Source organism: Bittarella massiliensis (ex Durand et al. 2017) (genome assembly GCF_009876955.1).
Classification (GTDB): Bacteria; Bacillota; Clostridia; order Oscillospirales; family Ruminococcaceae; genus Bittarella; species Bittarella massiliensis.
The window spans coordinates 228,450-285,738 of the sequence record NZ_WWVY01000003.1 but is presented as its reverse complement, the minus strand read 5'-3'; the positions used below and the strand labels follow the sequence as shown (position 1 = coordinate 285,738).

Annotated in this window: 66 protein-coding genes and 1 tRNA gene (2 of these 67 only partly in view); 60 read left to right on the top strand and 7 right to left on the bottom strand. The window is 52.1% G+C overall.

Going from position 1 to position 57,289, the window contains the following annotated elements:
* The 37 genes from GT748_RS05270 to GT748_RS05095 form a co-directional block, all read left to right on the top strand.
* Positions 1-195 carry the end of a DUF7768 domain-containing protein gene (locus tag GT748_RS05270; RefSeq protein WP_161213330.1) on the top strand. 855 nt of this gene lie to the left of the window's left edge, so 195 of the gene's 1,050 nt are visible here — the last part of the coding sequence; the start codon falls outside the window, past its left edge; the stop codon is at positions 193-195.
* A complete protein-coding gene (locus tag GT748_RS05265) occupies positions 192-641 on the top strand; it encodes a TRAG family protein (protein WP_087377553.1) in 450 nt (149 codons plus the stop codon). The genes GT748_RS05270 and GT748_RS05265 overlap by 4 nt, the downstream gene beginning before the upstream one ends.
* A gap of 12 nt (positions 642-653) precedes the next feature.
* Positions 654-2,219 carry a VirD4-like conjugal transfer protein, CD1115 family gene (locus tag GT748_RS05260; protein ID WP_087377551.1) on the top strand — a complete coding sequence of 522 codons (1,566 nt, stop codon included), beginning with the start codon at positions 654-656 and terminating at the stop codon, positions 2,217-2,219.
* Between the two features lie 17 nt (positions 2,220-2,236).
* Positions 2,237-2,599 carry an Mbov_0395 family pilin-like conjugal transfer protein gene (locus tag GT748_RS05255; protein WP_087180021.1) on the top strand — a complete coding sequence of 121 codons (363 nt, stop codon included), beginning with the start codon at positions 2,237-2,239 and terminating at the stop codon, positions 2,597-2,599.
* A gap of 77 nt (positions 2,600-2,676) precedes the next feature.
* Entirely contained in the window at positions 2,677-2,940 is a 264-nt protein-coding gene (locus GT748_RS05250; RefSeq protein ID WP_087182909.1) for a DUF6133 family protein, read from the top strand.
* A gap of 60 nt (positions 2,941-3,000) precedes the next feature.
* The gene (locus GT748_RS05245) at positions 3,001-3,279 is read left to right on the top strand and encodes a SpoVG family protein (protein ID WP_087182908.1); all 279 of its coding nucleotides are present in this window, start codon (positions 3,001-3,003) and stop codon (positions 3,277-3,279) included.
* Between the two features lie 71 nt (positions 3,280-3,350).
* Positions 3,351-4,187, top strand: coding sequence for a conjugal transfer protein TrbL family protein (locus tag GT748_RS05240; protein ID WP_021632268.1), 837 nt, complete (start codon positions 3,351-3,353; stop codon positions 4,185-4,187).
* Positions 4,188-4,198: 11 nt separating this feature from the next.
* A complete protein-coding gene (locus tag GT748_RS05235) occupies positions 4,199-4,408 on the top strand; it encodes a mercury transporter (protein ID WP_087182907.1) in 210 nt (69 codons plus the stop codon).
* 12 nt (positions 4,409-4,420) lie between these two features.
* Positions 4,421-4,744 carry a hypothetical protein gene (locus GT748_RS05230; protein WP_006354129.1) on the top strand — a complete coding sequence of 108 codons (324 nt, stop codon included), beginning with the start codon at positions 4,421-4,423 and terminating at the stop codon, positions 4,742-4,744.
* The gene (locus GT748_RS05225; RefSeq protein WP_154238250.1) at positions 4,744-5,226 is read left to right on the top strand and encodes a DUF3849 domain-containing protein; all 483 of its coding nucleotides are present in this window, start codon (positions 4,744-4,746) and stop codon (positions 5,224-5,226) included. Before GT748_RS05230 ends, GT748_RS05225 begins: the two co-directional genes overlap by 1 nt.
* Positions 5,227-5,234: 8 nt before the next feature.
* A complete protein-coding gene (locus GT748_RS05220) occupies positions 5,235-5,519 on the top strand; it encodes a DNA cytosine methyltransferase (protein WP_241675706.1) in 285 nt (94 codons plus the stop codon).
* Positions 5,520-5,626: 107 nt separating this feature from the next.
* Positions 5,627-7,228, top strand: coding sequence for a site-specific integrase (locus GT748_RS05215; protein WP_154238251.1), 1,602 nt, complete (start codon positions 5,627-5,629; stop codon positions 7,226-7,228).
* A 1-nt stretch (position 7,229) separates the two neighbouring features.
* Positions 7,230-8,198: a tyrosine-type recombinase/integrase gene (locus GT748_RS05210; protein ID WP_118480879.1), complete on the top strand. Its 969-nt coding sequence runs from the start codon at positions 7,230-7,232 to the stop codon at positions 8,196-8,198.
* Positions 8,191-9,216, top strand: a complete 1,026-nt coding sequence (locus GT748_RS05205; RefSeq protein WP_118645467.1) for a tyrosine-type recombinase/integrase — start codon at positions 8,191-8,193, stop codon at positions 9,214-9,216. Before GT748_RS05210 ends, GT748_RS05205 begins: the two co-directional genes overlap by 8 nt.
* A gap of 131 nt (positions 9,217-9,347) precedes the next feature.
* Complete coding sequence (locus GT748_RS05200; protein ID WP_420917352.1) at positions 9,348-10,586, top strand: DNA cytosine methyltransferase; 1,239 nt, start codon at positions 9,348-9,350, stop codon at positions 10,584-10,586.
* A 106-nt stretch (positions 10,587-10,692) separates the two neighbouring features.
* Positions 10,693-11,412 (top strand): DUF3848 domain-containing protein, encoded by a 720-nt coding sequence (locus GT748_RS05195; RefSeq protein ID WP_154238252.1) that lies wholly within the window; start codon positions 10,693-10,695, stop codon positions 11,410-11,412.
* Positions 11,409-11,855 carry a prepilin peptidase gene (locus tag GT748_RS05190; protein ID WP_087180025.1) on the top strand — a complete coding sequence of 149 codons (447 nt, stop codon included), beginning with the start codon at positions 11,409-11,411 and terminating at the stop codon, positions 11,853-11,855. The genes GT748_RS05195 and GT748_RS05190 overlap by 4 nt, the downstream gene beginning before the upstream one ends.
* A gap of 18 nt (positions 11,856-11,873) precedes the next feature.
* Positions 11,874-12,749 (top strand): Flp pilus assembly protein CpaB, encoded by an 876-nt coding sequence (gene cpaB / locus GT748_RS05185; RefSeq protein ID WP_154238253.1) that lies wholly within the window; start codon positions 11,874-11,876, stop codon positions 12,747-12,749.
* Positions 12,739-13,494 carry an AAA family ATPase gene (locus GT748_RS05180; RefSeq protein ID WP_025544398.1) on the top strand — a complete coding sequence of 252 codons (756 nt, stop codon included), beginning with the start codon at positions 12,739-12,741 and terminating at the stop codon, positions 13,492-13,494. Before cpaB ends, GT748_RS05180 begins: the two co-directional genes overlap by 11 nt.
* Positions 13,484-14,860 carry a CpaF/VirB11 family protein gene (locus GT748_RS05175; RefSeq protein ID WP_154238254.1) on the top strand — a complete coding sequence of 459 codons (1,377 nt, stop codon included), beginning with the start codon at positions 13,484-13,486 and terminating at the stop codon, positions 14,858-14,860. The genes GT748_RS05180 and GT748_RS05175 overlap by 11 nt, the downstream gene beginning before the upstream one ends.
* Positions 14,857-15,786: a type II secretion system F family protein gene (locus tag GT748_RS05170; protein ID WP_161213331.1), complete on the top strand. Its 930-nt coding sequence runs from the start codon at positions 14,857-14,859 to the stop codon at positions 15,784-15,786. Before GT748_RS05175 ends, GT748_RS05170 begins: the two co-directional genes overlap by 4 nt.
* A gap of 27 nt (positions 15,787-15,813) precedes the next feature.
* Complete coding sequence (locus GT748_RS05165; protein ID WP_006354138.1) at positions 15,814-16,254, top strand: XF1762 family protein; 441 nt, start codon at positions 15,814-15,816, stop codon at positions 16,252-16,254.
* An 8-nt stretch (positions 16,255-16,262) separates the two neighbouring features.
* Positions 16,263-17,135, top strand: coding sequence for a type II secretion system F family protein (locus GT748_RS05160; RefSeq protein ID WP_154238255.1), 873 nt, complete (start codon positions 16,263-16,265; stop codon positions 17,133-17,135).
* Between the two features lie 16 nt (positions 17,136-17,151).
* Positions 17,152-17,547 (top strand): DUF4320 family protein, encoded by a 396-nt coding sequence (locus tag GT748_RS05155; protein ID WP_173022274.1) that lies wholly within the window; start codon positions 17,152-17,154, stop codon positions 17,545-17,547.
* Positions 17,544-18,089 (top strand): hypothetical protein, encoded by a 546-nt coding sequence (locus GT748_RS05150; protein ID WP_161213332.1) that lies wholly within the window; start codon positions 17,544-17,546, stop codon positions 18,087-18,089. The genes GT748_RS05155 and GT748_RS05150 overlap by 4 nt, the downstream gene beginning before the upstream one ends.
* Positions 18,090-18,241: 152 nt before the next feature.
* Positions 18,242-18,787 carry a DUF6550 family protein gene (locus GT748_RS05145; protein ID WP_154238256.1) on the top strand — a complete coding sequence of 182 codons (546 nt, stop codon included), beginning with the start codon at positions 18,242-18,244 and terminating at the stop codon, positions 18,785-18,787.
* 75 nt (positions 18,788-18,862) lie between these two features.
* Positions 18,863-20,560 carry a hypothetical protein gene (locus GT748_RS05140; RefSeq protein ID WP_154238257.1) on the top strand — a complete coding sequence of 566 codons (1,698 nt, stop codon included), beginning with the start codon at positions 18,863-18,865 and terminating at the stop codon, positions 20,558-20,560.
* An 11-nt stretch (positions 20,561-20,571) separates the two neighbouring features.
* A complete protein-coding gene (locus GT748_RS05135; protein ID WP_154238258.1) occupies positions 20,572-21,015 on the top strand; it encodes a DUF3846 domain-containing protein in 444 nt (147 codons plus the stop codon).
* On the top strand, positions 21,012-21,374 hold the full coding sequence (locus tag GT748_RS05130) for a hypothetical protein (protein ID WP_154238259.1): 363 nt from the start codon (positions 21,012-21,014) through the stop codon (positions 21,372-21,374). Before GT748_RS05135 ends, GT748_RS05130 begins: the two co-directional genes overlap by 4 nt.
* A gap of 3 nt (positions 21,375-21,377) precedes the next feature.
* The gene (locus GT748_RS05125; protein WP_206671247.1) at positions 21,378-22,133 is read left to right on the top strand and encodes a hypothetical protein; all 756 of its coding nucleotides are present in this window, start codon (positions 21,378-21,380) and stop codon (positions 22,131-22,133) included.
* Positions 22,134-22,135: 2 nt separating this feature from the next.
* Positions 22,136-23,101 (top strand): phosphoadenosine phosphosulfate reductase family protein, encoded by a 966-nt coding sequence (locus GT748_RS05120; RefSeq protein WP_154238260.1) that lies wholly within the window; start codon positions 22,136-22,138, stop codon positions 23,099-23,101.
* The gene (locus tag GT748_RS05115) at positions 23,095-24,921 is read left to right on the top strand and encodes a VirB4 family type IV secretion system protein (RefSeq protein ID WP_154238261.1); all 1,827 of its coding nucleotides are present in this window, start codon (positions 23,095-23,097) and stop codon (positions 24,919-24,921) included. Before GT748_RS05120 ends, GT748_RS05115 begins: the two co-directional genes overlap by 7 nt.
* Positions 24,922-24,981: 60 nt before the next feature.
* On the top strand, positions 24,982-25,461 hold the full coding sequence (locus tag GT748_RS05110) for a hypothetical protein (RefSeq protein WP_154238262.1): 480 nt from the start codon (positions 24,982-24,984) through the stop codon (positions 25,459-25,461).
* A gap of 16 nt (positions 25,462-25,477) precedes the next feature.
* Positions 25,478-26,302 (top strand): C39 family peptidase, encoded by an 825-nt coding sequence (locus GT748_RS05105; protein ID WP_087271385.1) that lies wholly within the window; start codon positions 25,478-25,480, stop codon positions 26,300-26,302.
* A gap of 11 nt (positions 26,303-26,313) precedes the next feature.
* The gene (locus GT748_RS15155; RefSeq protein WP_173011338.1) at positions 26,314-26,463 is read left to right on the top strand and encodes a hypothetical protein; all 150 of its coding nucleotides are present in this window, start codon (positions 26,314-26,316) and stop codon (positions 26,461-26,463) included.
* Positions 26,441-27,472, top strand: a complete 1,032-nt coding sequence (locus GT748_RS05100) for a hypothetical protein (RefSeq protein ID WP_117484251.1) — start codon at positions 26,441-26,443, stop codon at positions 27,470-27,472. Before GT748_RS15155 ends, GT748_RS05100 begins: the two co-directional genes overlap by 23 nt.
* A 29-nt stretch (positions 27,473-27,501) precedes the next feature.
* A complete protein-coding gene (locus GT748_RS05095) occupies positions 27,502-28,032 on the top strand; it encodes a helix-turn-helix domain-containing protein (RefSeq protein ID WP_117484250.1) in 531 nt (176 codons plus the stop codon).
* 97 nt (positions 28,033-28,129) lie between these two features.
* On the opposite strand, the gene GT748_RS05090 is transcribed toward GT748_RS05095, so the two are convergent.
* Positions 28,130-28,444: a helix-turn-helix transcriptional regulator gene (locus GT748_RS05090; RefSeq protein ID WP_006354155.1), complete on the bottom strand. Its 315-nt coding sequence runs from the start codon at positions 28,442-28,444 to the stop codon at positions 28,130-28,132.
* A gap of 142 nt (positions 28,445-28,586) precedes the next feature.
* Between GT748_RS05090 and GT748_RS05085 the strand changes: the two genes are divergently transcribed.
* The 23 genes from GT748_RS05085 (at position 28,587) to GT748_RS04975 (ending at position 52,429) form a co-directional block, all read left to right on the top strand.
* Positions 28,587-29,129: an SLOG family protein gene (locus tag GT748_RS05085; protein ID WP_117484249.1), complete on the top strand. Its 543-nt coding sequence runs from the start codon at positions 28,587-28,589 to the stop codon at positions 29,127-29,129.
* 110 nt (positions 29,130-29,239) lie between these two features.
* Entirely contained in the window at positions 29,240-29,857 is a 618-nt protein-coding gene (locus tag GT748_RS05080; RefSeq protein WP_006354157.1) for a TetR/AcrR family transcriptional regulator, read from the top strand.
* A 189-nt stretch (positions 29,858-30,046) separates the two neighbouring features.
* Positions 30,047-31,162, top strand: a complete 1,116-nt coding sequence (locus GT748_RS05075; RefSeq protein WP_006354159.1) for a hypothetical protein — start codon at positions 30,047-30,049, stop codon at positions 31,160-31,162.
* A 15-nt stretch (positions 31,163-31,177) separates the two neighbouring features.
* A complete protein-coding gene (locus tag GT748_RS05070; protein ID WP_006354160.1) occupies positions 31,178-32,617 on the top strand; it encodes a DUF6138 family protein in 1,440 nt (479 codons plus the stop codon).
* 18 nt (positions 32,618-32,635) lie between these two features.
* Positions 32,636-33,727, top strand: coding sequence for an ankyrin repeat domain-containing protein (locus tag GT748_RS05065; protein WP_040437700.1), 1,092 nt, complete (start codon positions 32,636-32,638; stop codon positions 33,725-33,727).
* Positions 33,728-33,741: 14 nt separating this feature from the next.
* The gene (locus tag GT748_RS05060) at positions 33,742-34,881 is read left to right on the top strand and encodes a hypothetical protein (RefSeq protein ID WP_006354162.1); all 1,140 of its coding nucleotides are present in this window, start codon (positions 33,742-33,744) and stop codon (positions 34,879-34,881) included.
* Positions 34,882-34,942: 61 nt separating this feature from the next.
* Entirely contained in the window at positions 34,943-35,269 is a 327-nt protein-coding gene (locus GT748_RS05055; protein WP_006354163.1) for a DUF5713 family protein, read from the top strand.
* A 122-nt stretch (positions 35,270-35,391) separates the two neighbouring features.
* Positions 35,392-36,036: a hypothetical protein gene (locus GT748_RS05050; protein WP_206671250.1), complete on the top strand. Its 645-nt coding sequence runs from the start codon at positions 35,392-35,394 to the stop codon at positions 36,034-36,036.
* Positions 36,037-36,066: 30 nt separating this feature from the next.
* Positions 36,067-38,499 carry a DUF6892 domain-containing protein gene (locus GT748_RS05045; RefSeq protein ID WP_154238264.1) on the top strand — a complete coding sequence of 811 codons (2,433 nt, stop codon included), beginning with the start codon at positions 36,067-36,069 and terminating at the stop codon, positions 38,497-38,499.
* An 11-nt stretch (positions 38,500-38,510) separates the two neighbouring features.
* Positions 38,511-39,515 carry a hypothetical protein gene (locus GT748_RS05040; RefSeq protein ID WP_006354166.1) on the top strand — a complete coding sequence of 335 codons (1,005 nt, stop codon included), beginning with the start codon at positions 38,511-38,513 and terminating at the stop codon, positions 39,513-39,515.
* A gap of 5 nt (positions 39,516-39,520) precedes the next feature.
* On the top strand, positions 39,521-40,258 hold the full coding sequence (locus GT748_RS05035; RefSeq protein WP_154238265.1) for an SMI1/KNR4 family protein: 738 nt from the start codon (positions 39,521-39,523) through the stop codon (positions 40,256-40,258).
* A gap of 102 nt (positions 40,259-40,360) precedes the next feature.
* Entirely contained in the window at positions 40,361-40,606 is a 246-nt protein-coding gene (locus GT748_RS05030) for a hypothetical protein (protein WP_154238266.1), read from the top strand.
* A 57-nt stretch (positions 40,607-40,663) separates the two neighbouring features.
* A complete protein-coding gene (locus tag GT748_RS05025; RefSeq protein WP_154238267.1) occupies positions 40,664-41,623 on the top strand; it encodes an NTF2 fold immunity protein in 960 nt (319 codons plus the stop codon).
* 14 nt (positions 41,624-41,637) lie between these two features.
* A complete protein-coding gene (locus GT748_RS05020) occupies positions 41,638-42,207 on the top strand; it encodes a hypothetical protein (RefSeq protein WP_005928002.1) in 570 nt (189 codons plus the stop codon).
* A 41-nt stretch (positions 42,208-42,248) separates the two neighbouring features.
* Positions 42,249-46,679, top strand: coding sequence for a suppressor of fused domain protein (locus GT748_RS05015; RefSeq protein ID WP_154238268.1), 4,431 nt, complete (start codon positions 42,249-42,251; stop codon positions 46,677-46,679).
* 15 nt (positions 46,680-46,694) lie between these two features.
* Positions 46,695-47,012 carry a hypothetical protein gene (locus tag GT748_RS05010; RefSeq protein WP_087180046.1) on the top strand — a complete coding sequence of 106 codons (318 nt, stop codon included), beginning with the start codon at positions 46,695-46,697 and terminating at the stop codon, positions 47,010-47,012.
* Complete coding sequence (locus GT748_RS05005) at positions 46,990-47,391, top strand: hypothetical protein (RefSeq protein WP_206671251.1); 402 nt, start codon at positions 46,990-46,992, stop codon at positions 47,389-47,391. The genes GT748_RS05010 and GT748_RS05005 overlap by 23 nt, the downstream gene beginning before the upstream one ends.
* 13 nt (positions 47,392-47,404) lie before the next feature.
* On the top strand, positions 47,405-48,112 hold the full coding sequence (locus GT748_RS05000) for a hypothetical protein (RefSeq protein ID WP_154238269.1): 708 nt from the start codon (positions 47,405-47,407) through the stop codon (positions 48,110-48,112).
* A gap of 215 nt (positions 48,113-48,327) precedes the next feature.
* Positions 48,328-48,825, top strand: a complete 498-nt coding sequence (locus GT748_RS04995) for a helix-turn-helix domain-containing protein (protein ID WP_206671252.1) — start codon at positions 48,328-48,330, stop codon at positions 48,823-48,825.
* Positions 48,826-49,292: 467 nt separating this feature from the next.
* Positions 49,293-49,802: a sigma-70 family RNA polymerase sigma factor gene (locus GT748_RS04990; RefSeq protein WP_025543820.1), complete on the top strand. Its 510-nt coding sequence runs from the start codon at positions 49,293-49,295 to the stop codon at positions 49,800-49,802.
* A gap of 580 nt (positions 49,803-50,382) precedes the next feature.
* Positions 50,383-50,760 carry a type II toxin-antitoxin system PemK/MazF family toxin gene (locus tag GT748_RS04985; RefSeq protein ID WP_006354176.1) on the top strand — a complete coding sequence of 126 codons (378 nt, stop codon included), beginning with the start codon at positions 50,383-50,385 and terminating at the stop codon, positions 50,758-50,760.
* Positions 50,753-50,995 (top strand): helix-turn-helix domain-containing protein, encoded by a 243-nt coding sequence (locus GT748_RS04980; RefSeq protein WP_006354177.1) that lies wholly within the window; start codon positions 50,753-50,755, stop codon positions 50,993-50,995. The genes GT748_RS04985 and GT748_RS04980 overlap by 8 nt, the downstream gene beginning before the upstream one ends.
* Before the next feature lie 147 nt (positions 50,996-51,142).
* Positions 51,143-52,429, top strand: coding sequence for a tyrosine-type recombinase/integrase (locus tag GT748_RS04975; RefSeq protein WP_025543821.1), 1,287 nt, complete (start codon positions 51,143-51,145; stop codon positions 52,427-52,429).
* A 40-nt stretch (positions 52,430-52,469) separates the two neighbouring features.
* On the opposite strand, the gene GT748_RS04970 is transcribed toward GT748_RS04975, so the two are convergent.
* From GT748_RS04970 to GT748_RS04945, 6 genes are all read right to left on the bottom strand, one after another.
* Positions 52,470-52,563: transfer RNA gene (locus tag GT748_RS04970), tRNA-Ser, on the bottom strand.
* 593 nt (positions 52,564-53,156) lie between these two features.
* A complete protein-coding gene (locus GT748_RS04965; protein ID WP_052537562.1) occupies positions 53,157-54,113 on the bottom strand; it encodes a D-2-hydroxyacid dehydrogenase in 957 nt (318 codons plus the stop codon).
* Positions 54,114-54,147: 34 nt separating this feature from the next.
* Entirely contained in the window at positions 54,148-55,326 is a 1,179-nt protein-coding gene (locus tag GT748_RS04960) for a hypothetical protein (RefSeq protein ID WP_021657917.1), read from the bottom strand.
* Positions 55,327-55,463: 137 nt separating this feature from the next.
* A complete protein-coding gene (locus tag GT748_RS04955) occupies positions 55,464-55,706 on the bottom strand; it encodes a hypothetical protein (RefSeq protein WP_143161597.1) in 243 nt (80 codons plus the stop codon).
* 125 nt (positions 55,707-55,831) lie between these two features.
* A complete protein-coding gene (locus tag GT748_RS04950; protein WP_021657919.1) occupies positions 55,832-56,677 on the bottom strand; it encodes a YjjW family glycine radical enzyme activase in 846 nt (281 codons plus the stop codon).
* Positions 56,671-57,289, bottom strand: partial view of a YjjI family glycine radical enzyme gene (locus GT748_RS04945; protein ID WP_143161598.1) — the end only. Its footprint extends 914 nt past the window's final position; the window shows 619 of its 1,533 coding nt (coding positions 915-1,533); its start codon lies off the right edge, out of view; the stop codon is at positions 56,671-56,673. The genes GT748_RS04950 and GT748_RS04945 overlap by 7 nt, the downstream gene beginning before the upstream one ends.

Below are 57,289 nucleotides of genomic sequence, written 5' to 3'. Positions count from 1 at the left end.
ACCCCGTTTTTGAACACCTTCGGGACATTCATTGACCGCTGCGCGGATCAGGACTTTTTGCAAAAGCATCTATTGCCGGTCCTGATTCCCATGCAGATGGGCGAAACGGAGCCGCAGGCAATCAAGCTGACTGAGGATCAAGACAATGAAGCGTTTCTGGATGATTTTGCTGTTGAGGATGATATGGAATTATGAAAACAAAGCCTAAATTGATGGTTTGTGCGCTGATCTTCGTTTCCGGCGCGATTCTCAACCTGTTTTTCTCAACAGCGGTTCACGGTCTGCTGACAAGAGAGATCACCCGGCTTTCACTTCTCCCCATCGGGGACTGCCTTGCCAGTCTGTTTTCCAGCCGCCAGCACATGATGTTGTATCTGTGTCTGCAAGGGTTTGTAAGTGTGTTGGCGGTTATGTTCTTCCTGACCAACATGAGGCCGTATGAATCAGACCTGGACACGATCACCCCGGAAATTCAGACACCCAGAGCCGTGGGCCAATACCAGCATGGTTCAGCCCGGTGGATGACCGATTCCGAGAAAGACAAAGCATTTGACAGCTATATTCTTGACCCGCACAACCCAACGATCCGGCAGCTCTTAGATACCGGATACGATGGTTTGGATTTTCTCAAAGAAAAATAAGGAGGCGATAAATTGAAGTTGAACCTTCACCCCAAAGGTATTCCCAAGCAGGAACCTTTGGGAGCGGATACTCCGCTAAAAAAAGGCGGCGTGGTGGTAGGTATGCGAAAGGAGGGTGATAAAGAAAAAATCTATTTTGTCGGTGATGACTGCCACCTGCTCTGCGTTGGCGCCACTCGTTCCGGTAAATCAAGATGTCTGGTTCTGGAAAGTATCTGTCTTTTGGGACTCGCCGGAGAATCCATCTTCTGCTCCGACCCCAAAGCCGAATTGTTCCACTACACCGCTGATTTCCTGAAAAAGTTGGGTTATGAGGTTTTGGTGCTGGACTTCAAGAACCCCGAAAAGAGTATGCGCTACAATCTGCTCCAGCCCATCATTGACGCCATCAGTGAGGGAGACACCGACCGTGCAGAAATGCTGGCCTGGGACTTGACGAACAATCTGGTTGGTAAGCCGGAGGGCGAAAAGATTTGGACGAACGGTGAATGTTCCATCATAGCGGCTGCCATTCTTTGCGTGGTGTGCGACAACCAAAAACGACCGGAATTTCAGAACATGACCAATGTGTATTGGTTCATTTCGGAAATGTGCCGTACCATCGGAAATAAGATGCCGCTGTTGGAGTATGTCAAGAAACTCTCTCCGTCCCACCCAGCACGGGCGCTTCTGTCCATTTCCGATGTGGCGCCGTCCCGTACCAGAGGCAGCTTCTACACCTCTGCCCTGACCACCTTGCGGCTGTTCACCTCGAAGTCCATCTACGCTATCACCCATACCAGCGATTTTACCCTTGCAGATATGGGCAGTAAAAAGCAGGCGTTGTTTGTAATCCTGCCCGACGAGAAAACCACCTTTTATCCCATTGCTTCTCTCATTGTGTCGCAGCAATATGAGCTTCTGGCAGAGGCAGCAGACAGGCGCGGCGGGCGTCTGGAGCGCCGTGTCAACTTCATCCTTGACGAGTATGGCAACTTCACTCCCATCAGCGACATGACCAACAAACTGACCGTGGCGGCTGGCCGTGGGATGCGATATGCGCTGTTTGTGCAGGGCTTCGACCAACTGAAAGAAAAGTACAGTGACAATATCGCCAACACGATCAAAGGCAACTGTCAGGTATGGGCGTACCTGCAAAGCGATGACCCGGAAACGCTGCGGGAGATGTCCGACAAACTCGGCAGCTACACCACATCCAGTTACCAGCTTTCGGCCAGCAACGGCAAATACACAACCCCCTCTAACTCCCAGAGCGTCAGTCTGACCGAGCGGAAGCTGCTCAACACGGATGAGGTCCGGCGTGTCAAACGTCCCCATCAGATTATCACCAGCCGCGACCATCCCGCTATGATGTATGCACCCGACCTTTCTCAATGGATGTTCAACAAGATGTTGGGGTTGGGTGATATGGAGCATAACCGCAGGCTGCGGGAAGAACGGGAACAGAAACGGCCAATCATCACCGACACGAAACAGGAAATCGCATTGTGGAACATCTGGATTTACTACCAGAAAGACATCATGCGCCGCCTTGCACAGCAAAAGGGCGCTATGGGCGGCGGCCTTGATGATGATTAACTCATAGGAGGTCTTGAATGAAAGAGAAAATCAACCAGACGGCGGGCAGGCTGAAACAGACTGTCCGGGCGGCAGGTGCTGGAATCGCCACACTTGCCGCCTCTTTTTTTATGTCCGCACCGGCCTATGCTGCCGGTGTGCAGGATAGCCAGATCGTCAAGGGAACCGAGCAGTTGATCGGTGATGTGACGACCTGGCTGATGGTGCTGGCGCCGGTTGTGGCCGGTCTGCTTATCATCTATTTCTGCATCCGGCGCGGCATGGCTGACGAGATGGATCAGAAAAAGTGGAACAACCGCATTGTGGTGGCGGTGGTGTCCTGCATTGGCGCCGTACTCGGTTCCGCCACCCTGAACCTGATTCTCGGCTACTACCAGTAAGCCGGGATACATTCCGTAGTACAGGCGATTTCCGCGCCTTGCTAAATAAATCACTTTATTAACAGGAGGAAAAAACTATGGCTAACTTCATCCGCAACACTCAGGTTAAGGCTATGACTTCTATCTGGACTGCCAAGCAGAAGGCCCGTGAGCTGGCCGACCGCACGGCGGCGGCGCTGACCGACCGCACCGGTCAGGGTACGCTGGATGTGGCGATTACTGTGCTGATCTCCATCGTCCTGGGCGCCCTGATCCTGGCCGGTCTGTACCTGATCGTGGACGACACCGTGCTGCCCACCATCACCCAGCGCATCAAGGATATGTTCAACTACGGCGGCTGATCGGAACAAGCAGCGGCGGGGCCATCGGCCCCGCCATAATTTTTGACAGGAGGTTTTTCAATGGAGTTCAAAGCGGAAATCAAAAAGACTTTTACCGGTCCCGACAAGCTGCGGGCGGTGTGCAGCGTGGTCCTGGATGACTGCTTTCTGGTGAAGAATGTGCGGGTCGTCGAGGGCGAAAAGGGGCTGTTTGTGTCCCTGCCCAGCCGCCGGAATGTCAAGGGCGAGTGGGTGGAGCATTGCTTCCCTATGACGAAGGAGCTGCGGGCGAAGCTCTCCGCTGCCGTGCTGGAAGCGTATGAGGCCGCCGTGCAGAACGAGGAAGCTGCTGCGTCCTGATTACTGCCCCATATTCCAATCCCTATTGGGGGGCGGCCGAGCGCCGCCCCCAGAAAGGAGGTGGTTGCTGATTGGAATATATCTTAGTGCTGCTGATTGTGGCCCTGCTGAATGGAGCAATCGCCTACATTGATGGGCTGATGGAAGGGATCATCCCTCTTACCCTGTATGCAGAGCAGTATATGTCCACTTTGGCCGGGGTTGATCTGTTTCAATCCCTGTTTGACATTGTGTTCGGCTTTGGTGTGTCCCTGATTGTGCTGAAGTTCCTGAAAAAAGGCTTTGAAACCTATGTACTGTGGTCGGACGGGGATGCAGATGAAGAACCCATAGCCATTCTCACAAACTTCTTCAAGGCAATGGCGGTAGCAATCTGCTTTCCCACCATGTATGACTGGCTTGCCACGATTGTAGAGGAAATGAGCAATAAAATGTTGGAGGCCATCGGCCTTGCCACCGCTTACGATTGGGCTGGCTGGGTATCCGGCATCTCGACGATGGGACTTGTGACGGCCATCTTTGGTCTGGTATTTGTCATCGTCTATTTCATTCTGTATTTCCAATTCCTGATGCGCGGGCTTGAAATCCTGATCTTGCGAGTGGGCATTCCGTTGGCCTGCGTTGGTCTGATTGACAATGACAAAGGTGTATTCAAGCCCTACATGAGCAAGTTCTTCCAGTCTGCGCTCTCTGTGGTAATTCAGGTTTCTCTTGCGAAATTGGGGGTTGGCCTGATGATGAATATGCACATCTTCTGGGGCGTGGCCTGTATGATTCTTGCGGTGCGGACACCGAAGTTCCTTCAGGACTTCCTCATTACGACCGGTGGCGGTGGCGGCGGCGCCATTGTCAACAACGCATACCATTCTGTACGGCTGGTGCAGATGGTCAAGGGCATGGGAAAGTGAGGTGATGGCCGATGGTGACAATGGACGATATTTCAAATGCCATCATCCTGCTTGTGCGTGTTGGTGCGGTCGCCCGTTTCATCTACTGCCTGGTGCGTTTGACCGCAGCCGAGGAACAAGCAGCGCAGTATAAAAAGCGCGCCCGCAACACGGTGATCTTCTACATCATCGCAGAATCCATCTGGCAGATCAAAGACCTGATTCTGTACTATTATTCCTGACAGGAGGTGCAAATGGACGAAGATTTGAAACTCTACATCCCTCTGGGCGTGAAGCCGGAGGCCGAACTGTTTACCGGCTTTGGGAAAAAGCAGCTTTTTCAATCCATTGTGGGGTCCCTGGTGATGGGCGGCATAGCGGCGCTGGCCTGGCTTTTTACCGGCAATGTGACCACTACCGTTATCCTGGCCCTGGCCGGTATCTTTGGCTCTGTGATGATGACTACCAAAGACCAGAGCAATTTGTCCGTGGTAGATCAGGTGCAAAACCTGATTCGCTTTTTACGCGGACAGAAAATCTACCCGTATCGTTACGGGGATGAATGGGGGCTTGAGTGATGTACGCAACCATTCCGGTCTACTACCCCTCGCTGGAGGAAGCCGCCCGAAAGGATGAAGCGGCTCTCTGGTGTGACAGCTACAACATCAATATGTCCTGCCGCAACTTCATTCAGGATAAGGCCATGACTGCCTTTAATACCCGTGAACTGGACGCCTTTATTGAAGAATTGGTGCGTTGTTATGGAACAGAGCGGGCGATGTATGTGCTGTCCCGTACCATCCAGTTTTCCGATTGGGACGCGCGGTTCGATCAGGCCGTGCTTGACCGAGCGGGCAAAACGGACTTCCCCGACGCAAGAGAGCCGAGGGAGGCACATCAGGTAGACCCGACCACCCGATATGTCACGGAGATTGATCCGTGTGTTGTAAATGCCGTCTTTGTGAAGCTGATGGAGCTTGAGGACGAACAGGAAGAAACCAACCACATGAATGAAATCGAGCAGGATGAGCTTGACGAGGATATGACGGCAGAACTGTGAGGCTGCCGATGGAGCAGATGACATTTCTGGATTTCTTCGCAGGCATCGGCGGTTTCCGCAAGGGCTTTGAGCTATGCGGGATGCGCTGTGTGGGGCATTGTGAGATTGATAAGTATGCCGACCGCAGTTACAGAGCCATTCACGATGTAAAGGAGGATGAATGGTATGCAGCCGACATCACAAAAGTCGCCCCCGCAGATCTCCCCAGAGCAGACCTGTGGGCAGGAGGATTCCCGTGTCAGGATTATGCCGAAGAAATAGTTATTCCGAAGTTGCTGCATCAAGTCCCATAAATCCTGGACTTTCCACAAAAACATCGGAATAACAAAAGCGTCCGCCAAACCTGTATAATGAGAGCGCAGGCAACACAGCCTGCCATCAAAGATACAGGAGGAGGACTATGGAAACGATTGATTTGGTTGCAACCGCTACGCAAATATTGGAACTTTTATCTGACCAAGGTATAAGCGGCAAAAGTCTGCACGCATATACCCACACCGGCATTGGCTGCGTCATCCGCCACTTTCAAGCAAAAGGTATTCTTTGCGCAGCCCCTGAAATGTTAGATGCATTTTTACTTGAACAGCGTGAATTTTTTGATCAAGGGGCATTTTCGGTCTGGAAGTGGAGACTGCTCCGCAGGGGATGCGAACTCTTAAAACATTGTGCAGAAAAAGGCTCAGTGGATCTGCCGCCGTTGTCCCCTTGGATGCCTGCATTGCGGCGACCACGACAAAGCATCTGGAAGGACACACCAACTCCAGAGCAGCTTGCGGATTTGGATAACATTTACGCGCTGGTCTGGAGAACCAACAGCGCGATGTTGGAACTTGGCCTTACTGACGCAACAGTTGGCCATTACAGGAACGAAGGTCTGGCGATCATCTTGAATCGACACTATGAATCTGGGACAGATCGATTTTCGGGAGAAATTTTGGATCAGATCGTTGCAGAGAAACGGATTCAATATGAGTACGGGCAAATTGGCAGAGGCTCATATCAAAACTTGCGCAAGGCTGCGTATTGGATACAGGAGATGCACCAGACAGGTCATATTACTTTGGCGAAGGTTCCAAACTGGGGGCAACGGGAACTTGTTGAGCCGTTCAACTCACTTTTAAGAGAATTTTGTACACACACCAAACAAAGCGAAAGCATGGCTGAGACTACACGCAATGTCGCCAGGAGCGCTATACGTCGGTTCTTGTTTGAAATGGAGGATCATGGGTTCCGCTCTTTGGCGGATTTCACTCTGATAAATGTAAATGGGTGTGTTACCAGTTTTGCAGCGCATTACGCCGGTGGACTTGGTTCAGCAATTTTTTCTGTGCGGCTGTTTCTGAGATTTTTATTTGAACGTAACTTGACAATCACTGACCTGAGTCAGTCTCTGCCGGAACTTATGGCAACCCGAAAAATGTTCCATGAGGGCTTTACTGAGGATGAACTGGAATATCTGCTGGAACATCCGGACAGGACTACGGCCATTGGGAAACGGGATTATGCCATGATGGTACTGGCTGCGCAGAGCGGTTTGAGGGCCTGTGACATTGTTCGGCTGGAACTGGGTAGCATTGATTGGAGGGCGAGGGAAATTCGTCTGGTTCAACACAAAACTGGTGAACCGCTGTCCCTTCCACTGGAAGCAGAAAGCGGGAACGCGATTGCGGATTATATTCTCAATGGCCGCCCGGATTCCGCGCTTCCGAATATCTTCCTGTGCCATACGGGAGTGATCCGCCCGCTTGACGCGCGTTCTGCCAGCGGGGTTGTTTCCAAGCACATGAAGCTGGCAGGAATTCCGGCGAAACGTCGTGCCTTTCACGCGCTTCGCCGGACATTTGGGACAAGACTGCTCCAGAATGAGGTATCCTTTGAACTGATCCAGCAGCTTCTCGGCCACAGGGATATGGACTCTATGAAGCTGTATCTGTCTATTGATGAGCAAGGACTGAAGCAGTGTGCGTTGCCCCTGCTCTCCCACAGAAAGGCGGGGGGCTGAAATGACGTACACCTTTGAGAGCTGCTTTGCTGCCCGAATCGAGGACTTTATCGCGCAGAAAAACGCATTGGGGTTTGGTTATCTGGAATCCTCTCGCCTCCTGCGGGACTTTGACCGCTTTTGCATGACGCATTTTCCTGAAGAAAACTTTCTGACCGAGGAGCTTTGCCTGGCTTGGGCTACGAAAAAGAATACAGAGGGCAACAATACCTTCCGCAACCGCATGATGCCGGTGCGCGAGTTTGCCAGATACCTGAATCGCAACGGTGAGGCCGCCTACGTTCTGCCGCCGGATATTGCCAGGAAAGATGCTCCTTACGCTCCGTACATCTATACCGAGGACGACATCCTGACAATTTGGGATGTTTTCGACCATTTGAAACCGAGAGGCGGTTTCCCGGTACGGCAATATGTGATCCCGGCTATGGTAAAGCTGATGTATTGCTGCGGTCTGCGTCCGGCTGAGGCCAGAAAGCTTCGAGTAAGCGATGTAGATTTGGAAATTGGGCGGCTGAACATTATGGAGAGCAAGAAGCACAGGAGCCGCATTGTTATGATGGCAGAAGATGTGACGCAGATGCTCTCAGATTGCAGCGCCATCGTAGCCTCCGTTATGCCAGAACGTGAGCCGTTCTTCCCCAACTCTGAGGGCGGCTTTTACGGAAAGAGGGGGCTGGAGAAGACGTTCCGCCAGGTTTTGAAGAAAGCCGCCATTACAGGAACTGGCCGCCGTTCCCCGCGTCTTTATGATTTTCGTCATACTTTCGCTACCCACAGGCTGTATCGCTGGATGCGTGAGGGCAAAGACCTGAACGCCATGCTGCCCTATCTGAGTGCATACATGGGCCACGCACAGCTCTCGGACACTTACTACTACATCCACCTGGTCCCCGGTTTGCTGGAGGAGATGTCCGGATTCGCGTTTTCTTCTGCTGAAGCGTTCTTGCCGGAGGTAAGGGCCGATGAATGATTTTTTTGATGTGGTTCGGCGTTTCCTTTTGGACTATCTGCCCAAGCAGCGCTGCCTCAGTGAGAATACGATTCTCTCCTACAGACAGACGCTCAATCTTTTTGTAGCTTATATGAGAGATGAGATGGGAATTGGAGCCACCGAATTGACTTTCTCCCGCATTGACCGGGACGCCATTCTCGGTTTCCTGGCCTGGTTGGAAAATGCGCGGAGATGCAGTGCCTCTACCCGCAACCAGCGCTTGATGGCACTGCGGTCTTTTCTGGATTTTGCTGGACAGATTGATTGCACACAAACGGCACTGTACCTTTCCGCCTGCAACATCCCCTCCAAGGAGTCTCATGGGCGGATCGTTGAATTTCTGACCGAACCGTCATTGACTGCACTGCTTCAGCAGCCTGATCCATCCAAGCCCAAAGATTTGCGGAATCTGGTATTCATGATCCTCATGTACGATACCGCAGCCCGGTGCAGTGAGCTTCTCGATATGAAAGTTTGTGATCTGCGCCTTGACGCAAAACACCCGATTGCGTATCTGCACGGAAAAGGGCGCAAAATCCGCACAGTCCCACTGCTCAGCAAGACGGTTCAGCATTGCAAGCAATATCTGCGCAAGTTTCATCCGACCGCAGATTACCACAGTGAAGCACCACTTTTCTTCACTGTGATTCATGGGACACAGCAAAAAATGTCTCCCGATACGGTATCTGCGTTCTTTATAAAATACGGAAGCATGGCGAAGCTTGTTTGCCCGGAAGTCCCGGAACACATCCACCCGCATATGATGCGGCACACACGGGCAATGCACTTATACCAGTCTGGAATGCCCATGGTGCTGCTTTCGCAGTATCTTGGCCATGCACAGGTTGAAACTACGATGATCTACGCCCATGCGGACACCGAGATGAAGCGGGCTGCGATTCAAAAGGCCGATGCTGTCCGCAAGGCCAAGCCCGCACCCGATGAAATCTGGGCTGATAACGAGGAGATGATCTTGAAACTGTCTGGGTTGACTTGATTTGAGCACGGATGCTGCTTGACCGTATAGTTTTGTTATTCCGAAGTTTTTGTGGAAAGTTCCGAATTCATGGGACTTGATGCAGCAACTTCGGAATAACTATTTCTTCGGCATAATTCTGATTATTCCGAATTCGGAATAACCAAGATATTTCGGTCGCTGGCCGCCAGCGAGGGCTTGACGGAGCAAGAAGTGGACTCTTTTTTACACTTGCTCACCTCGTCAAAGGCCAAAGTCCTGAAAATCGACCCACATGGATTGTCCTTGAAAATGTTAAGAATCTCCTATCCATTCATGGAGGATGGGACTTTGCGACCGTTCTCGATACGCTGGCCTCACTCGGCTATCGTATCGAATACGGACTTCTCAATACAAAGTATTTCGGCCCCCCTCAAAATCGTGAGCGAGTGTTCATTGTCGCTTGCCGACATCCTGGAGCCGGACGCGGACCCAAAATATTTCCTGTCCCCGCAGGCAGTGGCAAAGCTCTTATCCAACTCATAGGCGGTATGCAGGGGCAGCGCGTCTATGACCCGGCAGGCATCAGCGTAACAATGGCTGCACAGTCTGGTGGCTGGGGCGGAAAGACCGGTCTGTATTTCGTTGACCTTTGCAACGGAAATCCCAAACTGACCGACCACGCCCGTTGTATCAAAGCCAAGTATTACAGCGGTATTACCAACCGTGGCGGGGACAATTCCGGTGTCCTGATCTCTCCCGCAGGGATGGACAAGGATGCGGTTCTGTCCTTTGTGGACATTTGCACCGGGAAGGCGAAACTCACCAGAGAAGCCCGTTGCATCCTCTCCGCCTATAACCGCACCATCAGTAATTGGGGCGGCAGTTCCGGGGTGTTCTATGGCTGCCGTGCTGTCGTGACCCCAGATCGGGAAGAAAAACGGCAAAACGGACGGAGAATCAAGAACTGCGGGGAGCCGTCTTTCACCGTTACGGCGCAGGATCGGCATGGAGTGCTATTTCAAGACTGCGATGAGTGTCCCTACGGGATGCAGATTCGAGAAGCGACAAAGAAAGGATATGATATTGCCCGCTGCGGCGACAGTATCAACCTTTCTTTCCCGGAGAGCAAGACGCGGCGCGGACGGGTCGGCAAAGACCTTGCCACGACGCTGGAAACCTCTTGTAATCAAGGCACAGCTTTTGCCGGGTGCGGCCTGATCCGCAGGCTGACGCCCCGTGAGTGCTGGCGACTGCAAGGCTTTACGGACGAGATGTTTGATAAGGCACGGGCGGTCAACAGCGACAATCAGCTATACCGGCAGGCCGGTAATTCCGTGACGGTTCCTGTAATCTACGCCATTGGGAAACAAATCCTTGCCGCACAGAAGGCATTGGAATGTGGAGAATAAGATGTTTCAGAAAAATTGGAACCCGTGGCCCATTTTCATCGGCATGGCGGTCGCAATGACCGCCATCGCCGTATTCTATCGACAAATCATGTGATGGAGGTGATTCATGCTGGAAACTGACGCATTAAAAGAAAAGCTGGAGATGGAACTTCATCGCTTTGCCCGGCCGCCGGAGGAACTTTCTTCCGGCGATCCGTATTTTGAGCAGCTTCAGACCATGCTCGCAATCCGAGATGAACTGATAAATATTCCGCTGTGTGATATTCAGCGGAATATGCTGCTTTCGATGGAAAATGTATTGGAATCGGCATGGTCATTCCGCAACACACCCGTCCCGGATCGCTGCATGAATCCGAACAATATCAGCGAAGTGGTGTACTACTTCCTTCAGGACAAAGGCGCTGAGTACCGGGGCGACCTGCTCTATGAACGGGCCAAAGCCGAGTTTGATGCCCGTATGGAAGAACTCGCCGCCCTGCCGCCCAAAGAAATTCTTGACCACGCTTATGAGAAAATCATCAAAGAAGATTTTCTCTGCCATCTGGAGGAAGGGTTGGACGAGTGGGAAACGGACGCTCTGTTGTCTTATCCGCAGCCTTTGACGGCTCTCTATACGGAATGGATGGGAAATGATTACTCCTATCTGGACATAGACCGAATCCAAAGCACGGCCACACAAGCGGCGGGAAAACGGTTAAATGAACTTCGCCGCCATGAGTTTGACGTCAATGGTGAGCCGCCCGTGGAACTACGGTATTTCTATGATTTGCATAGCGAGATACTGGACAACCCAGATCTGGAGTGGGTCGGTGATATGGAGCCATGAATCCTCTGATTGTAAAAGGCGTGGTATTTGGCCTGCTGTTGGCTTGTGCTGCGCTCTGGGATATGAAAGAACGAGAGATTCCCAATCTGATTCCCGCCATGATTTTAGTCTGTGGCTTGATAGAGCTGCGCCCCGCCGCTTCTGTGGCGGGGCTTCTTGTTACGGGAGGCCCGTACCTGTTGGCCGCATTGCTGACACATGGGAAAGCCCTTGCCATTGGCGGCGGGGACATTAAGCTGATGGGGGCTTGCGGCTTTGTCCTGGGAGTGTGGCCTGGTCTGCTGCACAGCATTTTATCTCTGTTCCTGGCCGTGCTTACAGGGGTAATGCTGTTTGGGTTTCGCAGGCAGGACTTTTCTTCCATCCGGCTACCCCTTGCCCCGTTTTTCTGCATTGGCGGCGTAACTGCTTATTGGCTTGCGGCTGCGGCCGCTGTAATTTGAACAAATGGAGGTATCAACTTGAACAAGAATATTTTCAGGAACCGGACGATCATCGGTGCGGTTTGTATCCTGCTGGCCGTCCTGGTTTGCTTTGGCATCACGCCCCTTTTCAATGCGGGTTTGAAGGCCCAGACCGAAGCGGTACGGGTGAAAGCCGAGGTGATTCCCCGTGGCACCTATATCACGGCGGATATGGTTGAGGTCTACACCAGAGGCGCGTCCGGTATGTCTGACGCCATTGCCACATCACTTGACGAGGTAGTAGGCCGATATACCGATGTAGAGCTTCGCAAAAACACAGATGTAAACACCGGCTGGCTTTCTTCTGAACCGCTGACTCAGTACGAGTACCTGACCAAGCTGGACGGTTCCAAAGTGGCGATCTCCGTTACCATTCCCACCTTTGCCAAAGGTGGTTCCGGCAAGGTGGAAGCTGGTGACATCATCATGCTCTTTGCAACCGATAAGGACACCGGGGAAACCACCCAGCCCCCGGAACTCAAGTATGTAGAGGTCCTGGCCGCAACACAGAGTTCCGGCGCCGACAAGGAATATCAGGCGCCCCAGGATGACGAGGAAGAAAATCCCGAAGAATCGCTCCCGTCCACCATTACCCTGCTGGTAAATACCGAACAGGCACAACTCCTTGCGCATTTGGAGGAATCCAACAGTCTGCACCTGGCGTTTGTGTACCGTGGAACCCGTGAGAACGCCGAAAAGTTCCTGGCAGCTCAGGATCAGTTCTTTGTGGAGCCGGAGGAAGATACCGCAGCTCAGGATGGCGAACAGGGTGAGGTATCCGGTGATAACAATGTGGCCGACAACACCGGTGATAATGCGGCCGGCAATGAACCCGCAGAGGAACAGGAGGTTGAGAATACCGATGGCGAATAAGCAGAAACAGATGCTTGCTGTGTGGGGCAGCCCTGGGGGCGGTAAAACCGTAACTGCGGTCAAACTGGCCCTGGAATTGTCCAAGCGGAAGAAAAATGTGGTGCTGGTGTTTACCGATGTGACGGCGCCCACGCTTCCGGCTGTGGTCAGCGAGAAGAAACTGCCGGATGTGTCCGTAGGCGAACTGCTGGCGGCTCCCGGAATGACGCAGGAACAGGTTCTCAAGACCTGCGTTCCCTGTGAGAAAAACCCCTATATCAGCTTTCTGGGCTACAAGGCCGGTGAAAATGTCTTTACCCATGCGGAGTACAGCAAGGAAAAGGCGGTGGATATGCTGGTCCTGCTGCGGCACATCGCAGACTATGTGATTGTGGACTGCACCAGCCTTTTGACCGGCAATGTGCTGGCGACCACCGCACTGGAGGTGGCGGATGATGTGCTGCGGGTGTGCAGCTGTGACCTGAAGGCCATCTCCTACTTCTCGTCCTATCTGTCGCTGGTTGCTGACAGAAAGTTCAAACCGGAACAGCACATCAAGGTGCTGTCCAACACGCGCCCCTATCAGGGCGGCAGCGAATACGAGAACTCCTTTGGCGGTGTGAAATACCGGCTGCCGTATCTTCCTTCGTTGGAGGAACAGGCGGCGACGCTGAAACTGCTGGAACCGCTTTCCGGTAAAGAGGCCAAGACCTATGAGCCGGTCATTGCCGCTATTGCCGGGGAGGTGTTCGGAGATGGCAAGTAATATTGACCTGTTCTTCAATACCAGCAGGAACAAGCGGACATTTCCCGAAGTGCTGGCGGAGATTCAGGAATATCTCGCCAGCAAGTATTCGACCCTGATTACCGATAACCCGGAGGAGCAGCACCAGCAGATCACCGCATACATCGCAAAGTATCTCAACGATTACAGTCTGGGCGTTGAGGGCATGAGCCATGAGGAACTGATCGACAAACTCTATACGGAAATGGCCGAGTTCTCCTTCTTGACGCCCTATCTTTTCGCAAATGATGTGGAGGAAATTAACATCAATTCGTGGAAAGATGTGAAAATCACTTATGCAGACGGGCGTGTGGTTCCCACCAAAGATCGGTTCCAGACCCCACAGCACGCTGTTGATGTAATCCGCAGACTCCTTCATAAGTCCGGCATGATTCTGGATAACAGTCAGCCGGGTGTGGTGGGCCATCTCTCCAATAAAATCCGTATCACGGTTCTGGGCAATCCGCTCACGGACAAAGAAAAAGGTGTGGCTGCATCCATCCGTATCGTGAATCCCAAGCAGTTGAGCCGTGATGATTTCATTGGCTACGGGACAGCCACCGCCGAAATGCTGGACTTTCTGGCCGAAGTTCTCCGGTTCGGTTTGTCCATCTGTGTGACTGGTTCCACCGGCAGCGGTAAAACCACGCTGATGAGCTGGATTCTCTCCACCATTCCCAACGAAAAGAGAATCTTCACCATTGAAAATGGGTGCCGCGAATTTGACCTTGTGAAAGAGGATGCAGACGGAAATGTCATCAACAATGTGGTCCATACCGTTACCCGTTTTTCTGACGATCCCAAGCAGAATTACGATCAGGAGCGCCTTTTGGAGTTTGCCCTGACCTGTAACCCGGACATTGTGTGTGTCGGTGAGATGAAATCGGCCGAGGCTTTCGCCGCACAAGAGGCGGCCCGCACCGGCCACGCAGTTATCACCACCACCCATGCCAATAGCTGCAAGGCTACCTATTACCGCATGGTAACGCTGTGTACCCAGAAATACGATATGGGTGACAAAACCCTGTATAACCTGGTGACAGAAGCGTTTCCCATCGTTCTGTTTGTGAAAAAGCTGGAGGACAACAGCCGCCGTGTCATGGAGATCACCGAATGTGAGATTCTGGAGGACGGCACCCGGCAGCTCCACACCCTTTACCGCTATCATGTATCGGAAACCTCTATCGAAGATGGCAAGGTAAAGGTGCATGGCGAGTTTCAAAAGGTATCCACGATCTCGGCCAGCCTGCAAAAGCGGCTTTTGGAGAACGGTATGCCGCCCCGTCTGCTGGAGCGTATCGCCGGTGGCGGTGTAAAACTGGATACCGGAAAGGAGGAAACTGCGTGATTGTATTGATTTTGCTGGCCTTTGTCGGGATGCTGACCGGCATCTTCTTGATTCTGGGCATGACCCCCTTTACATTTGCAGAGGAACTGACCAAGCCGCTTTCCGGGCGCCGACAGCCGATTTCCAAGCGAATCCAGCAGGTCAACCACCCCAAAGAGCCAAAGGGCATCCGTAAAACCGTGCAGGAAGCACGGGAGATGTTGATCCTCACCGGAAAGGGTGGGAAGTTTGCCGCCGTCTGCGCTTTCTCGCTGTTCCTGGCGGCAATGGGCGCTGTGATCTGTATTGTAATTCAGAACTACTTTATGCTGCCGGTTTTGGCGGCCGGAATGGGCTTGCTCCCATTCTGGTATGTTCTGTTCACCTCTCACAGCTATAAAAAGCTGATGAACAACGAGATTGAAACCGGACTGTCCATCATCACAAGTTCCTATCTGCGCAGCGAGAGCATGATAACCGCTGTGGAAGAAAACATTCATTACCTGAACCCGCCTGTGGCTGATGTGTTCCGAGGCTTTTTGGCCGAAACCAATATGATAAGCGCCGATGTGAAACAGGCGCTCTCCAACATGAAGCCCAAGCTGGACAACTATGTGTTTCGGGAATGGGTGGATGCCGCTATTGCCTGTCAGGACGATAAGAGCCTGAAAAGCACGCTCACCCCGATCATCGGGAAACTTTCGGATATGCGGATTGTTGCAGCGGAACTGGACTATCTGCTTTATGAGCCTTTCAAGGAATTTATCACAATGGCATTCCTGCTCATTGGCAACATCCCATTGCTATACTTCCTGAATAAAGACTGGTACGAGGTGCTTGTGAATACGGGCTTTGGCAAGGGGATTCTGGCGGTCTGCCTGCTGGTGCTGCTGATCTCCTTTGCGGCGGTGATCCGGCTCACCAAGCCCGTAGAATACAAGCGTTGATTCCGTCAGGAGGTGATACCATCGAGAGTGCTACCAATCTCCCTGCGGGACGCCAATGCGTTTGTTCTGGCGCATCACCGGCACAGTGGGCAGGTGCGCGGCTGTAAATTCTGTGTGGCTGTCGTAGATGATTTGGATGCCGTTCATGGAGTTGCGATTGTGGGGCGCCCCGTTGCCCGCCGACTGGATGATGGGAAAACAGCGGAAGTGACCCGGCTTTGCACCGATGGTATTGCCAACGGGTGCAGTTTCCTTTACAGCCGGTGCGCCCGGATTGCGAAACTGATGGGCTATCAGAAAATCATCACCTACACCCTTGCAACCGAAAACGGAGCCAGCCTGCGGGCTTCCGGCTGGCAATGTGCGCCGGGACTGCGAGGCGGCGGGAACTGGAATGTGCCGGGGCGCCCCAGAGCCGACAGCCGCAACACCGGCCCCAAACGGCTCTATTACAAAGAATTGAGGTGACGCGAGTTTTGTATCTCATTTTGCTATGCTTTGGGACGCTCTTTGGCCTGGGAGCGTTCTTTTTATTGGCCGGGCTGCTCCGGCTGCCGACTTCCGCAAGCACAAAGGCGGTTCTGACCGTAACGAGTCGAGGGAAGTCCCAGAAAGGCAGCATCAACGCTGTCCTGTTCGATATGGCTGCACGGCTCTCTCCGCTGGTACATCTGGACGGCTATAAGCGGAAGAAGCTGGAGGCACAGTTGAAATCCGCCGAAATTAAAATGTCCCCAGAAACCTATATTGCGGCGGCCTGGGTAAAGGCTGGTCTGATTGCTCTGCTGATAATTCCGGCCCTTCTGATTTTCCCGATCCTTGCGCCGGTCATTGTGTTTCTGGCGGTGGCAGTTTACTTCAAAGAACAGAAACGAGCGGACGAGATCGTTCAGCAGCGCCGGGAAGAAATCGAAGCCGAGCTGCCCAGATTTGTAAACACCATTGAACAGGAACTCCGGGCATCCCGTGATGTGCTGAACATCATGAAATCCTACCAGAGAAATGCCGGTCATGCCATGAAGCGGGAACTGGAAATCACGATTGCGGATATGGCATCCGGCAACGAGGAAAACGCACTCACCCGCATGGAGAGCCGGATTGGAAGTACCATGCTGTCCGATGTGGTGCGCGGCTTGATCTCGGTCAAGCGCGGTGATAACGGAATTATGTATTTCCAGATGCTTTCTATGACCTTCAAGCAGTTGGAACTTCAAAAACTGAAACTGGAGGCCATGAAGCAGCCGGGGAAAATGCGTAAGTATTCCTTCATGCTGCTGGGCTGTTTCCTGCTGATGTATCTGGGCGTCCTGGGCTATGTGGTGTTGGAAGCCTTTGGCGATCTGTTCTAAAGGAGGTGGTGAAACCGTGAAACGACTTCTGAAGGACAAACGGGGTGAGGGCTTTGTGGATGTGTGTGTCCTGGTCCTGGCGATTGCAATGGTTCTGGCGTTGGTGGTCCGCATTGCGCCGGTATTTGTGGCAAAGCAGAACCTTGATGTCTTTGCAGACGAATTGGTTCGGACAGCAGAAATCAATGGTCAGGTTGGCTCTGCCACCAGCGCAAAAGCGGCAGATTTGCGGGATCAAACCGGGCTTGACCCCAACATCTCATGGAGCGACACCGGAAAAATCCAGCTTGGAAATGAGGTGGAAGTGACCCTCACAACCACCGTCAATATCGGACTGTTCGGTGAGTTTGCATCCTTTCCAGTTACTCTGACAGCAAAGGCCAGTGGGACTTCGGAGGTGTATTGGAAGTGAAGAAGATTCGAGAAGTCCTGAAAGACAATTCCGGGCAAGGCGTACCGATGATTTTGGCCGTTGTCCTCTGCTGCCTGATTCTGGCCTGTGTAACCTTTGAGTATATGCGACTGATGATCGTTGCACAGGGGGTGCGCGATTCTGTCCAGTCTGCCATTGTGGATGTGGCTACCGAGAACTGGGATGAAGCCTATGCCGGTTTGCGGGAGGGTTACTCCGGCGGCTATCAGCTTTCCGGTTCGTCCTGGTCACAGAATGTTACCAGCGGCAATGTGTATGCCCGCCTGCAAAATGTTTTGGGTGTTGAATACGAGGGCGGGCAGTATGTAAAGTACAGCGGCGAGGATTTGGAGTATCGACTGTACGATCTGCACCTGGAAGTGGAAAATGCTCCGCTGGCCCCATCTGTGCCGGATGGGATTACGCAGCTCAATGTCACAGGAACGATCACTGTTGATGTGCCGCTTTCCTTTGGGTTCGGGCATCTGCCCCCCATGCAGATCACCATGAAACTCAACGCCAAATATGTTCCCAGGTTTTAATTTTGTGTATTTCGCCCTGTCGCTTTTCCATAGCGCAAAAAAATATTTGGCAGGAATCACACCTGGACGCCGTATTTGTGCAAATGGTATAATGATGGCGGGAAATATTACCGTCGTTTTAATATAAAATTACCGTGCAAGGAGGTTTTCAAATGAGTGCTAAAAACAAAAAGCTGCTGGCCGTTCTCGGCGTAGCAGCTGTTGTGGTAATTGTAATTGCCGCAGTGCTGCTGGGCAAGGGTGGGCAGACCACGACCGTTGATCCGGCATCCACTCCCTCGGATGTATCTGCCGAGGATGTGGATAGCAGCAATACCCCGGACGGTAGCTCCAGCGAACCGCTGGTGGTGGTGCCGGACGCCTCGAAGCCCGAAGCTACTGACAGCCAGAACCAGACGGACGCCGTTTTGAATGTAGAGGAAGAAGATCAGGTGGATGTCAACCTGACCGACAGCGAAAAGAAGCCCGAAACCACTCCGCCTCCGGCGCCTTCTCAGGAGGAACAGCAGGCGGCCAGCGAAAAGGATGAGCCGATTGTGCATGAGCCGAACAGCAACCAGCCTCAGACCGGCGACACGCAGGGAGGTTCCATCTATCTGGAGGGCTTTGGCTGGATCACCGATGAGGGCGGCGGCTCTGTCCAGCACAACATTGACTCTGATGGAGATATAAACAAGCAGGTCGGCAACATGGGCTGATAATAACCCCGGAGAGTACGGTAGCGATACCGTACTCTTTTTTTGCCCTCAACTAATTTGATTGGAGGTGCGTTTTTGAAGCGGATATTTATAATATTGCTCACACTTGTGCTGCTGTTGGGTATCTGCCCTATGAGCGCCCTGGCAGAAACCGGAGGAAGCGGAAACGTGGATGGCGGTGGCGGCGATATGGGGCAAGGAACCTCGCAGAACTCCTGGAATCCTGGTATGGATGGTGTGCGGATTACCGTGGTTGACGCAGAATCCGGTCAGCCTGTGTCGTCCTCTTTTGATTTGACCAACAAATCTCCATCTATCAAGGTTCATTTTGGGAAAGTCAGTAAAATTCAATATGCGAATGGGGCGAGTATTTCTCCCACCACGGGGAATTACGACTACTATACCCCGGCAACCCCTATGCCGAGAATCATCAGCAGCGGCAGTCAGAGCGCCAGCATTGAAGCTATCAAGAAATACTTCTGCTCCGAGTATGCGGTAAAACTGGTGGCACAGCAGACCGGAATCGCATACGAGGAACTGATCGGCGGACAGTACAAGCTGTTTTTGGAGCCAATCGCCTATTTCAAGCACAACGGAATTATGATGGCAATGACTGCCCATGAAGCCGCGCTCTATGATAATCAGGCAGGCGGGTCCTTGCGTAAGACCATGACGAGTTTGACTCATAAAAACCTGCCGCTGGCTATGTTCCTGGAATATGCGGATATGGGATTTCCGGCCTATACAGGGGCTACCAATAAGACCTGTTCCAACGATACTATTATCACCTATCTGGGCATGGGTATTGTATGGTTTACCGACCCGCCCGAACAGCCGGAGCCAACCGACTATGACTATGAGTATCGGGTGGATACGGATGTCATCACGCCGGTAACACTCTATGCTGGTTCGGAGATCAATCCTGACAGTCCGGCCACGGTATCCTTCACGATCAACGGCAGTACCTACCGTATGAACAATATTGTGATTCCGTCGGGAGACAGCCAGATTGCATGGGTAAAGTGGCATACACCGTCGGAGCCGCAGGACATTACCATCTATGTCAGCACCAATAAAGGCTCGTTGAGCCAAAGCACCATTCAGGCAAAGGTGGTAGATCTCTCCGGCAACGACCCGCCCGACCCGAAAGCCACCGATACGATGGGAAGCTGGACGGCCAGCAGCGTTCCCAGCCGTGAAACCAAGACCTATGCTGCTTGGAGTGTCTGGTGGGCGCGGTGGCACCCCTATTGGGTGTGGCACAGCACCGGTGATGACGATGGCTATTGGGTGGACGAAGGATGGTATGACTTCTTCCGGGACAATTACTCCGCCAGCATGACAGCCACTACCCGAATCGAGCCAGACGAAAAAGTTCCTACCGCATCGGGCGATTTGATGAAGTCGGGCTATGGTGTAACAAATACTGTTACGGCAACCGTCAGTACCTCTGCTCCGCTGTCGCATTATACCTATGGGCAGACAGCCGTATCCTACTTCCCGGAGTTTGGCTATGGAACCTATTGGCGGCTGCTTGAACGGCTCACCAGCGGAACAACGGCGCGGTTCCAGTTTGCCAAAAACATTTACAGTACCTACAACCAGCGGGTGCATTTTTCGCCGGTTTGGTTCCCGGACGGGAGCTACACGGTCAATACTCATGTGATAGATATTTGGACGCCTGCGGGGATGCTCGCCATGAATCTCACCGATGATGTAACGATCAGCGGCTCCCTCTATGATGATTGGCATATCGCACCGGGCAATCCGTAAGGAAAAGGAGAATGGATATGAACGACAATAGAACGATTCGGATTATGGTGTTTGAACCTGGGCGGGCGCCTTATACGACCATGCTGGAGGATTCTCTGGAACACCGGCAGGAACTTGTGGGCGGGGATATTGAGTGTATTCCTCTGCCCTGCGAAACGGTTCTCTGCTGCAATGCGTCCGGGAAACTGGCAGGGCTGCCGGAGAACCGGCAGTACGGGCCGGATACCATTCACGGAACTTTTTTCCTCTATGGCGATACCCCGGAAGGACGGGGCGTTTCTTTGACCGATGAACAGATCGCCATGTATCAGGAGTATTTTCCGCAGCCGGTCCCCGCAGCGGTATCCTTTGAAGTACGGTCCGCCGCCGACATGAAAGAGTTTATGAACCTCATGTTCGGCAAGGGATGGGACATGGACACCGGAGCCGGAGAGGATATGGAGGCAGGCCGATGAGCAAAATGTTTTCGGTGGTGACTCTGGACGCCCCTAACTCTCTGATGACAGAACATTTTGTCCCCGGCAGCCCGGATGGGCTGGATGAACTGCTGGACTGTGATGAAATCTCCGAGGCCCTTTCGCTGTGGCCCCTGGGGGACACTATCGAAGCCAAAATCCAGACCTATCTTTATGGAGAGGGCGAAACTGTGCGCGCCGACGAGGATGATTTGGCATTCTTCCGAGAGCATTTCGATGAGCTGAACGCCAGCGACGCCCTGGATTGTATCTCAGACCACAGCTTTTCTTTTGAATCGGACGAGTTGGATTTTGGGTACGGCGAAGAAAGTGAAGATGAAGAAGATTTGGAACTGTAACACATGGCTCTGCTGAAAAGCAGGGTCTATTTTTATGGCAAAGAAAGCGAGGTCGATAAATTGCTCTTGCCGATTATTATGATCTGCGTCTGTGCGCTGCTGGGCGGTGGGACGCTGATTTTTCTGAAGTTGTCGGCCAAACACAAAAAATCGAAGAACAAGGACAAGGAAGAACTGGCCCAGATCACCGCCAACGAGTTTGTGAATGTGAAGGATATTCGGGGGAACTTCCTCTATACCCGTGACAATCTGGCTCTGGCATATCTGAAAATCTATCCGATCAGCACAGAACTGTTCAGCAAAAACGAAAAGCGGCTGATTGCCAAGCAGCTCACGGTGAGCCTGTCCAGCGCACAGTACCCGTTTCAGCTTTTGGCTGTATCCCGCCCGGTGGACATTTCTCCGCTGCTGTCAGAACTGTCCGCCACGCTCACCGCTTCTTCCGATGTGAAACAAAAGGAACTGCTAAAACAGGAAATCGTGGAGATGGGCGCCTTTGCCCTTTCCGGCGAAGTGGTGGAACGGCAATTCTACATCAAGATTTGGGATAGGGTCAGCGATGGCGTGGAGCGTGAACTGCTCCAAAAACTCAAACTGCTCGGCGGATACTTTTCGGACAGCGGGATTCAGACCGAAATCCTGCAACAGCAGGATATTGTCCGGCTGTGCAACCTGGTCAACAATCCCGCCTATGTCCACTTGGAGGATTCCGGCATCAATGCCGCGATCCCGATTTTGGAAAGTGTAGGTGTTGCCTAAGTATGAAGCACACCCGGCAGGATTTGAAAATCATGCAGGGTTGGAGCCTCGAAAGAAAAATCAGAGTTACGCAGACGAGAATCATGGAATGGTATATGCGGTACGATGGGCAGGTCTTTATCAGCTTTTCCGGCGGTAAAGACTCCACCGTGCTGCTTGATCTGGCACGGCGGGTCTACCCTGATATTCCTGCTGTGTATGTTGACACGGGGTTGGAATACCCCGAACTGCGCGATTTCGTAAAAACGAAGGACAATGTTATTTGGCTTCGCCCGCGCTATCCGTTTCCTCAGATTATTGAGAAATACGGCTATCCGATCATCTCCAAAGAGATCTCGGATGTTATCAATGGCGCAAGAAAGGGACAACCTTACCGTCTGGCAAGAATCAATGGAGAATTGCTGGACAAGAACGGAAAGAAGTCGATCTACAACTGCGAGAACTACAAATACCTTCTGGATGCTCCTTTCAAAATTTCGGCACGATGCTGTTACCACATGAAAAAAGCGCCGCTGAACAAGTTTGAAAAGCAGACCGGGCGGCACCCGATTACGGGTGTCCTGGCCTGCGAAAGCAAGCTGCGGGAGCAATCCTGGTTCAAGTTTGGCTGCAATGGCTTCGAGCGTAAACGACCGCTCAGTCAGCCCCTTGCGTTCTGGCTGGAAGAAGATATTTTGCGGTATCTGAAAATGACCGGCATTCCCTATGCCCCCATTTATGGGGACATTGTGGAGAGCCACAAGAAGGACGGCACCCCGATTTTGAAAACCACCGGCGTTTCCAGATCGGGGTGTATGTATTGTATGTACGGCGTCCACCTGGAGCATGAGCCGAACCGATTCCAGCTGATGCAGGTGACACATCCCCGGCAGTATGATTACTGCATCAATAAATTGGGGTGCGGCGCTGTACTGGATTACATTGGCGTACCCTACCGCAATCAACAGTTGGAGGTGGATCATTGTTAGGCTCTAAGAAAAAAGAAGAAGTGCTTCCTGTCAATGAAGCGCTGTTGAATGTCATTACTCCGATGGGGCTGGAAATCAAGCGGAACAGTCTGGTCATCGGTGAAAATCTGGGCAAGGTGTACGGCGCCATCCGCTATCCGCAAAAGGTGGATATGGGGTGGCTTTCCAAGATCACCAACATTCCCAGCACAATCGTTTCGGTGGGGATTACCCCCATTGATAATGGCGCGCTCATTTCCGCAATCTCCAAAAGCATTGTCCAGCAGCGTGGCGCCGCTGACAGTGCCAAAGACCCGCTGACCCGGCAGCGCGCCGAGAAAGCCGCCGAGGATGGCGAGAGAATCATGCAGCGGATCGACCAGGAGGGCGAAACGGTCGCCATGATGTCGCTGACCGTGATGCCGATTGCACAGGATGAAGCCAATTTCACAAAGGTATGCCGCCGCGTGGAGAGCGCCTTCAACATCCAGAAGTGCAAGGTGCGCACCCTTGCCAATCTCCAAAAGGAAGGGTTTCAGAGCATTTCTCCCACCTATCCGGCCAACTCCACGGTGGACAGCATCGTGTCCCGCATTATTCCCATGAGTACCTTTGTGGGCGGGTTCCCGTTTGCCAGCTCCGGTTACAACGATGGCCGGGGCTATTATTTTGCAAAGGACAGCAACGGCGGCCTGGTGATTCTGGACACCTGGGAACGCGGGAACGACCGCACCAATAGCAGCTTCGTGATTATGGGTGTGGCCGGTATCGGCAAGAGTACCGTTGTAAAGCACATCATGCTTTCGGAATACATGAAGGGGACGAAAATCCTGTGCATCGACCCGGAATCCGAATATAAGGATATGTGCCGGAACCTGAACGGAAGCTGGCTCAATGCTGGCGGTGGCAAGAATGGCCGTTCCAATCTTTTGCAGATCAGACCGGCGCCCCGTGACGAGGACGATGAAACCGACAAGCTCTATACCGATGAAGGAAACGGAATGTCTGATATGGCGCTGCACATGAAAACGCTGGAGATTGAATTTTCCCTGTATCTGCCCAGCCTGACGGATATGCAGAAAGCGATCCTCAAGCAGACGATCATTGAACTCTACAATCAGTTCGGCATCTTCTGGGAAACGGATATTCGGCAGCTCAAGGCCACGGATTTCCCCATTCTGTCCGACCTTCACGCCCTGCTGGAAAAGAAAGCGGAGGCCAACAAGGAGAATCCGGTATATCGTGATCTGGCAATGCTGCTGTACGACGCCGCAGCGGGCAGCGACAGCTTTCTATGGAACGGCCACACCACGCTGGAGGCCAATTCCCGGTTTATTTGCCTGGATACCCACGACCTGCAAAATGCGTCGGATAATGTCAAGCGCACGCAGTATCTGAACCTGTTGAGCTGGTGCTGGGAGGAAATGAGCCGCGACCGGAATGAGCGTTGCCTGCTGGTATGTGACGAGGCATATCTGATGATCGACCCGCAGGTCCCGCAATCCCTGGTGTTTCTGCGCAATGTGGAGAAGCGGGCAAGAAAGTATGAAGCTGGACTGGCAATCATTTCTCATTCCGTGGTGGATTTCCTGGCCCCGGAGGTCAAAATGTACGGGCAGGCCCTTTTGGATATTCCGTGCTATAAAATCCTGATGGGCTGCGACGGCAAAAACCTTCAGGAAACCAAAGACCTCTACAACCTGACGGACGCGGAGCAGGAATTGTTGGAGAGCAAGCGGCGCGGACACGCGCTCTTTATCATTGGGTCCAAGCGGCTTCATGTAAACTTTGAGATTCCGGCTTACAAGTTTTCCTATATGGGCAAAGCTGGCGGCCGGTAATTCGGTGGCGGCCGGGAGCAATCCCGGTCGCCTTACTTATTCCACACAGGAGGTTTTCAGATGAATCATGCGGAACGATACGAATACCTGGTCAACAAGATGGCTGCCATACGTTGGAGGGGCAGTGATTTGGATGCTTCCTACTATGCCGCCCTTTTCCTGATGGCTTCCCATCCGACCCTTTTTCAGAAGATGGATCGCTACCTCTGCCCGGAGGGAATCGACTTTACAAAGATGATGCGGAAAGAGGAGTTTGAATATGACTGGATGAAGATTACGGCGGATGCCGCCCGCAACCTCTTTTCCTGGAACAGCAAGTGTGCTGCTACTCCTTTTGAGATTTCGCGGATGCCTGCCCCGGCGATTCGGGCGCTCTTTACGGCCTGCTTCATTGCTAACGGGGACTACATGGTATCTGTCCGGGAAAATAACAAAGGAGAAAAGGTGTTTGAAATTGACGACAGCGCCGGTAAACGGCGGGAGGCGTTCAATCTGCAAATGGAGCAGATGATGAAAGCCCCCGGTATGGAACCGGACTGATTATGGAGGTGATTTTTTGGCTGTTGATCCGTTGACTGCAAAAATTTTGGCAAAGGTAGCTATGCAGGCGGCTACCGACTCCGAGAGCCGGAAAAGAATCCTGTTTATGATCCTGGCCCCGGTTCTGGGGCTTTTGCTTTTGATTGCCTTCATCCTGTACCTCATTACCAGCCCCTTTTCTGTGCTGTCCCAATGGTTGATTGGTGATGAGGTAAACGTGGTAGAGGATTTTCAGAAGCAATATGGTTACAACCAGCAGCTCGGCATTTATGAGAAAGACTATATAGACGGTAGTGGTCAGAGCTATGAGGGCGTCATCTTTACGGATGGGGCAACCGAAGTTGTCTACTACAATCAGTTGGATGAGCGTTGGGCCGATCTTCCGTATGGAACCGATAATATCGGCGGTTATGGATGTGGCCCGACCTCTATGGCGATTGTGGTATCCAGCCTGACAGACCAGACCGTTGATCCCCCCACAATGGCAGAATGGGCGTATCAGAACGGCTATTGGTGTTCCGGCAACGGGTCCTATCACTCGTTGATACCGGGGGCTGCGGAGGGCTTTGGACTTCAATGGGAAAGCATCAGCACCGATGACCCGCAGGCTGTGGTAGACGCTTTGGCGTCCGGGAAATTGATTGTGGCGCTCATGTCAAAAGGCCACTTCACATCCAGCGGCCACTTTATGGTGCTGCGCGGAGTGACCTCTGAAGGAAAAATCCTGGTGGCCGATCCTGCCAGTAAAAAGCGAAGCGAACAGGAATGGGATATATCAATCATTCTGGATGAGGCCAGAAAGGGTGCCGCAGCAGGCGGTCCCTTGTGGGCGATCTATTAAAGGGGTGCGATATGAATAACCGAAACAAGCTGATTGAACTGTTTATCTACATCGTGATCGTGGTGGTGGGCATCGTCCTTTTGCTGACCGGCGGGGCGGATGACAAAACCAGTGCTGAAAATATGAGAGGTGAATCCTATGCTGTTGTACTTGACGAGTAACCAGAAAAGCAACCTGATCGACCCCGCCGTGCGGAATATGACTCTGCCCGCCAAGAAACTGGTCGGCCGGTTCAGCCTGAAAAGCTTCGTGACCAAAGATATGCGCAATTATGCCAACGCCAAATTCTTTGTGGTGGATGCGGCGTGTATCGAGGAAAGCGGCAATGATTTCACCCTTGCCCTGCAATCCTTTCAGATGATGTTCTCCGCCCGGATTATCGTCATCCTCTCCGGCTGCGAGGATGTGAACGGCGAGGTACAGCGGCTACTGTCCATCGGCGTTGTGAATCTGGTTACGGGTGAAACGATGGAGGACGCCTTGGACGAGCTGACAGAAGCACTTTCCGAAGATGGGATGCAGCGGTATGTGGTAAAGGCTCCCGTCTACGAACAGCCAGTTTCCCGCCACGAGAAAGCCCCGGAGCCGGACGAGATTATTCCGTACCGCTGGAACGCCCGGAATATCCGTATTGCCGTGGCCGGTTCGCAGCGCAGAAGCGGCGTGACGGTAACGGCCTTTAACTTGGCATCTTGGCTGGCGGCCAGAGGTGCGGAGGTGGCGTATATCGAAGTCAATCAGAACCGTCACCTGCAGCTCCTGCTGAACATCTACGAGGCGGCGCCGGATGGGGAGCATTACACCATTGATGGGATCGACTGCTACCTGACCAACGAGCCGGATAAGGCGTATCAGTTTATCATCTATGACTGCGGCGTAATGCAGACGCCTACTTCTATTTTTCGTGACGCAGAACACCGGCTCCTGTGTGGGAGTGTCCTGCCTTATGAGATTCCGGTGTTCCATAAGGCATTGTCCGAGTGCGGATCATTGGAAGTGCGCCCGGTGGCGATCTGTGTGCCGCAGGAAATTCAGGAATACTGTACGGAACTCTTTGGGGAAGATGTGCAGATTGCGGCGGCATCCCACGACCTGTTTGCGAAACAGGTCAACGGGCAGATTTACCGGCCGCTGGTGGAGAAGTATATTGCAGGAGAAAAGCGCCTGTAACAGTGAGACATGACTGGGAGGATTGGAATATGGCAAAGTTTGAGTATATGCAGCGGGCATTTTCTTCTGAACTGAAGCCCAGAGCGCGGCTTGTACTGCAAGTCCTGGTTCTGCATTGCAACAAAGAGGGTGAGTGTTTCCCCTCTATCAAGACCATAGCCGCCAAGTGCGGCTATGGGGTGTCCACTGTAAAGCGGGCGCTGGATGAGCTGGTGAAAGCGGGATATATCGTCAAGCAGGCCCGGTTTGACGAGCGTAAGAACGGCGGCCAGACCAGCAACCTCTATACCTTATGCTCTGACTTGCCCTGCCCTGACGAGCCGGAAAATGTCCCTGTGCCGGAAGATGATGCGTCTGATGAATCCCCGGCAGTGCAACCGGAAAGTGCTCCTGCGGATACCTGTGACGCCCCTGATCCCACACCTGGGGAGCAGTCTGCCACTTTGCCGACAGCGGATTCCTACTCCTTTGCAGATGGCTTTGAAACAAAAATCGGGCGGCAGAATTGCCGCCCGATTCGTATGTGGACTGGGGGGCAGTCCATTTTTATACCCCCTTGAACCGTACAGGTGAACAGATACTTACGGATGAAGAAAAAAGTAATAGTTATTTAGAAAAATTGCAAAAATAGACGACCATGGGTCGAAACCCCCGCCGTCAGTCCTTGGATTGCAGTCGGTTAATAAAGCCAATTAGCATAATCAGATCTTCGTCCTTGAGTTTTCGCATTCCGTCCATCGCTTTACGGATTAACTGTGGATTGACCGCTTCTGCATCAAAAAACTGCAAAGGGGTAATCTCAAAGTAATCACAAATTTTTAAGAACTGAGCCATTGACGGAAGAGATCGACCAGATGAAATCCCCTGAATATAGCTCCGGTTCTGTCCTAAAGCCAAACTCATTTGATATTCCGATGCGCCTTTTTTCAAACGCAATTCGGTGATCCGATTGCGGATAAATTCTTCATCCATATCCTCACCTCGCTATATAAAAGGATAACAGATGAAATGCCTGGATTATAAACATAGTATGTGTTATAATAATGGATATATGCCTATTTGCGCCGTTTTATTTGCGTTATTTCATTTTTGTTTGCGTGAGATTTGAAGTGGGGTGAAGTTTTTGAAAAAAACATACGCTTGTGCCATTACTGGGCACCGTCCAACTCGATTTAAGTTCAAGTATAATGAAGGGTATTCGTTGTGCAAAAAAATAAAAAAAGCAATGCTAAAAACATTTTGTCATTTGCATGATGAAGAAGGTATTTTCCGCTTTTATGTTGGAGGTACATTAGGGGTAGATATGTGGGCAGCCGAACAACTCTTATATCTCAAAGAACAACCGGGATATCAAGATATTGAGTTAATTGTTGCACTTCCATTTGAAGGGCATGATTCGAAATGGGATGCAATGAGCAAACAGCGGTTGCAGATAATTATTCATAATGCCACAAAATGTATTGTTATAGGACAAAGTGGAACTGCATCCGATTATAAAAAGAGAAATTATTATATGGTAGATCATGCAGATTTCTTGCTGGCAGTCTATGATAACAATCGTAAACTACGATCTGGGACAGGCCAAACAGTAAATTATGCTTTGAAACAAAATCTTCGCATAATTTTTCTCCATCCCGATACAGCAGAAATAAGTTAATGGTTTAGTTAGTTCATAAAAAATTTTCAAAATATAGTTGTATATTTTTTTCTGTGCAGTTATTATATAAATACTATTTTATGATTCTGTTCTTTATAGGGGGGGAAGATATGGCACGAAAAGCCTATTCTGAAGAAGATAGAGTGCAAGTGCGGAATGCCCTGATGACCACCATGATTCAGTGTATCGCGGATCGGGGATTGATTCACAGCAGTATTGATGTTCTGTGCAGAAAAGTAGGGATCTCCAAGACCTTCTTCTACAGTTTTTTCTCATCCAAAGAAGAACTGGTGCTCTACGCCCTGCGATACCAACAGCCCAAGCTGCTGGATTATGCCAGATCCCTAATGGAGGACCCCGGACTCAGTTGGCGGGCGGGAGTGGAAACCTTTCTGAAAAACTGCTGTTATGGAGCTAAAAGCGGAGTTGCCGTTTTGTCCATTGAGGAGGAGCAGCAAGTACGCCACTGCCTTTCCGAGGAGAATTTTCAGGCGTTCCGGCGGGATCAGATTATTTTTTATGGGAAGCTGCTTTCCATCTTTAGCCTCCCTGTGGACAGTATTGATCCCCGGCTGTTTGGCAATCTGGCCCTCAGCATGATGATGGTACACAAAGCCATTCCAGACACCATGCCATTTCTATTCCCAGAGGTGGCGGAGGATATGGTGGACTTCCAGGTCAGGGCTCTGGTGGACGAGATGGAGCGGGTAAAAGAGCATGTGCGGTAGGTGAAAGCAAATGGATAGAGATGAGTACCCATGTCCAAACGGACGGGAAAGACAGCAGAATATCGTCAGACACAGAGCCTTGGGATACAGGTCTTGGTTCTGTGCGGCCTTTTCGCGCCCTGCGTCAGCCTGTCCAAGTGGCAGGGTGTCGCAGGGCGTTTTTCTATCATCTGAAAGGAGTCGAAAAATATGAGTCTGAAATATACCTGTCCCGGCTGTGGGACCCCTTTGGGCTATGACGGATTGTGCTGGAAATGCAAGTGTGAGCAAGAGCGAAAAACTGCATTGGCCTGGACGCCGGAACAGATTGCTGCAAAGCAGAAAAACCTGATCCAGAACATCCATCGGCTTGCTGATATGGAGGACCCCGAATGCACCGACTTCTGGCAGCTGCTGGGTTACCGGGACGCCATCACCCCGGAAATCCAGCGGGCGGCGCTGGCCGCAGGGGTGTTCTGGCCCTGTGAGATCTATTATCACGCTCCCGCTGATGTGGGGGAGGGCCTGATCCACGCGCTGCTGTCCACAGAGGATTCCAGTGAAGCGTCCAACCTGATGTGCTGCCTTGCTTTCCAGGGCGATGGCCGGGCACTGGAAACGCTGTTGGAACTGGAGAATCATCCCCGCTCCTGGCGCAAGAAGCTCTATGTAGACCCGTCCATTTACGCCCAGTGCGGCGGCTGGACCTTTAATAAAAAGGGACAACGGACCCAACTCAACTTCGATACCTGCTTTTCCTTCGTCAAGGGAGCCCCCGGTGAAGTGTCCCCCGTTCGCATCGGGCGGGCACGGGAGGACACCTGTCCCCACTGCGGCGGGCGGATGGCGGACATGCTGGTGCTGGACGGCCGGGACGAGCGGCTGAAGTTTCTGGGGCTGGACGGCATTCTGACCGCCACCTGCTGTCCCAACTGCGTGGGCTTTCTGAAAGGCCCCGCTTTCAACCGCTTTACTCTGGACGGCGGCGTAGAGGTCTTTCCCTCAGAGCTCTTTGACGGGGCGGGAAAGATGGACTGCTATGTCCGGCCGGAGGACTACAGGTCCCTTACCGAAAATCCCTTCGTGCTGGGCGGTGCGCCAGTGCCCCTGTTCTATGGCGCCGCCTGTGACGATGTGAACACCGTTGGCGGCTTTGCCAACTGGGTTCAGGACTGGGAATACACCGCCTGCCCCCACTGCGGAAAGCCCATGAAATATCTGGCCCAGATCCAGTGGGATACTTTGATGGACGGCACAGAGGGCACACTCTACATCGAGTTCTGCCCTGACTGCCAGATCGTATCCATGCAGCACCAGCAGACCTGATAGGAGGAAATCGCTATGAATTTGCCAAAGTTCAACAGTGCGGACGGGCGCTGTTACTGGATGAAGCCCGAGGTACAGGAAGAACTGCAACCGCTCTTTGACCAGTGTATCCAGGATGCCATTGACGGGAGAATCACGCGGCTTGATGATTCCCACTGGCCGCCGGTAGTGGTCAGCAGTCAAGGTGCACCCTTTGAGGTGTGGCAACTGCTTAGGGCATGGACCGAAATACAGCGGGCCGAGACCCTGGATGCGGAAAAGGCCATCGCCTTCAGCGAAAACCTGCGCCGCCAGAGCCGCTGGGGTGAAATTGACCACCATCTACTTGATATGCTGAAACGGGAGCTACAAGAGAAGTATTTTGTTGCAACAGGCGATGAAGATGATCGCTTCTGGGATCGGGAGTATTCCTTGAAACCAGGCATCCGTGCAGAGCAGATCCCGGAGCCGCTGCTGCGTTTCGCCTGCTATGTGGCGGTGAGCTATAAAGTGTATGGCTTGGACTTTCAGTATCTGGACGCCAATTACCTCTTTGGATTGGTGGAGAAAGTCCGTCCTGATATGGTGAAAAAGCTCCGGGAACACGGGACCGGCAGGCTGCCGCTCTCTCTGCAAAAGAGGAAAACAGAGCACTTCACCGCATCGGCCAACGATGCCTTTGCTGTGATCCGTATTACTGCCAGGGACAACACAGAGGAATGCTGCCACGAAGTGCTGGACTACCTGTGTGAGATTCTGGAGCAGGAGGACTTTCCCCGCAGCTATGCGGTGGAGTTCAAAGGGCCGGAAAAGAGCTATCTTCCCATCACAGGACTGCCCAAAAAGGGAGTAAACCAGCTCTTTGCCTGTGCCGTGCAGTACCCTGGCCTCCACCCCCTGATGGAACGGTACGCCCGGCTTGCCATGCGGCAATATGAGCAGTACACCAATCTCAGCGATGAGCAGTGCGCGCTCCCCGGAAGTTTTGCCGTGTTCGCCCTGGGAATGCTGGGGCAAGAATGGTGGCAACTGGTATGGGATTATCTCGATCTCTGCGATGATGAGCACTCCCACTTACAGGAAAAATTCCTCCGGGAGTATGTGAAACAGTTCGGATTTACCGCTGATACCGTCCCTGTATTTGTCCGTGGGGTGCTGTCCATGCAGAACATGAAGTATTCCAAGGACTATGCCGCGTGGATGGCAAACGCAGAAAGCCTGGACGCTCTGCTGGAGGCAAAAATCCACCTGTCCGAGATCGTTCCAAGCGGTTTTTCCTCTGACGAGGATGACGATGATGACGAGGGCGAGGAACCCGCCGAAGAAACAGAAGCCAGCCCGGAGGAAGTGCTGCAATACGCATGGGAAACGGTCTGCTATGTGATCTGGGGCAAAGCCAGCGCCAAGGGTGGTCAGAAAGTGGTGGAAGCAGCTCCGGAGGAACTGAGAGAAAGGTATCAGGAAATTTTTCAATAGACTATAAGGAGGACTCGGATGAGTGAAGTAAGCTATTCAAATGTACCTCCCATGATGGCTGCCATCAAAAGTGGTGACATAGAGGCGATTCGTTCCCTGCTTCACGCAGGGCATTCTCCCAATGAGCCACAATGCTATCAGGTAATGATTGGAGATTGGCCGCGGGATGACGAAGCCTTTCCGCTGGAATTGGCTGTACTGGAAAATCGGATGGACATGGTACAGCTCCTGATCGAATGCGGAGCAGATTTGACCCATAACCCGGAAGAATTGCTTTGTGGTTCCCTGCGCAGTCAAGACCTAACCCTGTTTTCCTTTTTGGTAGATGTGGGAGTCAGAATCCCCGCAACGCAAAGGGATATATGCAGGCTGTTTCTCCACTTGGTGGATCGGGATGAGCCTAATGTACTCCCCATTTTGAAAAGGATGGGCATGGATTTGAAACAATACGGCGGTGAAGCCCTGCGCAGTATGGCGAGCCATGGAAATCAGCTGCTGGTGGAGTATCTGATTCAAAACGGGGCGGACATCAACTATCACAAGCCAGATATGGTGTTTCCCTACGCTTCGACTCCTGTCACTGAAGCGGCACGGCACAACGATTTTTCTATGGTGCGCTGGCTGGTGGAGCAGGGGGCCGACATCACCATCCCGGATAAATACGGCGACCGGCCCTACACCGTGGCGGTGCAGAACAAAAATCAGGAAATGGCCGCCTACTTAAAAGCCCTGGAGCCGGAGGGCTGGCATAACGAACAGGAAAAGGTGCGTCAGCTCATGCCTTACAAGCTGCCTGCCAAGCTGGTGGAATATTTGAAAACCGGCCCCCTGCGCCTGGAATTTCCGGAGCGGGAGCTGGTGAAATGGGCGGAGCTTTACCCCTACATGGATGTGCAGGAGATGACCTGGAAACGAAAAAAGCTGCTCTCCCTTATGGCGAAAATGGACAATTACAGCGACTATTTGCTGCTGTGGAGTCCCAGAGATAAGAAACTCTGGTATTTGGACATCGAGCATGAGGAGTTTCATCCGTTAGCCAGATGGGAGGAATTTATCGCTGACCCCGGAAAATATCTCAATGGAATGATCGAGGGCGAGTTTGAGGAATAAGGGGAGAACGCAATATGACTATGGAACAACTGCCCCCCAAGGGGGTCAAGCGAGAACAGGCCATTTTGGAGTTGGGCAAGGCTGAAGCCAACGGCGAACTGCTTCTCCAGCTTGTGAATATGGAAAAGGGCAAGTGCAAGACGGCTGCTCAGAAGGCTCTGGCGCAGCTGGAGTATGCCCCCGCCGCCCCACTGTGGGCCAAGCTGGTCAAGGGTAAATGGATGGGCAGCCATATCATGGCGGACGCCTGTTCCGACTGCGTGTCGGAGCAGATCGCCCCGGCCATCTTAAAGACCCTCTCCCGGCTGCTGGACGAGGGGGACACAAAGCCCCTGGAAATCGAACAGTTGAACTTCTGTCTCCATCTGATGATGGGGAAAGCCTCGCTCAAAATGCTGGAGGTCTACCGCTTCCTGGCAGAAAACGCCCAGCGGCTCGCCCGGCTTAAACGCGCGCCTGTTTATCCGGATGACGACTGCACCTCTTGGTGGATTACGGACGGACTTCGCATTTGGGATGCCACACCCAGGGAAAAAGAGAAAATTCCCGCTGTGGTGCTGACCGCCTCCCTGATCCGCAACCCGGATGAGCGGCTGCAGGCATTGGCGGATGAGCTGAACGAACGCTGCGGCGGCAGCTGGCTGATCCCGGTCTTTATGAAGGCGATTCTCACCCAGCCCAAGGAGCAGGTGTATGAGACCTATTCGCCCCTTTTGGGGACTCCAAAGGCGAGCTATCTGTTGAACGCCCTGGGGCTGCTGGATTACCGCAGCTATCCGGAGGACTGGGCCTTTGAACGCTCGGGTCCCGACGGGCTGCGCGCCCTGATTTTCTGGGGTGATTACAGCTATGGGACCTATGACACAAGGTTTACGATTGAACGCTATGTGGAGCTGGATGAGCGGTGGCTCTTTGCTCTGGCAAAAGACCCGGAGGGCAAAAAGCCCGCGGTGACATGGCAGACCTATAACCGGGGCGGTGTGCTATACGGGAGCTACGACGAAATGCTCATCAGCCTGCTGCCCCGCAAAGTGGAGAACCCAGAACTCAGGCGCGCCCTGCGGGACTACTTCCGTATTCGCAGCGAAAAAGTGAGCGTGGAAGAAAGTATTACTGTTTACAAAGACGCTGCTGAGCGGTTTGGCGGTGAGTGAGAAAAAAATATCAAGAAGGCAAGTGCCTGAACTGTGAACTACGAAGAAAGGAAGACACAAAATGAAAACCTTTGATCCCGATTACAAACTGCTGGACGAGATGTATCAGGATGATTACTATCCAGTTTTTCTGGTAGACAAGGTAAAGGACGAACTCCAGAAGGTCATCGACCTGCTGGAGAGCGGCGAAACCGACACCGAAGTGGTGCAGGAAAAGCTGGACGAAGCAGTTTGCGGCATCAATGACCTCCAGGACGAATTTTACGAGAACAACAGTGAGATTGAAACGGTAGCCCGGGACTGCATCGGCGTCACTGTAGACTACATTTTGAAGTGGTTTGGCATTCCGATTGACATGGAGGAGGCTATCCGGGAACGGGACTGGTGACTTTTATGAAAATGGAGCCCTCTTTTTGCACGGCGGTCTTTTGGCGTGGCGGAGAAAAGATTGATCTAAATGGACAAAAACCAGATGCGGTACGGTGTCTGTCTGTGACGGGAGAGCGGAAGGTGAATCTGTCCTTCCTGCGAGATTATCCCAATCTGGAGGAACTGACCCTGATGGAAAAGTGTGAGGGTGTAGAAGTTCTCTCCGAGCTAAAGCAGCTTCATACACTGTCCCTATGGCTGTCGGCCCCTGTTTCCTGGGACAATGTTTCTCTCCCCGGCCTGCGTGTTCTCCACCTGCGTGGAGAAAAGAATGGCGACATCACCCCACTTCTCACCAGCATTACCTATCTCCATTTGGAGGAAATGCGGAAAACGGAAGATCTTGCCCCTTTCCTGACTCCGGCGACCCGGCTTCAGAAACTCTATCTCCAGTCACTCCCAGCTGTGCAGGAACTACCGGCTCTGGATGGGCTTCCTTCCCTTTATGCCCTGAAACTCTATGAACTGCATAAACTAAACGATTTGTCCGCCCTCTCCCACAGCCATTTGCGCTGCTTTGCCGCCTCTCTGATCGGGGATAAACTCTCCGCCCAGGCGCTGGCAGATGCTGTGATGGCGATTCCCAATCTGGAGGCAGCCGCGCTCCAGCTGGCGGATCGCTCCGAGCGGCGCTATGGCGGCATCCAAAAAGCCTTTGCCGCCGCTGGGAAATCCTCATTGCTGCGGGAGGAAATCAGTGCTTTGACCACATGGCTGTCGCTATGATGTAGGAAATGGGAAAAGGAGAAACTACCTATGGCAGAGTTCAAACAAATCATAGATGATGCGCTGGACATTCTGAAATTTGACGGAGCCGTACAGGACACTCTGGCGGAACTGCGAGAAAAATGGGGCGCGCAGGTCCCGGCGCTGCTGGATGAACGCTTTGATGCCGTTGGCGTTCAGTATATGAAGCTATCCCATGAAAAAGGGGCGGCGGCATTGGGGCAGGAGCTGTCTGCCTTCGGCTGGGCGCTGTATAACCTGGATGATGAGGACGAGTATCTGTTTGCCTTGATCCCAGAGGAAGAACGCAGCGAATGGGAACGCTACTGCAAAAAGCAGGGGCAATATTGCCACCTGATGAAACAGCAAGGGCGAAAATGGGGCGACCATGCCAAGGAGCAGGACCCTGGAAAGCTAATGCCCTGCGAGGAATACATACTTCAGGATGAGTACGATTATTTCTTCAATTCCGTAGCGGGTGATTTTGCGGCGGGCGAATGGAAAAACCAGGATGCAGAAGAATGGAAAAACGGCTGTGTGGCCGATCTGCGCCAGCGTCCGCCCCAGGTGACCCGCGCCCACAGCTTGCCGCACCTTGGGTGCCTCACTTATTCCGCAGAAAATGGACTCTATGCCACGTCCAGGGCCGCTGGCAGCGGGACTATTGGCCGAGCATTATTGAGCAAGAATCCAGCCACGCTTAACTGGGCCGAACCGTCCCCCATTGGATATGACGGTCCACCCCAGACCCTGTGCTGGGCTGACCATTCCCTCTGGGTGGGTGATCCCACCAACGCTACACGGATTGAACTGACAGACCGGGGCGCCTGCAAGGATGTGAAAAACTGGACTCTGCCGGAAGATGGATGGAGCACCAAATACCATTGCGGCATTACGACAGACGGTCTGGGCCGGGTCTACTTTTCCAACGAGTGGTACAAGGGGCAGATTTACCGCTGGGAAAACGGCAAGGTAACAAAACACACCTTCTCTCTGGATGGATACGACCATCTCTCCGAGGCCGTTCCCGTTCCCGGCACAGGCCGCATTACCATGATCCACGCCGTCAGCGGCAAGGGGCGGATGGAAGAATGCCTGCTGGAACTGGACATGGACACCGGGCGGTGCCGCATCGCCCCCCTGCCCGGAATGGGCGAGGGGCTGAAACTGCGCTGGTTTACCGGGGACTGGCTGCTGGTGCAGGGAAACGGCGCAATCCTCTCCGATGACTTTGCTCAGCTCATCAATAGGAACACCCGTGAGGTGCTGCGTATCCGTCCGGGAATGTTCGGCGGGGAGAAAATGCAGCACATTGGAATACTCACCGATGGCACGGTGGTCATCGTCACCCGGCGGGATAGGGTTGGGCCGGTGTTTCGTTATCCCATCGACTTCTGGGACTTCCTGCGGACGGCAAACAAGCCCAAAAAGCTGGAATGGCGGGAGTACAAAGAAGTGTACCCGAATCTGCCCATCTTTCTACCGCCCAAGACCACGGAGCGAAAAATTGTTCTTAAGAAAGACAGCCTGACCATTCTGGGGGCGGTATTTACACCGCCGTTTACCCTGTCGCGGCTGGCGGAAAAGCTAGGGCCTGCCCGCATTGTCTTACAAAATGGAACACGGAAAAGCCCCATGACTGGCCAGGAGAGCCCTTATACCCAGGCACTTGCTTTGTGGGACGAGCTTGGACTACAGGGCTGGTTGGACGAAGATGAGCAGACCATCAAAACCATTGGTGTCCGGGTAGCGGCACAGGGAGAGTATGCGGTCCGGCAGACATTTGACGGAGCGGTTTGGATCGGGTCCAAGGACTACCGAGAGGCCAGCTGGAAGGATTTCGCCGGATTTGCCCATACCCTCAAATTAGGCGGCTTTACCGTCTATACCCGCTTGCCGGGTCCTGTTCCAGAGGAGCAATCAGCGCAGAAAGCAAAGCTGGAGGCCCTCTCCGCCATGGTACAGATCAGCTGGAAAGAGCCAGAGAATAAGGCGGCGAAAGCGCAGAAATACGAGTTATCCAAGCCGACTGAACCAGTGCTCACCTTTACCAGCTTCAACTTCAAGCTGGCGGTTATGGAAGTCCTGATGTACGAGAAAGGCTTACTGGCTCCTAAACTGGATGCCCATGAGTTTTCCAGAGAGTATAGCCGACGCAAGATCGACATTGACGCGGAAGGGTATGAACCTATTCCGGAGATTCGGAAGTGGCTGGAGAAATACCCTGTCCCGGCGCGGCTGGCTCCAGAGATTACAGAGATCGAGATGGATGGCGGCAGCGAGATTTATACCCAACTCTGTCCGTTCTGGGATGGCGAGGATGGAGCCTTTGATCTTAATACCATTACGGAGGCGGAACTGCGCCAGTTCCCCAATCTCAAACATATTACCCTCATGTCCTCCAAGCCGGAACAGGTGCTGCCCGTTCTGGAACGGTGCGGTATCAAGGTAGACTTGCTGTGAGGTGCGCTGCTATGAACGAAAAACTATTTCGCCCACAATTTGATACCTTGAAACTGGCCGATAAGCTCTGGCTTATGCAGACGCTGGCGACTCGTTATCATTTGACATTCAAGGAACTATACGCCTTTTCCCGCTGGGGACAAAGCTGCACCACCGGCCTATTTGAAAAAGGTGGCCGGGAGTTTGTCTTTGTCCCGGGCGATACCGTGATTCTTGGCTGGGAGAGTTTTGTCCAAGGAATGGACAAGGCCAACCAAGAGGAACTGGCGGATATTTTTGCGGAAATCGAATATGAGGGCTCTGCGGAGGAATTTCTCAGGCAGGGCATGACCCCAGTACGCCAGGTGACCATCGCCCCCATGTTCGTGGGCAGAAAACTGGAGGAAATTGGCTGGGAAAGCGTACCCATGAACGATCCACGCATCACCGCCCACCCCGACTGGCTGGAGAACTTGCAGAAGTGGGCGGGCCAGAACAGCCAGAGCTTTGAAATACACGAAACTGTCCGCTTTGAACGCAATGGTGATAGCTGGCGAGCGTGGCTGTGCCATCCAATGACCTACCCGGAATTTCAGCGGTCCCTGTTGTGGGAGCTGGCAGCCAGCCTTCCCACGCCGGATGAGTGGGCCTATCTGTGCGGGGGCGGATGCCGCACCCTGTTTCCCTGGGGGGATGGACTGGACCACAAGATGAAACTGCACCACTTTGAAAACGGGGAAGATCAGGGTAAGCCATACGACATGGAGCAGCCCAACTTCTTTGGCCTGTCTATCGCCTACGACCCCTATAAGCGGGAGTTGGTAGACGGGAAAACATTGACCACCTGCGGCGGCGACGGCGGCTGCAATGTCTGCGGTGGCATGGGTCCTTTGCTTGGATATTTACCCTGTTCCCCTCACTGTAAACCGGAGGTTCGGGAGGATAATGAGATTCACAATGACTATGACTTTTTCCGTCCTGTTATCCGGGTGCAGACATCCGGGTGGAGAATAGTATCACCCGAAAATGAGAGGTGATATTGATGAAAAGCCGATTGGAGCAATTATTGGACGAGCTATTAAGACAAATTGATATACCTGCGATGGAGCAAGCCATGTCCAAGCAGTATAAGAGCCAGATCCGCAGACGCTGGGAACTTCCGGCAGACTATTGGATGCTGTTGGAGCGCTGCTGTGGACTGCGAACCGTGTGGAGCAATGATACCTATGAGGCCCTGGAACTGTGGGGACTGGATACCCTTGTGAAGGGCCAGGAGGGATACGCCTATAATCCTGTGGAACAAAAGGTAATTAAAAATTGGGACGAGCATCTTGTGGTGATTGCGTCTGATGCTGGTGATCCATACTGCCTGGACCTGCGACGGAACGATACAGCCGTGTTCTGGGCAGAACATGGCGCCGGAACTTGGGACTTTCAGCCTGCCTTTGATTGTTTGGAAGATTTTCTCGAAAGCGTTTTGGATGTACCCAAAACGCAGGAATATGAAACAGCATATCCCTATCACTACATCCGCCTGATTGTAACCGGGATTTCCGACACCAAAAAGGCTCTGGTGTTTCTAAAACAGCATTTTGGCGACAGCAGCTTTCAGCAGACAAAAGACAGGCTGAAAGAACTGCCGCTCTTGATCTATTCCGGTCTTGATACCGGAACCGCCCCGCTGGAAAACTCTCTTGACCGCTGGGGATTGATGTACGAAAAGCAGCAGATTTCGTTGGAAAAGTTTCTGGAAAATCAAGCATATATCCGCAATCTGTAAGGTCGAAGCTGCGTTGTGCAGGTGCGATTCATCGGCATTGGAGCCCGCTAAAGACAATCCAAATGAGCAAAGTACACAATGATGTGATTTTTGGAGGAAGTCATGATCAAAGCAATTATGAAAATCCATACCACTTCTTCGGTTACATTTGTATGTGGCGATGTTGCTATTATTGGAAACGGTGAGTTTCGGGCTTCATCAGGAAAAGTGGATGGCTTTATCCTGTATGCCGACACTTTACAGTATGAAAACGGGGCGAAGCTCTCACGGGATGAACAGGAAAATTTGAAGTGCCTGTATCAGCACTTTGTATTGAACCGTGAAGATTTCATAGACTGGGATATTTGAAAAGAGATTTCCCCATGAAATGTTAGCAGATTGAGCACAGGAGTAAGGAGGAAAGCTATGGAATGGCCAAAACGGGCGCGGACAGCGGATTGGGAAAATGGTGTCCTGGCCTTAGATAGAGAGAAACAATTTGAAGTCCCGAAGCTGACCGCAGAGATCATGGAGCGGTTGGCCGGTTACACCCTGGTGGGCTTCCATGTGAAAGGGTATCCGGTGACGGATGAACTGCTTGCCCCCTTTGCCGGGCATAAAAGTATGGTCAACTTCGGCGTGGAGAACGGCGCCCTCACCGACGCCTGTTTCCCCTTTTTTTCCGCCATGCCCAAGCTGCGCTATCTGCTGCTGACCGGGAATGCCGGGATCGACGGAAGCGGCTTGTCCGCCCTGCAAAGCTGTAAGCTGGATCTACTGGCCCTTGACCACACCAAGCTGGAGGATGCCGGTCTGCTTCGAGCAGCCTCCATCCCCAAACTCTCCCACATCTGGATCGACCACACTGCTGTTACTTATGATGGACTACTGGCTGTCGCCGGCAACAACTACATCCATCCGGTGGCCCATGTGCAATTTACCAAGGAGCAGATGGAACACTTCTCCCAGCTCCAGCGGGAAAAGGCCAAAAAGCCCGTCCAGCTGGATGAGCAGGCAGCGTCGGAATGCCGCAATGTGTTGTCCGCTTTCTTTGCCGAAATGACAGAATGGGAGCAGTACATGGATCAGGTTGGGTTTGAAGATGCCGAGGCTGTGCCCCGCCTGCTGGCGATCTGGGAGAAGTATGTGAGCGAAAAGCCCCGTCCGGGCTATCTGCCTCTGGCCCTCTCATACAGCGCCCAGGGCACCTACAACGGGGAAGAATTCCTTGACGCGGAGCAGATCACTAAAAACAAGCTCTACATCTACACCAGAGAGAAAAATACCGGCTTTGACCGCCGCTTTCTCATGAAGCGCGTGGGCGAGGGTTGGATGATTGACGCAGTGCAGGAGCGGCTGAACGGCTGGCAGCGCGTGGGATTGTAAGGGAGGCATAATGGATGATATATAGGTTTACGGAAGTATTAAACGATCTTGTTAATTATTTTCTCCTTGGTGACATTTTGTTGCTGGAGGACTGGAAGCAGGCAAATCATCTTTCAGATGATTTAGCGATGGAGTTTACCACAAACGAAAGCGGCGACAGGATATTTGCCGAAGGAATTGTAATCCCAATGACCGGTATTGAAAACTATCCCTATACCATATTGTTCAATCTCTCTGGTGATAGACCGGAGCTGTGCAAAGAAAGAAACCGATTGCAGCTTAGAAAAAGTGGCTATTCCCTCAAAGTAGATCATAATATGCTGATGCTTTTTACATGGCCAATATTGGAACAGTTTACGCCTGAAAAGGTGAAAGATCTGATTTCTTACTATAGAGTGCATAAGAAGCCGATGATTGAGCTTGCAAATGGCTGGTATCATATCGAGATTTTGGGTGGAGAAACCTTGCAGGACGGGGACTATGAACCTACATTTGAGTTTGTGATACAACCAGCCACAAATGAAGAAGCCACCATAAATGCAGATATGAATTTTAGCTTTGAAATTACAAGCTCTGCTTATTAGTGAAACCTATCCCTACCGAAGATGGAAAAGGAGATCATGATATGGATTTATTGAAACAATGCCAGCAATGGTTTGAACAGGATGAAGCGCAGAAGGTAATCGACACCCTGGAAGCGATTCCTGCCGAGGAGCGCACCCCGGAACTGGACAGCGAATTGGCCAAGGCATATATTGCCGTTGCACATATAGGAGAACGGGAGCCCTTTGAAAAGGCGCTGGAACTTCTGGCTCCCCATGAGGAGTATTTTGCCGAAGATCACTGCTGGAATTATCGAATCGCTTTGGCCTATTACTGTCTGGATGAGGAAGGCCCCGCCCTGCGTTACTTTGAAAAGGCCCTGAAAGCCCGCCCCGGAGACAAAGATACTCAGGAGTACATAAACGATTGCCGCCGTCGTTTGTCCCTGCCCCGCTTTGAAAAGAACTTCCGTGAAAGGACGCAGGAAGCATGGGCAGCCTTTTCTCAGATTGAGGCAGAACTGCGTCAAATCATAGATACGGACGAAACACACCAGCGCGGCGAAGAACTGGTTGAAAAATGCGGGAATGCACTCAAGACGGCCCTGCGTGATACTTCCTTCGAGCTGGGCTTCAATGGCGAAAAGCATGAATTGATCCTCAGTCCAGAGAGGCTTCGCTCCCGCCTGTTCCCGTTGGTGTACTTCCAGAAGCAGGCCCCAGAATCGGTGCTTGAGCATTGGAATATCTGGGTAGGCCGCCAGCCCTGTGAGGGGTTCGAGCTGCGAGCTGGAGAGATTGAAGTTCGGGCTGAGGATGTGCAGATGTGGGCAGAGGAAACAGAGGATCATCAGGTAAGTCTGGTCCTTTACTGTGAAAAGCTGACCCCGATCTTGAAAGAGGACACAGACAAGGTCTGGTGGGCACTCTCTATGCTGGTGGATCAAACCATCGGAGAAGTTTCCGCTATCGCCTTTGTTGCTGGGTTTGATGTTTATGCTCAACCGAAAGACGAACCGGCCAAGCTGCTTTCCGAACTGCCGGAGTTGCTGCAAAGCATGGGGCTTTCTCTCTGGCGGGATGGCAGCGACTACCTGGAAAACAGTTATCTTGCCTATGAACTGGAACCGGTGGAGGACCCGGAGGCTGACTGGCGGCTGGATGTTTATACTGGAAGCTGCCGCCTGCCGGTGCTCATCAACGACTACCTGACTGCCCGCAGTGATATGGTGGATGAGTACCACAAGGATGGCATTGCCGCTGGATTCCTCCTGTACCCGCTGTCCGGTTTTACCGGTGAGGAACGAGTGAAAGCTATTCTGGATTTCCGGGATAACCTGCGGGATGCCATCCTACGGGATGCAGGAGAGGAAGCCGTGACCTTCCTGGGTGGGGCCACTGGTCTGTATTGTGGGTATCTGGATTTTATCGCCTGGGATCTGCCCGCTGTACTAACAGCGGCACAGGCATTCTTTGAGGGAAGCGACCTGCCCTATGCTCACTTCCACGCATTTCGGCGGGATGTGGGCGGTGTGCCGCTACTGGACGAGAAAGAACCGGAGCCTGATATTTATGAGGAAACTGGCTCCCTGCTCTCGGCAGAGGATATTGAAACACTGGAATCCTTTGATGAAGGAACCACCGGTTACTTTGAGAAAATGCTCGGCTGGCTGGAGGATTTTATCAAAAGCGGCGTAGAAGAAGGACGATTCAGCGAAAAACAGGCTCATCAGGATTTGCAGATTGCCCTCTGGTATGCCTTTGCCTGCCTTAACCTGGACGATTACATCCACTACTACCGCGCTGCGGAATGGATGAAGGATTCGGAGAAAAACGCCACGGGCTGCGCTACCTGGTACTACCGGTATTCTGTGGCGTTGATGTATTGCGGCAGGCTGGAAGAAGCACTGGAATATGCGGAGCGGGGCGCTCAGGAGGAGCCGGACTACCCCTGGATCTGGCTCCATCTGGGCAAGCTGCGGGCGCATTTTGGCGATAAATCCGGTGCGCTGGATGCCGTCAAGCAAGGATTAAAACTGGAACCGGGAGATTATGAGTTCCTGACCTTAAAAAAAGAGATCAAAGCCGGAGCCACCCTGGAGCAGATGGAATATCATTGGATCAATCCCGATGCTGATCAAACGCTCCAGCGGGGACTGGACGAAGATGCGGATGATAAACAATGCGCCATAGCCTGCATTCGGGTGGACGAAGCAGGACTTGCCGAATTTTACGAGTTGTTCTGCCCAGAACGGTATGGCTATCAGAAAAATTCCCCCTGCTGTGAATTCCAATACCCGGTGAAGGAACATCTTGTGGAGCTTTCCTTCCGTATGAACGAAGCTGGACTCTCCAAGATGGGAACCGACTGGCTGCGGCAGCTAAAGGAACGGCTGGACAGCGGCGAATGGCTGACCCACACCCCTGAAGAAGAACCAGAGGGCATTCTAACAGGTGTGTTTGTGGATCAGCTGCGCCGCATTGGTCTTGTCTATCAACAGCCTGGAGAGGATCAATATTTTCAGATTTTCCTGAACCCGGACGGTACGAAGGCGGATGCCTTCTGGTCCTCAAGAAAAAACAGTGAGCCGGAGGTTTATTCGGAAGATGAGATGTCTGCGATAGAGCAGCACATCAAAAACACCTTTGGTGAGTTTGGGAATGTGTTCCATGAACTGGTTTCCACTGACATCCATGTGGACATCTGCGTTGTTCCTCCCTCTGAGGAGCGGGACTATTACACACTGGTGACGATGGGTATGGGTGCTCACCGGATGAATGTGCCGGAGGAACTGGCGGAATACAAGCTGGAGCGAGCAGAGCTGGCCATCGCTCTGCCGTCGGATTGGAAACTGGATGAGGAATCCCTGAAGGATGAGCGGTGGTACTGGCCTATTGGTCTCTTGAAAGTGTTGGCCCGCCTGCCCATTTCTAACGATACCTGGCTGGGCTTTGGCCACACAATGGACAAGCAGTCGCCGTTTGCAGAGGACACGAAGCTCAAAGCCGCTATTCTGACCGGTCCCCAGGGCGTGGAGGAAGGCGGCGAAGTCTGCACTTTGCCGAGCGGCGAGGAGGTCAACTTCTATCAGGTGATCCCGCTCTATCATAATGAGATGGAGTATAAGATGGAGCACGACGCAGACGCTCTGCTCGAAAAGATGGCAGGCATCAGTTTTGTGGTCAATCCCACCCGCCAGAATGCCATCACCAGAGGAACGCTTGCAGAGGAGGAGTTCACCGGCGATATGGACGATGCTGCCTGGCACCTGGAATCCATTCAGGAAAAGGGCCTGCCGGTGGACGAGATCAATGCCTACAACCACATGGCAATCTATCTGCGCTGGTGCATGGAGCATGATCTGATGAGCGCAGAATTCATGGAGCGGTACTGGGAGCAGGTGCAGCCGTTTATGGCAGATCTGAGCCGCGCCGATCTGCGTGGTTTTATCCGGGACCAGCTGAAAGGACAGCTCTTTGGGGCGCTGTTCAACAAGGAGGGCGCAGCCTTTGCTGGATATTACTATGGCGAGGCGGACAGCCCGTACTTCCCCAGCGACATTGATAACTATGCTTTGGAATATTTCGGTTCAGAGCAATATTATTCCGATAAGTTCCAGGATGAAGCCTATCTGTTCATCCCATTTGATGAAAACTATTATCAGGCTATGGCAAAAGTCATGGAAAAGCGGTTCGCCAACTGGCAGGGACAGAGTTTCGATGAGGCCAGTCTGGAGCCTTCAGACCTTGCGGAAGCCATGATGGAATATCTGGACTGTGAATGTACCTATTTCCCCTCAATGACGGATGATGACCCCATCATGTCGGCATATAACTATGCCAAACGGGAAAGTGTCAAAGAGGGCTTTGTGCCGGTTCTGATTAAGGCGGATGACGAAATCCTGTGGGAATGCCTGATTATGAATTCTGACCCGGACAGCGATGGCGAGGACGACTTTGCTTTCGACCCGGACAAAGTCGCCGAATACCGGAAGAAAATGCTCTCCGCCCCTGTCGAGAACAGTAAGGCAGTCCTGGAGGAAATGATTGGGCAGCGCAAGGAAGAAGCCGAGGATGACGATATGGACTGGGATGAGGAAATCCTGGGCGAGATGGAGGGCGGATATGATAACCGTCGTTTTTCAAGCTACTGGAACTCCGATAATAATATGACCTATCCTCTCATTCTGGCTAAAATCCCCGTGAAGAATCCTTGGGAGATTTTTGCCTATCTGCCCTTTGGTGGCTGGAATGAATGTCCTAACACGCCAGAGTTAATGGCAGTTGCGAAATACTGGTTTGAACAGCATGGGGCGGTGCCCGCTGCCATGAGCCACGACGAGTTGGAGTTCCTGCTCCCGGCTCCCGTTTCCGAGGAGAAGGCTATGGATGCAGCAGTGGAACTGTATGGCTTCTGTCCCGATGTGATTGACCAGGGGCCGGAGGACGCCACCGTGGGCGCTCTGGCCGATGTGCTGCGGCAGTCCACTGTTTGGTACTTCTGGTGGGATTGACGGGAGGCTACTCAAATGACAACACAGTTGTATCTTCAAAAAGCAGAAATGCAGTTATCAAGAGGACTTGAGGAAAAAGCCCTGGAAAGTTTGTTGTCGGCGCTTGCCTGTCAAAACAGAGATACCGTCAGCGAAACTCAAACGCGCTGCCTTTTGGGTGAATATCAGTTCGTCCATCAGCAGTATGTTCAGGCGCAGGAGCAGTTTAGCTGGATTTCTGACCGGGCTGAGCAGCTGGAACATGACTATGATGACCTACTCAATGAGGAGATTCGTGAAGCTGAGGTGCTGTTAGGGATCATGCAGAGATTTGGATTATGTTCTGAGCGATGAAGAAGGAGGTATTGTCCCAAAAGTGTTGCGTGATGGACTTGTGTTCAAAGATGAGGATGGTCAGGTCATATTCAACCAGTACAGCTTCTGCGAACTGGTGAAGCACCTGCTGGTGGAGCTGGTGGGGATCTCTTATGAGGAAGCCTCCCAGATAGTGGAACGCTCACCGTTGGCAGCGCCAGTGGACAATGCCATGGATGTGGCGATATTCAGCCATGACCTGCCTTATTACTGGGCTATGTTTTCCTACTATGGGAACGGTTATTGGTGGGGGGACAAGGGTATTCCAGCGCAGCCAGAGGATATGGATGCCTATTTCGCTTTAGAAAAGCAAATCATGGAAAAACACCACTTAAAAGAGCCTTTTGAGTGGGAGTGAAAGGACGGATTCAGTGGGATACGATGTGAGTTTTCACCCGATTTCACCAGAGGAAATGCGGGAATGGTATTTTACTCCCTTAACCTGGATACAGCAGGGACAGGAGGAAAAAGTGCTGGCCCTTGCCGCGCAGTATGGGATGGAGGATTTCTATGCCGAAAAATATCTGAATACCTTGCGGGTTGGGGCTGAAACGGAAGCTGACGAGCTGTTTGACAAAAGCCACGGCTTCTATATTGCAGTAATCCAAGGTTTTTTCCGAGATTATTATTACACCAGAGGTAGTGCCTTTTCGTTCCTGGTGGAACAAAAGCCAGAATATGCGCGGTACTTCACCTCATGGGAACAAATCACTCCTGTTTCCTTTCCAAACCCCATGCAGAACCGAATCATCGAAAACTATTGCTCCGGTGTATATCTGTCTCCAGATCAAGTTATACAACTTCTCAAAGACATGGAGCAGGACCCAAAAGTCCTTGACGATCTGGAGGGGCTTTGGAGCAATGGACAGATTGCTGTGCTGAAAAAAGCACTTTCTGCTGCTGCAAAGTCAGGAGTCGGTCTGTTGGAGGCCACTGAAGTGGTAGAGCCCAACCCCATCAGCCCGAATGAGAGCACAAGCTACTCTAACCTGTACCACTGTGATCGGGACGGGGTATATCTCTACATAGATGCCGTCAGTGGTCAATTAGCGGATGCGATTGGGAAAAACGAAGGATAGATTCTCTCTATGAAAATGTGTGGGCATCTGTGGGAAGAACCAAAATAGGCAGCTACCCACAATATTGATTATCGCAGAAAAGCTCACCGTTTCGGTGAGCTTTTCTGCAATATTTCATAATTTTTTTATTGCTACCACTGGTTGCCGAATTGACATAGGTGGGGTGGTAGAGTGGCTACCACAGAAAAAATAGAATGAAAGTGAGGAGGTTCACTATGAAGTTACCCGAAAAGATTCAAAGGGAACGAAAAAAGATGGGACTGTCCCAGGAGAAACTCGCAGAAAAAATAGGAGTATCAAGGCAGGCCATCACAAAATGGGAGAACGGCTTGGCATCCCCTGAACTGGAAAAAATCGTCTCATTAAGTGAATGTTTTAAGGTATCTACTGACTATTTGTTAAAGGACAATATTACCGAGCCGACCCCACCACAAGAATCTGCATTGAAAGGAAACAAGCGAATGTCATGGAGAACGTGGCTTGGAGGAAGTTTGTTTGGAATATCGGCGCTGATTATATTTGTATTATGGCGACTTTCTGTTCGTTTTCCTATTTCGGGAATGACCGGAAACGGTGTCCATTTAACCGGATTTAGTGGCTTTCTTGGCTTTCATGGAATTTTACATGAAAGCTATGTAATAGTTGCGATTGGAATAATCGGTTTGATACTTGTGATTACTGACTTTATCCGCATAAAAAAGAATAATCGCTGATGACCGGACAATGCAGAGTTGATCTTAAACTGAATAGGTTTATTTCGGCTCGGCAGCATTGACCTGTCGGTAGAAATACATATATTTGAATTAAGAAAGGGAGTGATGCTGCCGGTGTGCCGTCCGTTTGTATGGACAGGAGTCTGATGCACTATGCAATACCTCAAGAAGCGCATTATGCTGTTCCGCTGTCTTTACGCACCACGACACACGGCTTACAAGACAAAGAAAATCATCTTTATATGGAAGTATGGTGGCCGGGAGTATTGTTCTAAAAGCGAAAAGCCTCCACCTGCCAAAAGATGCTTTTTCTGCGGACTTTTTAATAAACGACTTGGAGCGGTCGAATTTGTACTGAGTTACAGATTCGGCCGCTTTTTGATTTGTTCTCGACTACTTGGTCACTGGTGTCGAGCACCACCACTTCCGATTTGTTTTCCACAAAAAACAAATCGGAGGTAACAGAGGTGCAAAATTATCGCAAAAGCGACTATGCGATAAACAAAAACAGCCCAAATATCGTTTATCGCTTTCATAACGAAATCATAGAAATCACACTGGAGGATTATCTGAAGGAGAACCCTGACAAAACGGAACATGACTTTGCAGAGCTGAAAGCCCTGTCCGATCAAATTTACTATGAGCAGGATCGGGCAGAGAGCGCCCAGACCCGCAAGGATGTTTCGATCCACGGTTTGGAGGAAACGGAGCATTGTGCCACTCGCGCTCTGGATGAAGAATGGGAAGAACGAGTTGTTGACATACAGAACCGCAAGTATGCCTGGAAAGCCCTGGAGCAGCTTTTTACAGTGGGCGCTTTGACCGAGGTTCAGAAACGGCGATTCCGGCTTCATGTTTTTCAGGGACTCTCTACCCGGCAGATCGGTCGCATGGAAGGGACAAGCCATCAAGCCGTTGCCAAGTCCATAAACCTGGCGATTGCCAAACTTAAAAAATATTTTGCGGCACAGGGTTGACACCCCTGCGGTTTCAGGACGATAGGTGAAAGGCATTCTTTCGAGTGTTCTTCTTTCACCTGTACCTTGACAACCGCATACTCATTCATCAGTAACATCCCCCCTTTCCAGCTCGAAGAGCTAAAGCCGATTCAGGGGCCGCGCCATGATATACGGACATGATGAGCAGATCCCACCTGATTATCATAATTGGTCTTGCATACAATCCTGTCCTGTATGAGCGAGTAACGGCAGCCTGTAAAAACCGGGCAGCACCCGGCGCGGCCATGACCGGAAAGGGGCATAATGGTACTCCTGTCCAGCCACAGCCCTGCTTAAGATCAGAGTAGTCCATAACATTTGGAAACCATCTGGTTGCAGGATCACGCAATGGGGGCAGCTCGGAGAGATCCTCGGAGGGGTGAGATTCCCGTGGGCCGGTTCGCTGCCGGTCACTGATGACTTCCCAATATGTGCGGGGTGTCAAGGACAAATGGCACATAACAAGAAAACAAATCGGATTTTGTATTTCGCCGGAAATGGGGCAGGTCTTATGGCCTGCCCCGTTTTCCGGCTTACTTAATATTCAGGAGGTCAGTTTATGCGAAAGGCTATCCGGCGTGGCGATCTGTTCTATGCAGACCTGAACCCGGTGGTCGGCTCCGAGCAAGGCGGCATCCGCCCTGTCCTTGTTATCCAAAATGATGTGGGGAATCACTTTAGTCCTACCGTTGTTGCAGCAGCCATCACCAGCAGAAAAGCGAAGAACAGTCTGCCTACCCATATCCTACTTGAGAATGTGCCGGGGCTTGCGCCTACCTCTCTGCTTCTGTTGGAACAACTGCGGACAATAGACCGGAAGCGGCTCCGTGGTTACATTGGGCGTATCAGTAAAGAAAAAATGCTGGAGGTAGATGCAGCCCTGGCAATCAGCATCGGCATAGGATACCCCAACGAAAGGAGGACTCACAATGTATGAAAATGACGGCGGCCTACTCTCTCCCAGAGATGCCTACCGATTGATGTTAAAAGACTACCCGGATGTGATGGACATTGGTCAAATGTGTGAGGCGCTTGGCGTCAGTACAAAAACCGGGTACAAGTTACTTAAAGATGGGAAAATTGAGTACCTTAAAATTGGACGGGCTTACCGCATCCCCAAAGCCCACATTCTTCGTTATTTGAAAATCACCTGCTCCACTTTTGCGGAGTAGCAGGCTATGGTGTCGATCTTCACCGGATAGACGCAGAAAGTTAACAATTCTGACGCGGATTTACCTGGAGTTTTGTTCTGTCCGATGATACAATAAAGGTGTCATTGGTAGGTGAACTCAATACCGCAAAAGGAGGAACAGATCAGTATGCCAGCGGTACACCTGCAAGAAAACAGCAAACTAATCTCCGGCCATGTGGCCGAGAAAAAAGGGTATCTCTATTGGGTTCTAAACCTTACCGATGAAAACGGTAAGAGAAAGCCCAAATGGATTCCCACCCATAAGAAAGTCAAGGGCAATAAGACCTGGGCAAACAATATGCTTCCCACCATCCGAAAAGAATGGACGGAAAAGCTGCTTCAGGAGGCTACGGCCTCACAGCAGTCGGCTTCTCCGTCTGGCCCGTCATCCGCAGCGATTTCCTTTGTGGATTTCCTGTACCAGTGGCTTGAGTACAAGTACAAGTCTGCTACCGGACGGGTGATGGACAGCAAGCCCATTGAACTCTCGACCTATTCGGGATACGAACAACAGCTTAACAACCCCATCGCCCCGTATTTCCGAGAGCATCCTGTCGCCCTTTGTGACCTTACCAAACAAGATATTCTCGCTTTTTATGAGAAAGAATTGGAACGGGTCAAGCCGACCACCGTTAAACATTACCACGCTCTGATTCATGGGGCGTTGAATTATGCGGTTGACAAAAATCTGATTCCAAGCAATCCGGCTGACCGGATTATCATTTCCAAGCCTGAACCCTTCAAGGGTGACTACTACCTGGATTCGGAAGTCCTGAATCTGTTTGAAGTTATCAAGGGGCATAAGATCGAGCTGGTAGTTCTACTGACTGCTTTTTACGGCCTGCGCCGCAGTGAGGTTATCGGTTTGAAATGGAGTGCCTTTGACTTCAACCATAACTGCTTCTCCATTCGGCATACGGTAACAACCTGCAATGTAAAGGGAGAGCGGGTCACGATTAAGAAGGACAAGGCAAAGAACAAATCCAGTCTGCGGACTTATCCATTGATTCCTTTTTTGAAAGAACGGTTGCTGGAGGCCAAGAAACAGCAGGAAGAAAATCGCAAGCTGTGCGGGCGCGCCTACAACAAAGAATATCTGGGATATGTCTGTGTCGATGTGATTGGCAATCTCATTAAACCCAACTATGTGTCCTCGACCTTTGGGAAGTTGCTTGCCAAGAACAATTTACGGCACATTCGTTTCCACGATCTTCGCCATACCTGTGCCTCGCTTTTGCTGGCCAACGGTGTTCCGATGGAACAGGTAAAAGAATGGCTGGGACACAGTGAGATTTCAACAACGGTGGATATTTACGGGCATCTGCAATATGCCACGAAAAAACAATCCGCCGCAGCCATTGAGCAGGACATTGTGGCGCCCATGCTGCAAAACCTATCGGCGGTTTCTCCATAAAAAGGAAAGAGGTCTACCAGCTTTTCGCTGGCAGACCTCATGGCGGAGATGGAGAGATTCGAACTCTCGCGCCGGTTTTGAGCCGACCTACCGCATTTCGAGTGCGGACCCTTCAACCGCTTGGGTACATCTCCAAATTTATGTTATATCCCTGGTCCCGACCCGCCGACCAATTCAGCCGGTGGAAATCGGGAAGAACAACAGGATAGAACAAGCAACATTATTCAATTTGAACTCGGCTGGAACCCGCATGGTTCCAAGGGTTTCAGCCGTTTGGCACTCCGCATAGGAAACCTGATTTCGAATCATTACACCAACTTGGATGATGACGGTAAATCAGGGACGATAGCGGTAACTACGGAACCCCAAAACACACCTCTCAAAGTGGCCGTCAGATGGCTGCTCTCATTATAGCCATTTTCCCGCAAAATTCAAGCCGTGGAAATTGGGAAGAACAACAGGATAGAACAGACCCCAATTCACGATTTGAACTTGCCCGCAAATCCGCATGGTTACTGGCTTTTCGGCAGTTTGGACTTCCAAAGTGGAAACATGATTTCGAGTCAGTCCCGTTATGACCACTTCGATACCGCTCCCTATTCAATTGGGCTGTGACCACCTGTCACAGCCCAATTATTATAACAAATCACTCTACAAAAGGCAAGAGCCTGCACAAAATTGCTTTTATGGTCTGCTTTTTTATCCCTTCCAACAGGGAGAAACGGCGCTAGTATTTTCGCTCAATATCGATTGCATGGGGGACAACCCCAGTCTCGATAAAGGAGGAGATGTTGCGGTTGGCAATCTCGACAATCCGCTCCCTGCTGACGGCATTGCAGGAGCCACCAGTGACATGGGGGGTAATCAGCACATTGGGGTATTTCCAAAGGCGGTGCCCTTGGGGAAGGGGTTCCGGGTCGGTGACATCCAGCCCGGCGGCGCCGACTTTGCCGGCGTCCAGCGCCTGACAGAGGGCCTCGGTGTCGACAGCGGTCCCCCGCCCGATGTTGATGACCAAGACGCCATCTTTGCAGCAAGAGAGGGTGTGGGCATTGAGAATCTGGCGCGTTTCGGGGGTGTCGGGAAGGGAGAGGACCAGGGCGTTGGCCTGGGGCAGGATTTCTTCCAACTGATCCATCGTCGCCACCCGGTCAAAACCGGGCAGATTGTCGGCGGGAGTGCGCTTGACGCCAATGGTATGGGCGCCCAGCAGCTGGGCTTTTTTGGCGTAGCTGGCCCCCAAATCGCCGGTGCCCAGGCAGACCACTGTGCTTCCGGCCAGCTGGCTCACCTGGCCGAGCATCTCCCATCTGCCCTCCGCCATGGCGTCTCGATACTGGCCGAGCTGCTTGAGCAGGTAGAGGTGCATGCCAATGGTGAACTCAGCGATGATTTCACCGTAGGCGCCGCTGGCATTGGCCAGAATGACCTGACGGGGGTAGTCGGGGTCGTTGACGTAGACGTCTACGCCGGCCGAACAGAGCTGCAGCAGCTTGAGGTCGGGGAGCTCTTTTATGAGCGAAACCGGAGGATTGCCGATGATGCAGTCAAACCCGGCGAGTTCGGCCGGGGTGGGCAGGTGATCAAAGAAGTGGACTTCCTGGCGGGGATGGGCCGTCTTCAGCCGCTCCATTTGAGCGGGGCTGAAGGGACCAAAAGATGGGATAACGGCAGTTTGAAACACGTTGGACACATCCTTTCTAGTTGAAGAAACTATGCTATGCAATATAGTAGCCTGTAAATATATTGAAAGAGGATATTTCTTGACTATTTGTAAGATGGGCAGAAGACTTGATTTGTTGCAATATAGAGGACTGGTCTAGGGAGGTGTCGACATAGAGGACAAAAGAGGAGGATTCCCCCTGTTCTGCCAACCCTTGAGAGAGCAAACTGAGGTTTTCGGGCCGTGTAAAGTAGACTCCGCGATATTGTGAAAACGCTGTAAAATTCTCATGGATGCGATTGGGATAGTCCGAAACAACAACACAGAGTTCGGCAGAGTGGGAGACTGCTATTTGGTCTGCCTCTTGGGCGCCGGGGTAGAGGTAAGATATGTTCCCCCTCAAGATGCCAGCCGGACAGAGCGCAATACAAATGGCAAGAGAAATGGCACCGGCAAAACGCGGGTCTTTGCAGGTGAATAGAATCATAGATGAAATGGATACCATGGCAAGGACCCCGATTTGGGGAAAGACTGGGAACATATATCGGTCGATTTCATAGGAGGATATTTTCGAGATGAGTAAAAAGTAAAAGAGAGATGTAAAGCCCAGAATGAAAAATTTCGAGAGGCTGGGATTGCGGAAGAGGGCAGCTATCTTGGAGAAAATCCCTTCCTGCTGGTCGTTTGAACGGACTTGTGAGCGAGCAACCAGCGCTTTTATGCCGGCAAGGAGAAGTAAACCGATGAAGAGCAAGACAAACGCCTTTAAGAAGCTACCAAAGAGACTGTCATTTACAATTGTGACATAGGAGCGTATCCTGCTTTTCCAATTTCCCAACAGCAACAGGTTGCTTTGGTTTTCTTTTCCCCGGTACCCAAAAAAGATATGGGACAGCGAAGCGGGAAAGAAAAGAATGCCCAATACCCCTCCCAGTGCCAAACTGCCGGTATACTTCCAGAAGTCGCGAAATCGCTTTTGAAGAAAGAGAAACAGGGCGGTCCCCACAAATAGGAAAAACAGGTATACAACAAAATAGTACTGTGTTAAAAAGCCAATGAGGGCAACTGTGCTGAGAGCCGCCATTTGCTTTAGGGAAATGTTGTCTGAATCGAGCAGGCGAAATGTCAGCCAGGTTATGAGCAGCGTCAAACAGGTGAGCATGGCGTACATTCGAATAAAGACAACGCTGCTTATAGCGCCTGCGCTGAATCCCCAGAAAATACAGGGGAGCATAGAGAGCCAACGCCTTTTTGTAATTTGGAGACAAATGCAGTAGACAAGGACAATGCTGATTGCAAAAAAAAGAATGTTTAGCCCGATCCCAACCCATTTAGAAAATGTGCCTGGCAGTAGAGAAGCAATGGTGTGGATCAGAAAATAGTATAGAGGCGGGTGTACGTCTTTCTATGGTTTTCAAAATTTTCAGCACTGTCCCAAAAGGGCAGATAATAACTGTTGGACAGTCCATAGGTGTAGATTTCATCGACGTGATAGCCCTCTTTTTGCGTTCCCCAATATCCCATAAAGAGAATTTGGGCCGCAACTAGACCACCTAATAAAAATGCCAATAAACGAGAGCTCCGGCGCTCTTGACCACAGTCTTTCCTCTTCATGTTGTGAGTTGGCCTCCAAGTCAGTATTCTAAAAGATAAACAGATTATATCATGGAGCAGGCAAAGAAGCAAAAACCAAGCTGCCGATCTTTGCAGGCAGCTTGGTTTTCCAATTTGTGTTTTGATTATACAGTTACGATATCTGCAAACCCATATCCCCTTGCAATCTCCGCCAGCTGCTCCATATACTCTTCCGACGGGGTTTCCAGCTGGTTGTATGGCTCCCGCACCCCGAAGGGGCGAAAGCGGATCAGCTTGTAGCGGATGGGCCCTGCGGAGAGATAGGGGTCCAGCAATTCACAGTAGCCCCGAACCGTCTCCTCATTGGGCAGGTAGTCGGGGATGACCACCGTGCGGATCTCGGTGAGTTTTCCCTTCTTTGCGAGAAAAACGGCGTTTTCCCGCACCCGTTCACTGGGCTGGCCGGTGAGCTTTTGGTGAATGGCGCTGTCAAAGCACTTGATGTCCAGCATTACCCCGTCACAGGCGCCCAGCAACTCGGCATCGGCGGAGAAGTCCCGGCTCCCGTTGGAGTCCAGAAGGGCGGTCAGCCCCAAGGGATGGACCCGCTCGAAGAGGGAGACGAGAAAGTCGCGGTAGAGGGTGCACTCCCCGCCGGAGACGGTGATCCCCCGAATAAAGGGCATCCCCTTCTCGACTTCGGCCAGCACCTCCTCTACCGTGAGCAGCCGCACCTTGGGGGAGGAGAGGTGGGGGCAGACCTTGATGCAGGTGTCGCAGCCGACGCACCGGTCGGGGTCCCAGCAGACGGTCCCCGCTTCATCCCTTCGCAGGGCGCCCACCGGGCAGTCCGCCACGCAGGTCCCACAGTTTTGGCAGAGGCGGATGGTCTCCGGGTTGTGGCAGTAGTGACAGCTGAAATTGCACCCCTGAAAGAAGATGGCCGTCCGGTTGCCGGGGCCGTCCACACTGCTCTGGGGGATGATTTTGTTGACGGGCGCTCTCAGCATAAGCTCCTCAGCTTTCGGTCGTCGAAGTGGCGCAGCCGCATGGAGTTGGCGCCCAGAGCCACCGTGTCGTGCTGGACGGCCTTGCCGCTGTCGTATTTTTCCATGTCGCTCCGCTTGACCAGGTAGCCGGTGATGCGGATCACGTCGCTGTCGCTGGAGTAGGTGGAGAAGTAGCGCATCCCCGCGGCAAAGCCGCCCTTGATGACGTCCAGCACGCTCTCGGGGTTGCGGGCCGCGGTGGACTCGAAGGGGAAGATGTCGCCGGCGCCAGAGACAAAGTACTTCTCGTAGCGGCCGCAGTGGCGCAGGTGGTCGTAGAGCTCGGGCTCGTCGCCAATGGCGATGCGGACACCGGGAGAGCACTGGCTGTCGCTGTCCACCCCCACCTGGGCGTGCAGGAGAAAGCGGCCGCCGGTCTGGGGGCAGTAGGGGTTGTGGTGGGCCTTGACCCGCTGGTCGATGAAGGCCATAATCTCATCGCCCAGGGCGTTGGCCACCTCGTCGTGGCCGTAGCGCCCGGCCACGCCCTCTTTTTTCAGCAGGTCGTTGACGCACTCGCACATCCCCACCATCCCGAACATCCCGGTGAAGCGGTCGGGGTGGACAAACCCC

Excerpts from the sequence above, each read along its gene's own strand:
- GT748_RS05265 (WP_087377553.1), top strand. The coding sequence starts at position 192 with ATGAAAACAAAGCCTAAATTGATGGTTTGTGCGCTGATCTTCGTTTCC.
- GT748_RS05255 (WP_087180021.1), top strand. The coding sequence starts at position 2,237 with ATGAAAGAGAAAATCAACCAGACGGCGGGCAGGCTGAAACAGACTGTC.
- GT748_RS05250 (WP_087182909.1), top strand. The coding sequence starts at position 2,677 with ATGGCTAACTTCATCCGCAACACTCAGGTTAAGGCTATGACTTCTATC.
- GT748_RS05245 (WP_087182908.1), top strand. The coding sequence starts at position 3,001 with ATGGAGTTCAAAGCGGAAATCAAAAAGACTTTTACCGGTCCCGACAAG.
- GT748_RS05235 (WP_087182907.1), top strand. The coding sequence starts at position 4,199 with ATGGTGACAATGGACGATATTTCAAATGCCATCATCCTGCTTGTGCGT.
- GT748_RS05230 (WP_006354129.1), top strand. The coding sequence starts at position 4,421 with ATGGACGAAGATTTGAAACTCTACATCCCTCTGGGCGTGAAGCCGGAG.
- GT748_RS05225 (WP_154238250.1), top strand. The coding sequence starts at position 4,744 with ATGTACGCAACCATTCCGGTCTACTACCCCTCGCTGGAGGAAGCCGCC.
- GT748_RS05220 (WP_241675706.1), top strand. The coding sequence starts at position 5,235 with ATGGAGCAGATGACATTTCTGGATTTCTTCGCAGGCATCGGCGGTTTC.
- GT748_RS05215 (WP_154238251.1), top strand. The coding sequence starts at position 5,627 with ATGGAAACGATTGATTTGGTTGCAACCGCTACGCAAATATTGGAACTT.
- GT748_RS05210 (WP_118480879.1), top strand. The coding sequence starts at position 7,230 with ATGACGTACACCTTTGAGAGCTGCTTTGCTGCCCGAATCGAGGACTTT.
- GT748_RS05205 (WP_118645467.1), top strand. The coding sequence starts at position 8,191 with ATGAATGATTTTTTTGATGTGGTTCGGCGTTTCCTTTTGGACTATCTG.
- GT748_RS05195 (WP_154238252.1), top strand. The coding sequence starts at position 10,693 with ATGCTGGAAACTGACGCATTAAAAGAAAAGCTGGAGATGGAACTTCAT.
- GT748_RS05190 (WP_087180025.1), top strand. The coding sequence starts at position 11,409 with ATGAATCCTCTGATTGTAAAAGGCGTGGTATTTGGCCTGCTGTTGGCT.
- GT748_RS05180 (WP_025544398.1), top strand. The coding sequence starts at position 12,739 with ATGGCGAATAAGCAGAAACAGATGCTTGCTGTGTGGGGCAGCCCTGGG.
- GT748_RS05175 (WP_154238254.1), top strand. The coding sequence starts at position 13,484 with ATGGCAAGTAATATTGACCTGTTCTTCAATACCAGCAGGAACAAGCGG.
- GT748_RS05145 (WP_154238256.1), top strand. The coding sequence starts at position 18,242 with ATGAGTGCTAAAAACAAAAAGCTGCTGGCCGTTCTCGGCGTAGCAGCT.
- GT748_RS05135 (WP_154238258.1), top strand. The coding sequence starts at position 20,572 with ATGGATATGAACGACAATAGAACGATTCGGATTATGGTGTTTGAACCT.
- GT748_RS05130 (WP_154238259.1), top strand. The coding sequence starts at position 21,012 with ATGAGCAAAATGTTTTCGGTGGTGACTCTGGACGCCCCTAACTCTCTG.
- GT748_RS05125 (WP_206671247.1), top strand. The coding sequence starts at position 21,378 with ATGGCTCTGCTGAAAAGCAGGGTCTATTTTTATGGCAAAGAAAGCGAG.
- GT748_RS05120 (WP_154238260.1), top strand. The coding sequence starts at position 22,136 with ATGAAGCACACCCGGCAGGATTTGAAAATCATGCAGGGTTGGAGCCTC.
- GT748_RS05110 (WP_154238262.1), top strand. The coding sequence starts at position 24,982 with ATGAATCATGCGGAACGATACGAATACCTGGTCAACAAGATGGCTGCC.
- GT748_RS15155 (WP_173011338.1), top strand. The coding sequence starts at position 26,314 with ATGAATAACCGAAACAAGCTGATTGAACTGTTTATCTACATCGTGATC.
- GT748_RS05100 (WP_117484251.1), top strand. The coding sequence starts at position 26,441 with ATGCTGTTGTACTTGACGAGTAACCAGAAAAGCAACCTGATCGACCCC.
- GT748_RS05095 (WP_117484250.1), top strand. The coding sequence starts at position 27,502 with ATGGCAAAGTTTGAGTATATGCAGCGGGCATTTTCTTCTGAACTGAAG.
- GT748_RS05090 (WP_006354155.1), bottom strand. The coding sequence starts at position 28,444 with ATGGATGAAGAATTTATCCGCAATCGGATCACCGAATTGCGTTTGAAA.
- GT748_RS05080 (WP_006354157.1), top strand. The coding sequence starts at position 29,240 with ATGGCACGAAAAGCCTATTCTGAAGAAGATAGAGTGCAAGTGCGGAAT.
- GT748_RS05075 (WP_006354159.1), top strand. The coding sequence starts at position 30,047 with ATGAGTCTGAAATATACCTGTCCCGGCTGTGGGACCCCTTTGGGCTAT.
- GT748_RS05070 (WP_006354160.1), top strand. The coding sequence starts at position 31,178 with ATGAATTTGCCAAAGTTCAACAGTGCGGACGGGCGCTGTTACTGGATG.
- GT748_RS05065 (WP_040437700.1), top strand. The coding sequence starts at position 32,636 with ATGAGTGAAGTAAGCTATTCAAATGTACCTCCCATGATGGCTGCCATC.
- GT748_RS05060 (WP_006354162.1), top strand. The coding sequence starts at position 33,742 with ATGACTATGGAACAACTGCCCCCCAAGGGGGTCAAGCGAGAACAGGCC.
- GT748_RS05055 (WP_006354163.1), top strand. The coding sequence starts at position 34,943 with ATGAAAACCTTTGATCCCGATTACAAACTGCTGGACGAGATGTATCAG.
- GT748_RS05045 (WP_154238264.1), top strand. The coding sequence starts at position 36,067 with ATGGCAGAGTTCAAACAAATCATAGATGATGCGCTGGACATTCTGAAA.
- GT748_RS05040 (WP_006354166.1), top strand. The coding sequence starts at position 38,511 with ATGAACGAAAAACTATTTCGCCCACAATTTGATACCTTGAAACTGGCC.
- GT748_RS05035 (WP_154238265.1), top strand. The coding sequence starts at position 39,521 with ATGAAAAGCCGATTGGAGCAATTATTGGACGAGCTATTAAGACAAATT.
- GT748_RS05030 (WP_154238266.1), top strand. The coding sequence starts at position 40,361 with ATGATCAAAGCAATTATGAAAATCCATACCACTTCTTCGGTTACATTT.
- GT748_RS05025 (WP_154238267.1), top strand. The coding sequence starts at position 40,664 with ATGGAATGGCCAAAACGGGCGCGGACAGCGGATTGGGAAAATGGTGTC.
- GT748_RS05020 (WP_005928002.1), top strand. The coding sequence starts at position 41,638 with ATGATATATAGGTTTACGGAAGTATTAAACGATCTTGTTAATTATTTT.
- GT748_RS05015 (WP_154238268.1), top strand. The coding sequence starts at position 42,249 with ATGGATTTATTGAAACAATGCCAGCAATGGTTTGAACAGGATGAAGCG.
- GT748_RS05010 (WP_087180046.1), top strand. The coding sequence starts at position 46,695 with ATGACAACACAGTTGTATCTTCAAAAAGCAGAAATGCAGTTATCAAGA.
- GT748_RS04995 (WP_206671252.1), top strand. The coding sequence starts at position 48,328 with ATGAAGTTACCCGAAAAGATTCAAAGGGAACGAAAAAAGATGGGACTG.
- GT748_RS04985 (WP_006354176.1), top strand. The coding sequence starts at position 50,383 with ATGCGAAAGGCTATCCGGCGTGGCGATCTGTTCTATGCAGACCTGAAC.
- GT748_RS04980 (WP_006354177.1), top strand. The coding sequence starts at position 50,753 with ATGTATGAAAATGACGGCGGCCTACTCTCTCCCAGAGATGCCTACCGA.
- GT748_RS04975 (WP_025543821.1), top strand. The coding sequence starts at position 51,143 with ATGCCAGCGGTACACCTGCAAGAAAACAGCAAACTAATCTCCGGCCAT.
- GT748_RS04960 (WP_021657917.1), bottom strand. The coding sequence starts at position 55,326 with ATGCTCCCCTGTATTTTCTGGGGATTCAGCGCAGGCGCTATAAGCAGC.
- GT748_RS04955 (WP_143161597.1), bottom strand. The coding sequence starts at position 55,706 with ATGAAGAGGAAAGACTGTGGTCAAGAGCGCCGGAGCTCTCGTTTATTG.
- GT748_RS04950 (WP_021657919.1), bottom strand. The coding sequence starts at position 56,677 with ATGCTGAGAGCGCCCGTCAACAAAATCATCCCCCAGAGCAGTGTGGAC.